Origin of the sequence: Psychrobacter faecalis, assembly GCF_016107575.1 — a bacterium.
GTDB classification, from domain to species: Bacteria; Pseudomonadota; Gammaproteobacteria; order Pseudomonadales; family Moraxellaceae; genus Psychrobacter; species Psychrobacter faecalis.
In genome coordinates this window covers 1-49,161 of sequence record NZ_JABAST010000021.1, presented here as the reverse complement: position 1 = coordinate 49,161, position 49,161 = coordinate 1, and the positions used below count along the sequence as shown (strand labels likewise).

Sequence of the window (49,161 nt, the reverse complement as noted above, 5' to 3'; positions counted from 1 at the left end):
ACTTTAAGGTGTTTGATTTGGTATTCTTCTATGTCAATTATGGCTATGTCTGATGCCAGCATACTTTTTAGAACACCACCAAATATTTAACCTATCTTTTAACCGCCAAGCTGATTTAGTGCCAGTGCTAAGATGAGGCCAACGGTGGTACTAATACCTGCCCAATGGTTGCTGCGTTTAAAGGCAGTAGGGAAGACCTCGGTCGCTAAAGAAGCAATAACCGCTCCTGCTGCAAAACAGTTGATGGCACTAATGATGGCATCATCGACATTTTTTAGCAGCACCTTGCCTAGGATAGCCGCCAGCGATAATAAAATTGCAGCCCCAATCCAAAGCATGAGCACTTTTTTATTGCTGGCACCGTTGCGGCGCATTTCTTTGGCACCGCCTGCTGCCTCTGGTAAGTTGGATAACAGAATGGAGCCCGCTAGCGCCGCCACTTGCATGACGTTGCCACTAATTAATGCCACACCCAGCGCTAGTTTTCTGGTACGCCATCGAGGGTGATGGCTGCCAGTAGTCCTGAGCCGCCATCGGCATTGAGCTTTTCATCGAGTAGATAATCGACACTCGCAAATACCACTGCGCCCAGCATGGCAAAGGCCGCTGTCACCCAAACGCCGCTGTCAGTCACCGCTGGCTGTATCAGTTCGATGACGACCGATATCATCAGCGCGCCGCCAGCGAGCGCCAGTAAATTACCTTCAAGCCAGCTAGGTAAGCGGCCGTAAAGCCCCCAAAGCGCTCCAATAATCAGAGCGCCTGATACCACAAGAATCACTGCAAACATTAACATAATAGGCCTCAATATTTTTATAGTTTATTGATAACGGCTAATGGTTGTGGTGTCATTATAAATTGCGTAATTGTTGTGTTAGACGCTGTTAACGGGCCATGTTGCTCATATAAAATACTCAAAAAGAACCCGACTATATTTTTATAATCGGGGTTTATCTAAATTCATTTAATCAAAATTTCTAATTTATATCTTCTTTATCAAAACGGTAACTTGGTAAATATCTGCAAGATAGTCGCGTTAACGATATCGACAAAGAACGCACCAACCATCGGTACAATCAAAAACGCTTTCGGTGATGGCAGGTAGCGATCGGTCACTGCCTGCATATTGGCAATCGCCGTCGGCGTGGCGCCCATACCAAACCCAGAGTGTCCAGCTGCCAAAACCGCGGCATCATAGTCTTTACCCATGATTCTAAAGGTAACAAAATAAGCATAACCAATCATGACTAAAGTCTGCACGACTAAGATAATCAATACAGGGCCTGCCAAATCTGTCAACTCCCATAGTTTTAGCGATAGCAGCGCCATGGCTAAGAATAGACTTAATGACGCATTACCAATCACATCGATAGCACGGTCGAACATATCAAAATTGAACACCATGGTTAAAGCATTACGGATAATTACGCCACCTGCTAATGCCCAAACGAAGGTAGGCAACTCAAACGCGGTATCTGCTGCAACCAGTGTCATAATATCTGCAAACGCCAACGCTCCTGCAAACAAAGCCAATGACTCAATCGTTGAAGAGGCGGTAATCAGACGGATATTATCAGGTTTTTCAAACATCTCTTCATGGCGATGATCGCCATCTTCGCTATGCTTGGTACTATATAACGACTGCTTACCAGCAAGCTTTTCAACGTCGCTTTGATTGGGATTGACAGGGGTTGGTTTAAGACCCATTTTATTGATCAATCGGCGTGCAACAGGACCACCAACCAGACCACCTGCAACCAAACCATAGGTAGCAACGGCAATACCAAGAGTGGTGGCACCAACGACATTGTATTGTTCTTCTAATACAACGCCCCACGCGCCTGCGGTACCATGGCCGCCTGTTAGCGCGATAGAGCCAGTCACTAAGCCAAGCAGCGGGTCAAGACCTAGTACGCTGGCCATTGCCACCCCAACCACGTCTTGTAAAATAATAAAGACCGAGACGACGATGGTGAAAATTAATAAAGGCGTACCACCTGCTTTCAGCCGTCCAAAGTCGGCGCTAAGTCCGATAGAGGCAAAGAACATCAGCATGGTTGCTGTTTGTAGTCCTTGGTGGAAGTTAAAGCTATAACCCCAAATCAAATTAAGGGCATAAACAATTACAGCAGCAATCAAGCCACCAGCCACGGGTTCTGGGATATTAAAGTCTTCCAAAAACTTGATTTTTTTAACCAAAAAGCGTCCTAATAATAGCACCAATGTGGCAAAAATCAGGGTGTAATATCCGTTTAATGTTACTTCCATAAGTTCATCCTTTCTGTAAATATGAATTCACCTAAATTCGAGATAAAACTGGCTTTATCTCGAATTTAGGTTCTGCTCGTTTTGCTATGCGTAGGCATCATCTGAAGCCTCAATAATCCATAATTGCGGTTTGCCAAAATCTTTATAGGCGTCCTCTATCAAGCGCTTAAAGACATTAAAGTCCTCGCTGTTGATTCTTTCTACCACATTTAGGTAAAGCGTGAAGTCTGTGATATCACTATCGGTCAAACAGTCCCAAGCGCTGTCCCAATTATGGGCAAAATAGCTGGGAAAATTGGCGGCTGTCGCTAAGCTATTTAGCAGCGTTTCTTTATTCAAAACATCGCCAATTGGAATGTTAATCGCATGCTTCGGAATGGCATTAATAAACGCTTCGTCTTTTTGAGCAATGGCGTTTTGGTTAACGTCATTTTTTTTAATATAGTAAATCGCTTGGTTCATATCATCTCACCTGCAATTGCTGAAAGCTGTCGTAATGGTCGACGGTCAAATAATAGACGGTTGGCGGATGACCGCCGGTGACAATACGCCGTGCGCCGCGATGCGAAACGCCCGGCGTCGGCACGGTATATTCGCGATAATAGCCTTGCGACTGGGCAGGCAATTTGCCTTCGCGATTATAAAAGGTGGTGCCATCTTTATCAGGGTAAGGAAACGGGCCGCCTTGCTGAATCAGCGCCAGTGTTTGGTCAATTTGCGCGTCACCCGTGATAGCTGCTGTGGCTGCTGTATCAGGGCTAGAGGTCTTAGGCGCTGTCTGCGTTATAGACGTTGCTGGCGTGCTGTCTGCAAAAAAACTAGACGTCAAATCACCAAAGAAAAAAACCGCCACGGCAATAAGGGTGATAAAACTTAATAGAGTAGATAAGCCAGTTTTTTTATGTTGTCTGCTTTGGTTATTTTTTGACTGGTTTTTTCGATGATAGCTAAGGTTATTTGTATGCGTATTTTTTGCATGTTGTTTGGTTGCATTTGCTAGCGGTGCTTTTGCGTCTGCCGTTTCTAAAATACTTAATTCGTTAGAGGTGACTTCGGTTGCGCGTAATTGGTTTTTGTCATTACGCTGACTGTTAAAATAAACAAGCTGGCCCTCGCTTATCGGCCGCGATAAGCGCACGCTGCTGATATGAAAGAAGACATCTTCATCTTGATTGTCTACATCAATAAAGCCATCGCCTTTGTCAGCATTCCAGTGTTTAATTTTGCCACTTTGCATGGGCACGGCTTCCTATAGCGTGGTTTTTATTCAGCAAAATAATTTTTATATGCCATATATAGCATATTTATCAATAATAAAAAAACGCCAGCAATTAAGCTGACGTTATTTAAGATTATACTCGAATTGGGCAATAAATTATAGTGCAGCAATGATGCCCTAGGCGCGCGTTTCGCCGTGACCGTAAACAATCCATTTTTGCGAGGTTAAGCCCTCAAGCCCAACCGGTCCACGGGCATGGATTTTATCGGTTGAGATACCGATTTCTGCTCCAAGTCCGTACTCAAAACCATCGGCAAAACGGCTCGAGGCGTTAATCATCACGCTTGCCGAATCGACTTCTCGGATAAAGCGCTGCGACTTAGTGTAATTGTCGGTAATGATGACGTCGGTATGGTGGCTGCCGTGAGTGTTGATATGTTCAATCGCTTCGTCGATACCCGCTACCACCTTAACTGCCAAGATAGGTGCAAGATATTCGGTATCCCAGTCCTCGCTAGTCGCTGCCGATAAATGACCTTGCAGGGTAGCATTGTCATTTAAAATCGCCTGTGACTTCTCATCGAGGCGCAGTTGCATGGCGTCATCGGCTGTTACGATGGCTTCTGCAATCTTTGGCAATAACTCATCGGCGACATTTTCATCGACCAACAGCGTCTCCATGGTATTACAGGTACCGTAGCGGTGAGTTTTGGCATTGACGCTGACTTTAATCGCCGTGTCTGCATCGGCATCGCTATCGATAAAGGTATGACAATTACCATCTAGGTGCTTAATCACAGGGACGCGGGCATCGCGGCTGATACGTTCAATCAAACCTTTACCGCCGCGTGGTACGATAACATCGACATAGTCTGTCATGGTAATCAGCTCGCCAACAGCAGCGCGGTCAGTGGTTTCTAACACTTGTACGCTATGCTCAGATAGACCGACCTTTTTTAAACCCTGTAAGATACATTTGGCAAGCGCTTGATTGGACTCAAAGGCTTCAGAACCACCGCGCAAGATAATAGCATTACCAGACTTTAGCGCCAGCGAAGCCGCTTCCAAGGTGACGTTGGGACGCGACTCATAAATCATCCCGACTACCCCGAGTGGCACACGCATTTTGCCCAAATGAATCCCTGATGGCTGATAAGTCATGTCGGTCACTTCACCGATAGGGTCAGGTAATGCCGCCACGTCTTTTAACCCTTGCAGCATACCATCGAAGCGCGCGTCATTTAGCTCTAGGCGATCGAGTAAGGCAGCGTCCAAGTCGTTTTTTTGCCCGTTATCCATATCGATTTTATTGGCCGCTAAAATATCAGCTTTGGCGCTTTTTAACGCATCATAGATTGCCATCAGCGCCGAATTCTTATCGCCAGTATTGGCCGCAGCTAACGCTCGTGATGCCGCGCGCGCTTGCTTACCGACCGTCTGCATATAGGCGGTTACATCTGTGGTATTCGATTGCGTCATAAATTAACGTCCTTTTATCATCAATAATCTAAAAAATATCGTTTAGCGCTCTAATGGCGCTCTGCCATTTAACATAGAGGAGATGAGGACGATAGTAAAGTCGATTTTGTGAACAACGACCGTTTAGCAAGTACTGTGGAGTTTTCTTATGTTCGATTTTAAGGTTTTTAACTTTTTATAGCGTCTATAAGTAATGGGAGATAAAAAAGTATGCTGTCTGTTACGTATTTTTAACAGAACTGCGCTGCAACTGCTAAGGTAGTCGTGGTCAATCGTGAGTATAGTGGGCGCTAAGACGGTCAATTCATACGCTATCTCATACGTTATCAATGAAAGACATAGCAATTGGCTGATGCAATAAAGTGATGGATTTTATAAAGATTAATAAATTAAAGACTCATGATGGAGAAAAAAATGGCTATTAAAAATAAAACCTATAAAAACTGGCTCACGGTAGGCTTGGTAGCAGCAGCACTAAGTGTCAGCGCCTGCGGCAAAAAAGACGAAGCGCCAATGGACGTTGAACCAACCGCTGACGCGCAGACGCCAGTAGAAAATAACGCTACCGGCGTGGCAACAGCAAACAGCACGGATGATGTCGCCGTTGCAAGTGCCGATGCTAATGATGGTATGGCCGTTAGCGAGAATGATGATGTCGCAGTAGCAACTGCTGATGATGCAGAAGTCCTTGATGGAACTGAAAGCGAAGAGCACATTTCGACTTACTAGTTAAGTTTGTTAAATGCCGCTTGCAAGCGTCGACTGACTATTTAGCAGATAAAACAGCGCTAGCGGCGTTAAGATGATAAAATAAGGCCCATAACTGACTATGCGTTATGGGCCTTATTTTGTCGTTGATTCTGTTTAAAAAGAATACCGCGCTACTTAGTTAGAATTATCTAAGCCGAGCGCTGTTTTGAGTATTTCTTTATAGGCAATGAATTATTCTGTCAAACTCTAATGATCTTTAATGACCTTTAATAACTGAAGGGGCAGGGTTTGCCTTTTTATCGCATTATAGGCGACAATGGCGCATTTTTTTATTCATGTTTTCACTCATATTTATTGGAAGTCTGCTAAACCATGCTTGATACTGCAAAGAATCCGACTCGGCCTATCGCCTTAGATTTACAAGACGTCCATAAAAGCTACGGCTCGTTGGCGGTGCTAAAAGGGGTGTCTCTCACTGCTTATGATGGCGACGTTATCTCTATTTTAGGCTCGTCTGGCTCCGGTAAGTCAACCTTGCTGCGCTGTATTAACTTGCTTGAAAAACCCAATCAGGGGCGTATCATCATCGGCAATGATGAGCTGATGCTAAAACCTGCCAAATCAGGCGAATTGCAAGCGGCAGATATCAAGCAGCTAGAGAGCTTACGTGCGCGCGTCGGCTTTGTGTTTCAAAACTTTAACTTGTGGCCACACAAGACCATTTTGCAAAATATCATCGAAGGACCAACGCAGGTCTTAAAAATCAAAAAAGACCAAGCGATTAGCGATGCAGAAAAACTGCTCGATAAAGTGGGTCTGCTCGATAAAAAAGACGCTTATCCGGCGAATTTATCGGGCGGTCAACGTCAGCGTGTGGCGATAGCACGCGCCCTTGCCATGCAGCCGCAGGTGTTATTATTCGATGAGCCAACCTCGGCCCTTGACCCTGAGCTGGTCAATGAAGTGCTCGCGGTCATGCGTGAGCTTGCCGCAGAAGGACGTACCATGCTGATTGTTACGCACGAGATGCGTTTTGCCCGTGAGGTATCAAGCAAAGTGGTGTTCTTGCATCAAGGTATCATCGAAGAGATTGGTACACCTGAGCAAGTTTTCGACCATCCAAAATCTGAGCGCGTTAAAGACTTTATGGCATCGCATCGTCAAAACTAGAAGCGAGTGTTTGACAGGTTATTGGTTGAATGTCGAAAAAACCTAAAACGCTTACGATGCAAAAGTTGCCCTTAGTAATCTTCTTGGCCTAAATTTTCTTAGCCTATTTATTACCGAATAATCACAGTTGGTATGCAAAACGTTTGTTTTTGATATTTGAGTCAGGTATTATCAAAAGGTTTATAGGCAGTCGCAAATGGCGCCTGTCTATGTCTTTATGTTCATTGACTTGCTTATCTGGCAGGGACGCCAGAGAACAAAATATCAGAACCCTATATCAAAAACCTCATCAGAATTTAAGGAATGTATGATGTCGAATTCTCGCCTCTTGTGGTCATCGATGACCGTCACCGCTGCGCTTATGCTTGGCGCTTGTAGTCAGTCTGCTAATGACGCCACTGATAGCAGCGCTGATGCCTCTGCTACAGAAACGGCTGGCAAGACCATTCGTATCGCCACCGAGGGCGCATACCCTCCTTTTAACTATACCAATGCCGATGGCAGCTTGGCAGGATTCGATATCGACGTCGCCAATGCCTTATGTGCGCAAATGCAAGCCAAATGTGAAATCGTTGCTCAAGATTGGGACGGTATCATTCCAGGTCTATTGGCGCAAAAATACGACGCCGTCATCGCTGGTATGTCAATCACTGAAGAGCGCCAAGAAAAGGTTGATTTTAGCGAGCCGTACTTTGCCAATACCATGGTTTGGCTTACCGATACCAAAAGTGGCTTTGACCCCAAATCCATTAAAAATCTAACGCTTGGTGGTCAGCGCTCAACGACGCCTGGCGCGTATTTACAAGACAATTATGAAGGCAAAGACGGCAACACCGTCAAGCTTTATGATAATTATGACAATGCCTACTTAGACCTAAAATCTGGTCGTAGCGATGCGGTACTTGCCGAAAAAGTCTCTGCCAAATCATGGTTAGCGGACAATCCAGAAGGTTTCGGTATCGTGGGTGATGAGATTGATAACGACGATAATATTGCCATTGCTGTCCGTAAAGGTGACTCAATCAAAGACGACTTCAATAAAGCGCTGAGCGAAATCCGTAGCAACGGTGAGCTTGCCCGTCTTGAGCAAGAAAACTTCGGTCAGTAATTTGCTTGATGTGCTTTGAGAAAAGTCTTTAACTGATAGCTATTAGTCAACAGACGGTTTCAATAAGCGCCGATTAACCAATTTCTGAACCATTGCGGATGAATAACGGCTGGTAAATATATTAAGGAATAACCTCTATGATCACTTCAATGACCTCATCAATGAGCAAAAAAGCGCTATGGCTTGCGCCGCTTAGTGCAGCGATGCTGATGCTTGCTGCTTGTAACAATAGCTCAACGCCTACAGAAAATACGGACGCCGCTGCTACAAGCGACGCCCCTTTACATATAAAAATCGCTACAGAATCGAGCTATAAGCCTTTTAGCTATACCGACGCCGATGGCAAATTAATCGGCTACGAGATTGAGCTGGTAGACGCCTTATGTGCGCAAATGAAAGCTGAATGTGAAGTTATCTCGCAAGATTGGGACGGCCTCATTCCAGGGCTAAATGCGCAGAAATTTGATGCGGCCATCGCTGGTATGTCAATCACTCCTGAGCGTAAAGAAGTCGTAGAATTCAGCGACCCGTACTTTCATACTGGCATTATCCTCATTGGTAAAAAAGGCGATGATATTACCGTCGATGGCCTAAAAGGTCAGCCAGTTGCCTCACAGCGCTCGACGGTTGCGTCACAATATCTACAAGAAAAACATGCCGACTCTGATATCAAGCTTTATGACACTCAAGACAACGCTTATCTAGACCTAACCTCAGGTCGCGTGCGCGCTATGATGTCTGATAAAGTCACTGGTATTGACTGGCTAAAAACCGACGCCGGTAAAGACTACGAAGTCAAAGGTCAAGAAATCAGCACCAGCGATGACGCGATGGGTATTGCCTTCCGTAAAGGCGACCCATTGGTTGCTAAATTTAATAAAGCACTGGCTGAACTAAAAGAAAACGGCACTTACGATCAAATCACCGGCAGTTATTTTGGTACCAGCTCAACAGCGGCGGCGCAAAAAGCAGTAGCGACTGATGGTGTCAAAGAAGTGGTGGTCGTTGATGATGGTAATGTCGATGCCAATGCAGTGATTGCCAAAGAAGAGCAAGTAGAAACAGCGACTAATTAATAGAGTTGTCTCTCATAATCTATTAGATAAGCGCTGATTTTAATAAAGCACGTTTTAATTAAAGCGTGCTTTATGCCATTTATAAAAGTTTGTTCCGTAATAATTTTAAACAAAAACAAGTAACAACATCAAGGATGATTATGAGCAACCATATTCTTTTAGCCCCTATGTCTAGTACGTCCTCTGTTACCTCATCCGACAGTAAGCACTTGTTAAAAACGAAGCCGATGCTAGCCTTAGCAGCGCTATTGGCTTTAGCGGGCTGTAGCAACGGTCAAAACGAGACTAATGAAACTGCTAGCTCGGATACGACTAAAACGTCAGAAGCGGCTGATAATAATAGCGCGGCGAGCGACGATGATAATGTACTACGTATCGGCACCGAAGGCGCTTATGCACCCTTTAACTATACCAATGCTGACGGCACGCTTGGCGGCTTCGATGTTGAAATCGCCAATGCTATTTGTGACGATTTGCAGATGACTTGTGAAATCATAGCGCAAGATTGGGATGGTATTATTCCTGGGCTTAAAGCGGGTAAATATGATGCCATCGTCGCGGCAATGTCGGTCACGCCCGAGCGTGCAAAGCAAGTGGCTTTTACCGACCCGTACTTTAGCAATGCCTTGGTATTTTTAGCCAAAAAAGACAGCAACTTTGATCCTGCCAATAGCAGCGATATCAATGCCCATTCTATTGCCGCCCAGCGCTCGACCATCTCTTCGCAGTGGTTAGAAAATGCCTATCCAAAAGCTGATATGAAGCTTTATGATACCTTGAGTAATGCCTTTTTGGATTTGGGTTCTGGTCGCGTTGATGCCATGATATCGGACAAATTGCCCGCACTTGAATGGCTTGGCTCACCGTCAGGCAGCAATTATGCCATCAAAGGCGATGAGATAGATATTAATGATAATTTTGCAATTGCTGTACGTCCTAACGACGAAGCCTTGCAAGCCAAAATCAATAAATCTTTGGCCAATCTAAAGTCCAATGGCACGTACGATAAAATCAATCAAAAATATTTTGCCGTACCAGCAAAGTCGACAACTACTGAGTCGGTAGCACCCGAAACAGCAGTAGAAGAGAGCGCAGGGCAATAAATGCTTATTGTTATCGCTATATTAATCACAGTTTTCCCTATTTAGCGGTAAACGTGACATCATAAAAGCAAAAAGACATTACCATCAGGGTGATGTCTTTTTTGCTTTAATAATAGGTTTTACTTTACAACCGATACAGGGCGAGGGGGATAAATTTTTCGAAGCCTCTGGAGTGCAAAGCGCACAGCAAGCGAGAAAAATTTATCTCACTCGCATCTGGTTGTTATCCTATCGATTTTGTTTAAAAATGATTATCATGATTCCTTACTCAAAGAATCACCACAATTTTATGCATTATGAAGGGTCAACTTTTATCAGATACTACTGATTTATAGGCTATTTATCTTGATAAGTGTCTATTTAGGCAGCGCTTTTATACGTGAGTATTAACATAGCTGGCAGCGAATATGATAAAATCAGCGCTCATTTCTACTGTGTCAATTTCCGCCGCCGTAATCGTATGTATCTGACGTCACTCTATGACGCAAAAAAACCGCCATCTATGCGGTTTGTCATACGACTATTCGCAGCGCTCAGCTATTGATGCTGATTCTTTTAACTCATATTTTGCAACTTGCTAATATAAAGAGACTGAGTGGATAATTGTGTTTGATTTACAAGGATTTGGCGCGCTATTACTAAGCGGCGCTACCGTCACTATAAAGCTGGCGCTGACCAGTTTGGTCATCGGTATGGCGTTAGGCCTACTTGGCGCGACGGCCAAGATGTCCAATGTCTGGCTGCTACGTAAGCTTGCGACGGTCTATACTGCCACGATGCGCGGCATCCCTGAGCTGTTATTGGTGCTGTTTATTTATTACGGCGGCTCGATATTGCTCATGAGTATCCTCAAAAAGTTCGGCTATAACGATTATATCGAGATTAGCGCGTTTTGGGGCGGGGTGATGGCGTTATCGATTGCATTTGGTGCTTACGCGACCGAAATTTTTCGTATGTCCATTCAAGAGATTCCGGTAGGGCAAAGAGAAGCGGCGCAAGCGATTGGCATGCGACCTTTTCAGACTTTTTATCGTATTACCTTGCCGCAAGTTTGGCAGATTGCGCTGCCAGGTCTCGGCAATTTGTTTCTGGTATTGCTCAAAGATACCGCTTTGGTGTCGGTCGTCGGTCTCAAAGATATCATGTATCAATCGTCGCGCGCGGCACAGTCGACACAGCAGCCGTTTACCTTTTATATGGCCGCGGCGATTATTTATTTGGGTCTGACCATGTTGATTACCGGTTTTATGATGTGGCTTGAGTGGCGCGCCAATCCGGCGGCGCGTTATGCTAAAAAGCTCAGCCGTCAAACCCACCATCAAACCACTCAAAGTCAATCGACCATAGGATAGAGGAGAGATACTATGGATTGGAATTGGCAGGTTATCTTTGAGCATATCCCTGATTTACTTGGCGGTGCAGTATTGACCGTACAGTTGGTGGTGTTCTCGGGTATTATCGGGCTATTTTTCGGTTTGATTTTGGCATTATTGCGCTTGTCCAAAAATTGGCTGGTGCAAGTATTACCATTTTTATATATTTTCTTTTTCCGTGGCACGCCGCTACTGGTACAGATATTCTTGATTTATTACGGGCTTGGGCAGTTCGAAGCGGTACGTAACTCGTTTTTATGGGAGCCAGTTTTAAGCCAAGCTTACTGGTGTGCCATCATCGCCTTTACCCTTAATACCAGCGCCTATTTGGCAGAGATTATTCGCGGTGCGATTCAAAATATTCCTGTGGGCGAGCTTGAAGCCGCCGATGCCATTGGCATGTCAAAATGGCAGAAGCTGACGCGTATTACCTTACCGCGCGCTTTTGGTATTGTGATTCCTGCTTACAGTAATGAAGTTATCTTTATGCTAAAGGGAAGTGCGCTGGCATCCACCATTGCGTTGATGGATATCACGGGCGTTGCTCGTACGATTAGTGCGCGTACTTATACCTTGATGGAATTGTTCTTTGCGGCCGGTGTCGTTTATCTGCTGCTATCGTGGGTGATTTTATTTAGCTTTAGATTGTTTGAAAAACGTATGAATCGTCACGCCAGCTATGTGCCGCCAGACGTGGTTACCAATACCATTCCTTAAAAGTAGGCACAGCAAAATAAAAAAGCTATAGTGTTCATAAATGTCAAAAACATGCCGTAAGGAAACTGTATGAGCTCATCGCCCCATATGTCCATCGCCAACGCTATTATTGGTAATGTGAAAGATACTGCTGGCACCACTGATACCAATAGTGATACCAGCATTGAGAACAGCGAACGTCTGCGTACCTCTATCGGTAAAGTGGTCTGTGTCGGGCGCAACTATGCGGCGCATGCAGAGGAGTTGGGCAATGAAGTGCCTAGTGCGCCGATGCTATTTATGAAACCTTCCTCTTCGGTGGTATCTATCCGTCAGGGCATTGAGCGACCAAACCCTGCCATCTTTGGCGAAACCCACTATGAAGCTGAGCTTTGTATTCAGCTGGCAACAGACTTATCAAAAGCCACGCTTGCAGAGGCGAAACAAGCCATCGGCGGTGTGGCCTTGGGGCTAGATTTGACTTTGCGTGAGCTACAAACAGAGCTTAAAACCCAAGGTCATCCGTGGGAGCGCGCTAAGTGCTTTGATGGTGCTTGTGTGCTTGGCGATTGGCTTGATCCGCAAGCGTTTGGTGACTTCAAAAACGTGCATTATCAGCTAGATATTAATAACGAACTCAAGCAAGACGGCGATAGCGCCTTAATGTTATTTCCTGTTCACGAGTTATTGGTCAATATCAGTCACGCTTTTAGTTTGCAAGCGGGCGACGTCATTATGACCGGGACGCCAAGCGGCGTTGGCGCTTTACATGCGGGCGATGTGTTGACTTTAAAACTAGGCGCTCATAAGTGGCAGACAGAGGTTAAATAAGTTTTTATCGCAGCTATCACCTATTAATCTGTAAAGGCATTAATGCTTAACGCTATCAAAAAATCCCAAGTGAACGCTTGGGATTTTTTTGGTTTATCAGTGGTGATAGTCATTTATCCTAAGCTTATCATTAAATAACTATCAAATCGGCATTTGGTTTTCAACGTACTGTCATAAACACTCAGTAGAATTAGGCATAATTCGTATTTTGGTGATTGCAATTACAAGACTGCAATCAACTCTCTCATGCCAATCAAGCCTAACAGCAAGGTGACTGATAATGACATTATTGAATAACAAACAACCGCTTGCCCATGAAGTCGTTGAAGATTCTAATCCGAGCAACAATATTGATTTTCAAACCATTATTAGTCGCCGTTTAAATCGGCGTAGTATCCTAAAAGGTGGCACAGGATTGACAGCGGCGGCGTTTTTTGGAGCGCTACCTTTAGTTGGCTGTAGCGACGATAACGATAGTATTCCTACCAAAAATAATGGCAATGATGCTGCTATCCCTGCACAAGGTGATCTCAAGCGTCCCGAAACTTTGAAGTTTACCGCAGTGGCGCATTCGACTGCCGAAACCATGAGCGTGGCGGCAGGCTATAAGGCTGAGATGATACTGCCTCTAGGCACGCCGCTGATATCTGGCATTGATGATTGGAAAGACAATCGCGAGCAGTCAGCTGAATCATTCGAATGGCGTATGGGTGATAACCATGATGGCATGTGGTTCTTTGGCAAAAAGGGCACTGCCTATGATGCCAAAGCATCAGAGAATGGACTACTGGTCATGAATCATGAATACGTCAATAGCAGCGAGCTGAGCCCATTTGGTTACCATGTGATCCAAGATAAAAATGCTGCGCCAATCTTCCAAAATCGTCGACTTGCAAGCGACGTACGTCGTGAGGTCAATTGTCATGGGGTAGCGGTGGTCGAGATGAAACGCCGCGCCGATGGCATGGGCTACGAGATGGTCTCCAATTCAAAATACAATCGCCGTATCACCAGCAGTACAACCACGCAATTAGCAGGTCCTGTTGCGGGCTCTGATTTGGTCAAGACCAAGTTTGACCCAACAGGCTTTCAAACTCGCGGTATCAATAACAATTGCGGCGCAGGCTTATCGCCATGGGGCACCTATCTGACCACCGAAGAGAATTTTTTAGGGGTGTTTGCCCGTGGGCAAGATGCCAGTCAGCTGAGCGCAGGACAAAATTATGGTCGCGAGCGCTATGGCGCAACGGAGAATTTCTCTGGCTTTGAATATCTTTGGCACACCCCTGATGCCAAAGATGCCAAGATCGTAGACGAGTTTTCACGCTGGGATATGACTGCTACTAGTGCTAGCGCTACTGACGATTATCGAAATGGTTTTAATACCTTTGGTTATATCACCGAAATTGATCCTTTTGATCAAAATTCCATGCCTAAAAAGCGCACGGCGCTGGGACGTTTTGCTCATGAAAACTGTGCTTATGCTCCCGTTGAACAAGGCAAACCGGTGGTGTTTTATATGGGCGATGATGCTCGCGGCGAATATATTTATAAATTCGTCTCTAAAGCCACATGGTCAAATGCTGATATCGGTGGTGGATTAAAAGCGGGTGACAAGTATTTGAATGAGGGCATGCTCTATGTTGCTATCTTTAATGAAAATGGTCGCGGTGAATGGAAAGCGTTAATTCATGGTCAAAATGGACTGGATGCTTTGAACAGCGAGTTGCCTTTTCATGGACAAGATGAGGTATTGGTCTTTGCTCGCGCAGCAGCAGATGCAGTCGGTGCCACCAAAATGGATCGACCAGAATGGGTATCGGTCAGCCCGATAACGGGTGAGGTGTATGTGACCTTGACCAATAATAAATATCGTGGCGTACGAGATGATCAGCCAGTGTCAGCGTCCAATCCGCGCAGCTATAATACTGGCGGTAAAGCGCGTGGTAATGACAATGGTCATATCATTCGCTGGGCAGAAGCGGGCGGTGATCATGCGGCAACCAGTTTTGAATGGGACATTTATTTATTTGCTGCACCGAATGATTTAGCAGCAGAAAATTTATCGCAATTAAATGACAGTAATGATTTTTCTTCTCCCGATGGCTTATACTTCGATCCACGCGGCGTTCTATGGATTCAAACAGACGACGGCGCTTATACCGATACCAGCAGCTGTATGTTACTGGCAGCGCTACCGGGTAATGTAAGCGATGGCGCCATTCAAACCACGTCAGCAGGGCAACAAACCCGAGTCGGTATGCCTGCCAGCAATGATAACATCAAACGATTTTTTGTCGGTCCGGAGGGCTGTGAAGTCACAGGTATCACGATGACGCCAGACTTTAAAACCTTGTTTATTAATATTCAGCATCCGGGTAATACGTGGGGCGCAGTGGCTGGCGGTAGTACCCCGCGCTCAGCGACAGTTATGATTACACGCGAAGATGGTGACGTCATACTGGCAGAATCCTTTGTCTAGTTAACTATTTGCATTAGTAATGATACGTCTGAACAAACATAAAAATCCTAAGTCATGGCTTTAGGATTTTTGTGTTGTAGGCGATAGCTACTAATGGGTAAGTTTCGATATTTTATAGTTCCCTGTTTTTTTAACCATAAAAATACCTGATAGTTAAATCATTTTCTTCTGTTTATGGCATTTACAGGCTAGTATGGCAATTACCCTTAATCGCTTGCTGTAGCAACACTATGCCCAATCCAAGACCTATAGAAACCATACACGATTTATTTGCGACCACTCGGCGTCCCTCTGATGGTGAATTGAGCGCAAAAGCAGACTTTCAAGACGATGTCTATGAAGCGCTAGCAGAACTTGACTATATTTATGTCGATGAGCTGATCGCCAAAAATGTCGATAACAGTGTGATAAAACCGCATCAACCAATCTCTTTGGTGGATTTTTTTGAAGGCTTGGCGCAGCTTGCTACTATGGGTGTCGTGGAAGTAACGGATATTGTCGAAGCTATCCACCGTGAGATTTTGCTGCGTCCTTTGGGGCGGTTTAATAATGGTAATCTTGAGCACTGGCAGCGCGGTATCACCGGGCGCATTTATGGTACGGTGCGTCAAGCGATGCAATTGGTCGGCAACAATATTGCCATAGGGCTACGTTTGTATAACACGGTTTTAAAACCCAAAAAAATACAACCACTGCCTTTAAACTTACGGCGTATGGTCAATATCCTAAATGGCGTGATGGGCGACCACCTTGTCACCCATGACAATCCGTTGGCCGTGTCGATGATGCTATACGATAAAGACAATTATGTGCAAAGTGGCGCACTATCGGGGCGAGTAATTGTTTTGTGTCATGGGCTTTGTTTGAGTCATTTAAGCTGGCAAGTTGCGGGCGAAAATAATCTCGGTGCTATGCTGACCCACAAGTTGCCAGACAGTACAGTTTTATATTTGAACTATAATACCGGTCGGCGTATCTCCAGTAATGGGCGTAGCTTTGCTAAAGTCTTGCAAGATTTGGTCGAAAGCAATCCAGACATTACCCAGCTTGATTTAATCGGCCATAGTATGGGCGGCCTGCTGAGCCGTAGCGCACTGTTTTATGGTAAAGAGCAGGGATTCAGCTGGGTTGAGCGTGTGGGTAATTTGGTGACTTTAGGTACACCGCATCATGGCGCAAGTTTGGAGCAGATTGGCAATTTTGTGCAATATAAAATCGCTAAGCTGCCTTTTGCTGGGTCATTGGCGAAACTGGGCGACTTACGTAGCGCTGGTATTATCGATTTGCGTTATGGCAGTATTCGCGATGCCGATTGGAAATCTTTAGAGGAGCGCAGCGTGCTACCGGCAGAGTTTCGTCATCCGACGCGCCTACCGCTGCACGTCAATACTTATCTGGTCGCAGCGGCGTTGATTGAAACCCATTATGAAAATAAAACCACCAGCTTATTGGGTGATGGGCTGGTGTCAGTAGAGTCGGCGCTTGGCGAATATACTGAAGAGCACACATTGAGCGTACCTGAGGGTCATAAGGCGATATTTTATGGCGTCAATCATATGAATTTAACTTATAACGATCGGGTGCTTGCACAAGTGATTTCTTGGTTATCAGCCAATAGATTAGGCGACGCGCATGACGCCAAATATGGGCTTGATAGCCGTATCTATTCTTATCCGATAGATTACGAGGTCGAGATTTAAGGTGTTAACACTATGAATGTTATTATCAATAAAATTATAAAAACGAAAAACCCTCAAGCATGACACTTGAGGGTTTTAAATTTTAGGGACGGTAGAAAACAGATAAGAAGCTATTCAGCGAAAATAGCCGCTACATCGTCTTTATCAAATTTGTAGACCTCACCGCAAAATCCGCAGTCCATCTCAAACGTACCGCCTTGTTCGTCCACGATATCTAACGCTTCGGTTTCACCGATTTGCTCAATTGCCATCTTACATTTCTCGCGTGAGCAGGTGCAGCCAAACGATAACGCTACAGGCTCAGGGGCAACAACTTTTTCTTCATTATACAAACGGTACAGGATTTCATTGGCATCAAGCGTGGTCAGCTCTTCTGCTTTTAGCGTACGCGTGAGCACACTTAAGCGCGTCCACAAGTCATCATCGATCCCTGCGTCTTGGTTTTGCTCGACTTCATAGGTCTCGGCTGCGGTACGAGGTAGCATTTGCACCAAGATACCACCGGCTTGCAAACCATCGGATGCCAGATTAATCAGCGTTGGAATCTGCGCCGATTGTTTTTGATAATGCGCTAAGCAATCAGCCAAGTTGTCATGGCTACGCTCAACGATACCTTGATACGGCTCGCCGCCATCAGGCTGGATGTTGATAAATAGTACGCCTTGACCGGCAGCGCCGAGCTCAGCAAAGGCGTCTTTTGCATGGATCATATTTTCCCATGCTTGCACTTGCTCGTCGGTGTCGCTTTTCCAGCTGGCAAGGGCGCGAATGATACCGTCTTGGTCGCATTCTGCCATCGCCCAATTGAGCAAGCTGTCGCTATCTGATGATTGCAATTGAATTGATAAGCGACCATTAATTTTAACGGTACTGATCAGCAAGCTAGCAGCCGTCAGCATCTCGCCTAATAAGCGCTTAACGGCTTCAGGATAAGCTTTTTGGGCAATGGTCGTCGCATAGCTGCGCGATAGGCGCACCACATCGCCGCGCACCGGTGAGTCTTCGATAAAAAAGCGTTGGCGTACGTCATTATCGCGGTGGCTGCTCGCTTGTTGATCAATATTTGGGACTTGAGTATCTTGGGTCATAGGTCATAACTAGTATTAAGAAGTTGTTAGCTTTATGGGGATTAATGATTATTTATCAATCATAGCGGCTTGGTTATGGGCGTAATTTAAATGTTTGTTAAACGAAATCTGTAAAATATCAGTCGCATCAAAAAAAGTTTACCCGCATCGCGCAAATTGTTGTACAGTAACATTAAGTTGCATAGTGATAACCTAAAGCAACAGCATGGATGCATGACGGAAATGTCAATTAAGGGCTTATATAAAGTCAAATAATGGCGCAAATACCGTCAAAGTCCCTCCTAGTTTGTATAAATGTGATAAAAGGATGTATCTCATGACCTACTTAATCTCAAAACCGCTAACGTTGGCTGCCTTTATGGCATTTGGCCTAGCAGGCTGTAATAATAGTAATCAAACCAACACCGAAGCGCCGCCAGCAGATGGCACAGCGACAACGACAGAAGCGGCAGAAAATACCAACGGTACGCTACAAAAAATCAAAGAATCGGGCACTATCGTGGTCGGTCACCGAGACTCTTCTATTCCCTTTTCTTACATCGCTGATGACCCAAATCAGCCGATTGGCTATGCGCACGATTTAGAAATGAAAGTGGTCGATGCGGTAAAAGAAAAGCTTAATATGCCGGATTTAAAAATTCGTTATAACTTGATTACTTCGCAAACGCGTATTCCGCTGGTGCAAAACGGCACGGTCGATTTTGAATGTGGTTCAACCACCAATAACGAAGAGCGCCAAAAACAAGTGGCCTTCTCAAACGGTTTCTTTGAAATTGGCACGCGTTTATTGACCAAAAAAGACTCAGGTATTCAAGATTTTGAAGACCTAAAAGGCAAAACTTTGGTCACGACTGCCGGTACGACCTCAGAGCGTTATATCCGTGAATACAATGATAAAAATAAAATGGACATCAATGTCATCTCGGCAAAAGACCATGGCGAAGCTTTCCTTATGCTAGAAAACGGCCGTGCCGATGCCTTTATGATGGATGATGTACTACTTGCCGGTGAAAAAGCCAAAGCCAAAAATCCAGATGAATGGGTGATTGTTGGTACGCCGCAATCGTTTGAGATTTATGGTTGTATGATGCGTAAAGACGATCCTGAATTTAAAGCCGTGGTCGATGAAGCGCTTGCCAATGTCTTTAAGTCAGGCGAAATTAATAGCATTTATGATAAGTGGTTTACCAACCCCATTCCGCCAAAAAACGTCAATCTAAACTTTGAGATGTCAGACAATCTAAAAGCTTTGATTGCCAATCCACACGATAGAGCACAGCCAAAAGAAGCAACCGCTCAGTAATTTTTGTCCCTCAACATAGCTTGCTGACGCGCCCAGACTGTTGTTTATCAGTCTGGGGCGTTGGCTTTTTACTCATGGCTTGGAGTGACAATCATGAATTATAGCTGGAACTGGGGTGTGCTCTTTGAGCAAACCGGTATCGGTAATGAGCTTTACCTGCATTGGATGGTGACCGGTCTTGGCTGGCTGCTATTGATTGGCAGTATCGCTTGGGCGATTGCCATGGTGATTGGTACTATTTTGGGCATCATGCGCACCTTGCCAAATAAAGCGGCGCGTAGTATTGGTACCGCTTATGTGACTTTTTTTCGTAATATTCCTCTTCTTGTACAATTATTCTTTTGGTTTTATATCGCCCCCGGTTGGCTGACGCCTGCGCTACAAGAGTGGTGGTATAAAGACCTATCGCCTAATACCTCAGCCATGCTGTCCGCCAGTATTGGCTTAGGATTATTTACCGCCGCGCGTATCGTTGAGCAGGTGCGTACCGGTATTGAGTCTTTACCTGAAGGGCAAATCAATGCCGCTTACGCGCTCGGCTTTACGATTCCGCAAGCTTATAAAGAAGTGCTACTGCCGCAGGCATTTCGTGTTATTTTGCCACCGCTAAGCTCGGAGCTGACCAACTGCTTTAAAAACGCGTCGGTAGCGTCGCTGGTCGGGGTGATGGAGCTGATTAGCCAAACCAAAACCATCAGTGAATATACCCAAAACAGCCTCGAGATTTACACTTATGCGACCATTATTTATCTGGTTTTTAATCTGTCGTTAATTGCCATTATGGGATTGATTGAGCGTAAATTACGAGTACCTGGGCTGATTGCAGGGAGTCAAAAATGAATATGATGACCGAACTTGCAACAGCGTACCCAGGCTTGATGGGCGGTATGCTGACCACTTTAAAGGTGCTGTTTCTCGCTATATTAGGCGGTATTAGCTTAGGCACGTTATTGGCGTTGATGCGCTTGTCCGGCATCAAAGCGCTAGAAATTCCTGCTAAATTATACGTCAATTATTTTCGTTCTGTGCCGTTGCTATTGGTATTGCTATGGTTTTATTTTGCCGTTCCGATGATGTATTTTTGGATAGCCGGTAAATATTTACAGCTCGATACCGCGTTTACCTCGTGCGTGGTCGCTTTTATGATGTTTGAAGCGGCGTACTTCTCAGAGGTGGTGCGTGCAGGTATCCAATCTATCGGTAGCGGGCAAGTGAATGCCGCAAAGGCACTTGGCATGACCTATGGGCAAACCATGCGTTTGGTGATTTTGCCGCAAGCCTTTCGCAAAATGCTACCGCTGATTTTGCAGCAATGTATTATTTTATTCCAAGATACGACGCTGGTTTTTGCTATTGGGTTGACGGATTTTTTCCGCGCCGCTTACGTTCGGGGTGAGCTGATGGGCTTACTGACGCCTTACATTTTAGGTGCTGGTGCTGTTTATTTTATTATCAGCTTAAGTGCCTCTATCGGCGTACAGCAATTGCAGAAACGCTTAAGGTTTTAATTTAAATTTGGCGCAGTATTTTACTATTAAGATTTTCATTTAATAATGATGGAAAAAGTGGTTAGGAGCCAGCGATGAATGAGTCAGGGATAAACAATGCTGACACCTATATAAATGAATTTGGTGGACTGGTCACCGACAATGGTCATGCGAGCGCTGAGATAGTCATCAAAATGACTGACGTTAGCAAATGGTACGGTGATTTTCAGGTATTAACTAACTGTACCGCGCATGTGCATAAAGGCGATGTCGTTGTCGTTTGTGGGCCATCGGGCAGTGGCAAATCGACGCTTATTAAAACCGTTAATGGGCTTGAGCCATTTCAAAAGGGCGAGATCATGGTCAATGGTATCTCAGTTGGCGCGGCAAAAACCAATTTACCTAAACTGCGTAGTAGCGTCGGCATGGTATTTCAGCATTTTGAGCTGTTTCCGCATCTGACCATTATCGATAACTTAACAGTCGCGCAAATCAAAGTGCTGGGCCGTAAAGAAGACGAGGCTAAGAAAAAAGGCATGGCCTATCTCGACCGCGTTGGCTTAAGTGCCCAAGCGCCAAAATACCCCGCCGAGCTATCAGGCGGACAGCAGCAGCGGGTAGCGATTGCGCGTGCTTTGGCGATGGATCCGGTTGCGATGCTATTTGACGAGCCAACTTCTGCGCTTGACCCAGAGATGATTCAAGAAGTGCTCGATGTGATGGTCGAGCTGACCCGCGATGGCATGACCATGATGTGCGTGACCCATGAAATGGGCTTTGCCAGTCAGGTGGCCAATCGGATTATTTTTATGGATGAAGGCCATATCGTCGAAAACTGTAGTAAGGATGAGTTTTTTGAAGGTGCAAAAAGCGAGCGCGCGCAGCTGTTCTTATCAAAAATTCTTAATCATTGAAATTCAGTACGGTGTTTTAAGTATCTATCAAAGCGTCTTTAATAAAGGCGCTTTTTTATGTCTTTTACTTTTTGTTCATTACTCTCAGCTTACAAGTGTTCCCTGTTTGCTGCTACAATAGGCGCCATCAGTTTTTAATCCTATTCCAAATTCATAACAAATAATAAATAGTGTTTCGGAGTCATTATGAGTGTAGAAAATCAATCGGCAGGTATTGTTATTATTGGCGCAGGCTTAGCAGGTTGGCACGTTGTCGATGCCATTCGCGCAAAAGATAAAGACATTCCCATTACCTTAATCACGGCTGATAATGGCGACCGTTATCATAAACCCATGCTAACGATGGCAATTAGTCAGCAAAAAAACGCCGCGGACTTGGTACGAGCGACCGGTAGCGATGCGGCAAAGGCGGCAAATATCAATTTGCTTGCCAATACGCAAGTGACCGACATCGACCCTGCTAGCCAAACGGTACAACTTATCTCAGCACTGCGCTCGGACCCTGTGTATACCAATTACGCCACTATTAGCTATGACAAACTGGTGCTGGCGATGGGCGCCCATCCTATTTTTCCAAAAAGTCTGCCTGAAGATTTGGTTTGGCATGTCAACCATATCGAGCGTTTTGGACAGCTGCAAGAAAAGCTCGCAGCGGGCAGTCAACGTGTTGCCATCGTTGGCGCTGGTATGGTCGGGACGGAGATTGCCGAGGATTTATTAAAAGCGGGTCATGAAGTGACGTTGATTGATTTAAATAACGCGCCGCTCTCGCAAATGCTACCACCACAAGCGACCGCACGTATTGCCAAGGCAGTACAGTCACAAGGGATTCATTTTTTAGGCGGTTATCAAGTATCCAATGTTACGCGTCATGATGATGGTACATTGCAAGTCAGCTATGCGCCAGTTGCCGCTACCGACAGCGATGCGGCGCAGCAGCCAGAGCCATTAGTCGTTGACCATGTGATTGCCAGTACGGGCTTGACGGTCGATGATAAATTACCAACTGCTGCTGGGGTTGAGTTCAATCGCCGCACTGGTATCGTGGTCGATGCCACCACGTTACGTACGCATGCGTCCAATGTGTATGCGATTGGCGATTGTATGTCGATCAACGGCGTTGCCTGTCGTTATGTAGCGCCGTTACGTGCGCAGGCAGCGACGATTGCTGATGATATTTTGGGTCACGAGCACAGCGGTTACGATCATAAGCCGCCGATGATTCGCTTAAAAAATAAAGCCATTTCGGTGATGGTAACTGGCGTGCCGCAGGCTGCTGGTAATTGGCAAGTGACTACTGAAACGGATGACGAGCTGGTTATGGACTTGCTCGATGATAACGATGCCGTCAGCGCGACGGTAACGATTAAAGCACCGCCAATGGTAAAATCTTAATCAATGCTTAACCATTGCAGATTTAACTTTTAGCTTTAATTTTTAATCTTAATTCTTCAAAAGCCAGCTGTGTAGCAAATACATAACTGGCTTTTTTACCTATAATAATCGCGTGATTTTATGCTATCTTTTACTGGGTAATACTTTTTATTAATTAATTTAAATGATACATAATGTATTACTATGATTGACAGCCTTCGATTTAAGGCGGTATAGTAGCTCATGCTTGTTAAGACCTGTTCAAGGAAAAAAGAATAGGAGCAAGCGAAAAATTAGCACCATTCAGGCGTGCTGTAAAAAGTAAAACGAAAGGACTCGTTATGACTCAAGTTTCTGACTTCGATAGCATTCTAAATAATATTCCCACCGTAAATATGGGTGCGCGCTCGGCAAATGCGCCGCTTACTCAAAGCTATGATAAAGGCCCCGATGTACCGCTGATTGAAGCGACCATCGGCGATTTTTTTGATGCTATTGTCTCCAAATATCCTGAGCGTGAAGCGCTGGTCGTCCGTCATCAAAATATCCGCTGGACATATCGTGAGCTGCAACAGCAGGTCAATCAATTAGCCAGCAGCATGATTGAAATGGGGCTTGAGATTGGCGATCGTATCGGTATCTGGTCGCACAACAATGCCGAATGGCTGCTCATGCAATTAGCGACCGCAAAAGTCGGCGTTATCCTCGTTAACATCAACCCTGCCTACCGTACCTTTGAGCTGCAATATGCGTTAAATAAACTTGGCTGCTCAGCCTTGGTGTTGATGCGCCATTTTAAAAGCAGTGATTATGCGCAGCTGATTCGTGAGCTATGTCCTGAGATTTATCATAAAGATTATACCCAATTGGATTTGGTTGAGATTCCAACCATTGAGCGCATCATTTGGATTGATGAGCCAGACTCTGATGAAGAGTTTAACTTTATGCAGAAGTTTTCGGCATGGATGGCGGAAGGCGATGCCAATGATCCACGCGTCGCCGAGCGTCAAGCCCAGCTTAAAAACACCGACGCGATTAATGTGCAATTTACCAGCGGTACGACTGGCACGCCAAAAGGTGCGACTTTAAGCCACCGTAATATTTTAAATAATGGCTACTTTATCGGTGAGGCCATGAATCTCACTGAGGAAGATAGACTGTGTATTCCTGTGCCGCTATATCATTGTTTTGGTATGGTGCTTGGGAACTTAGCGATATTAACGCATGGCGGTTGTATTATTTATCCGAATGATGGTTTTGAGCCTTTAAGCGTCTTGCAAGCGGTTGAAGAAGAGAAATGTACGGCTTTGCATGGCGTACCGACGATGTTTATCGCTGAGCTTGACCATCCTGAATTTGATAAATTTGATTTGTCGACCTTGCGGACTGGCATTATGGCCGGCTCTAGCTGCCCGATTGAGGTCATGCGCCGCGTCATTGATAAGATGCATATGAAAGAGGTGACCATTGCTTATGGCATGACGGAGACCAGTCCGGTTTCTTGCCAGACCAATGAGCATACGCCATTAGAGAAACAAGTATCAACGGTCGGGCTTGTGCAGCCTGCGCTTGAAGTCAAAGTCGTCGATACCGAAACGGGCGAAATTGTACCTTTAGGAGAAACCGGCGAGCTGCTAACGCGTGGTTATTCGGTGATGAAAGGCTATTGGGGCAGCCGCTTTAAAACCCGTGAAGCGATACAAGATGGCTGGATGCATACCGGTGATTTGGCGACGATGGATGAGGACGGCTATGTCAAAATCGTTGGTCGTAGTAAAGATATGGTCATTCGCGGCGGTGAAAACATTTACCCAGTTGAGATCGAAAACTATCTCTATCGTCATCCAAAAATTCGTGACGTCCAAGTTGTCGGTATCCCAGATAAGCGTTATGGAGAAGTGCTTGCTGCTTTGATCATATCAAAAGAGCCGGGCTGCTTAACCGAAGATGAAGTGCGCCAATTCTGTAGCGAGCATATCGCCCATTATAAAGTGCCGACTTATTATCGCTTTGTGACTGAATATCCGATGACCATCACCGGTAAAATTCAAAAGTATAAAATTATCGAGCAGATGAAGGCGGAGCTAGGAATAGAGTAGTCAAAAAATCGGTCAAGATTTTAAGAAGTTATTGAATAATAAACACAAGTATAAAAAAGGGATATCATGAGCGCTATCATAACCAGTAAATTGAGTCCGAACGCTGCCGATTTTCAGCAAAACCGTGCCGCCATGCAAGAAATAGTCGATGACTTATATGTGCACCTGCGTAAAGTCGCTCAAGGTGGTTCAGAGCGCGCGCGTGCCAAGCATTTAGCGCGTGGCAAGCTGCTACCTCGTGAGCGTGTTGAGCGCCTGCTCGATGTCGGTACGCCATTTTTAGAAGTCGCACCAATGGCAGCGCATGATATGTATGGCGAAGAGGTACCAGCGGCGGGCGTGATTGCGGGTATCGGCCGCATCAACGGTACCGAGTGTATGATTGTCTGTAATGATGCCACCGTAAAAGGCGGCACTTACTATCCGATGACGGTCAAAAAGCATTTACGTGCACAAGAAATCGCCCAAGAAAATAACTTACCTTGCGTGTATTTGGTCGATTCAGGCGGTGCAAACTTACCCAATCAAGACGAAGTATTCCCTGATAAAGATGACTTTGGCCGTATCTTTTTTAACCAAGCCAACCTGAGTGCGGCCGGTATTCCGCAAATCGCTGTGGTTATGGGTAGTTGTACCGCAGGCGGTGCTTATGTGCCAGCGATGAGTGACGAATCTATCATTGTCAAAGAGCAAGGGACTATCTTTTTGGGCGGTCCGCCACTCGTTAAAGCGGCAACGGGTGAAGAGGTCACCGCTGAAGACTTAGGCGGCGGCGATGTGCATACGCGTCTGTCAGGGGTGGTCGATCATCTGGCGCAAAATGATACCCATGCGCTATCGATAGCGCGTAATATCGTTAGCCACTTAAATCGTCCTGCTAAGCAAATCCCAAATCAAATCAAACCGCGTCCACCACGCTATGATGCCAAAGAGTTATACGGCATCATTCCAACCGATAAGCGTAAACCTTTTGATATTAAAGAAATTATCGCTCGTATCGTCGATGATAGTGAGTTTGATGAATTCAAAGCACGTTTTGGCACGACGCTGGTTTGCGGTTTTGCCCATATCGAAGGTATGCCAGTAGGTATTATCGCCAACAACGGCATCCTATTTAGTGAATCAGCACAAAAAGGCACGCATTTTATCGAGCTGTGCTGTAAGCGTAAAATCCCGTTGGTATTTTTGCAAAATATCACTGGCTTTATGGTTGGGCGTAAATACGAAAACGAAGGTATTGCCCGTCATGGCGCCAAAATGGTCATGGCGGTTGCCAACGCCAAAGTACCAAAATTTACCGTCATCGTCGGCGGCTCATTCGGTGCTGGTAACTACGGCATGTGTGGCCGTGCTTATAGTCCACGCTTCTTATGGATGTGGCCAAACGCGCGTATCTCGGTCATGGGCGGCGAGCAAGCGGCCTCGGTACTGGCAACCGTCAAGCGTGATAATTTTGACCGTAAAGGTGAAGAGTGGAGCGCGGAAGATGAGGCTGCCTTTAAAGCGCCGATCCTTGAGATGTACGAAGAGCAAGGTCACCCTTATTATGCGACAGCACGTCTCTGGGATGACGGCGTGATTGATCCTGCCGATACGCGTCACGTATTAGCATTAGGGCTAAGTGCTGCCTATAACGCCCCGATTGAAGAGACGACCTTTGGTGTCTTTAGAATGTAGCATTAAATGGAATATGGGCAAGCATTTCACATATATAAAAAATAGAGAAGGTTATGCAAAAAAATCTGAATAACTATAAAAGCCTATTGGTCGATATTGAGCAGCACGTCGCGACGGTGACGTTAAATCGTCCTGAGATACGTAATGCCTTTAACGATGAAATGATCGCCGAGCTGACTGAGGTTTTCTCCACGCTTGGCGCTGATGATAATGTCCGTGTGGTTGTGCTAGCGGCGGCGGGCAAAGCGTTTTGCGCTGGTGCTGATTTGAACTGGATGCGGGCGATGGCAGATTATAGCTATGAAGAAAACCTTGCCGATGCCGATAAACTGGCGCAAATGCTCAAAACTATCTATAAATGTCCAAAGCCAACGGTGGCTGCGATTCAAGGCGATGTCTATGCAGGTGGTATGGGTCTAGTCGCCGTCTGTGATATAGCGATTGCGGTTAAGATTGCCAATTTTTGCTTAAGCGAAGTACGTCTGGGATTAGCGCCTGCCACCATTAGTCCGTATGTCGTAAGAGCATTAGGGACTAGAGCGTCGCATCGCTACTTTTTAAGTGCAGAGGTGTTCGATGCCAAAAAGGCGCGGCAGCTTGGCTTTATCCATGAGCGCGTTAGTGAAGAATCACTTAACGACACAGTCGCAGCCTTATGCGCCAAGATGGTTAATAATAGCCCCAATGCGGTCAAGACTTGCAAGCGTTTATTGCACGAAGTCGCAGGTGCACCGATTACCGATGAGCTGGTTGCTGATACCGTTAAAGGTATCGCTGATATTCGCTCATCAGCGCAAGGAAAGGAAGGCGTGCAAGCCTTTTTGCACAAGCGTAAGCCTGATTGGTTAACGACAGAATAGTAGCAAAAAACGATAGTCAAACCGATAAATAAAAACGATAAGTTACAGGAACAGTTATGTTTTCTAAAATTCTAATCGCCAACCGTGGCGAAATTGCCTGCCGTGTTGCTGCGACTGCCAAACGTATGGGTGTTCGTACCGTCGCTGTTTATTCTGATGCCGACCGCGGCGCCAAGCACGTTGCTGTCTGTGACGAAGCGGTTTATTTAGGTGGTTCTGCACCAAAAGACAGCTATCTTAAAGGTGATGCGATTATTGCGATTGCTAAAGAGACTGGCGCCCAAGCAATCCATCCAGGCTATGGTTTTTTAAGTGAAAATGCCGACTTTGCTCAGGCTTGTCAGGATGCAGGTTTGATGTTTATTGGCCCATCTGCCGACGCGATTCGGGCGATGGGCGGCAAGTCTGAGTCCAAGCGTTTGATGGAGGCGGCTGGTGTACCCTTGATACCGGGTTACCATGGCGACAATCAAGATGCAGGATTCTTACAACAGCAAGCAGACAGTATCGGTTATCCCGTCTTAATTAAAGCCAGCGCTGGCGGCGGCGGTAAAGGTATGCGTATTGTTGAAGAAAGCAGCGATTTTATTGACTTACTAGAATCCTGTCGCCGTGAAGCGATTACCAGTTTTGGTGACGACCAAGTACTCATTGAAAAATATGCCCTAAAACCTCGCCATATAGAAATTCAGGTATTTGGCGATATGCTTGGCAATTATGTGCATTTGTTTGAGCGAGATTGCTCGGTACAGCGCCGCCATCAAAAGGTATTAGAGGAAGCACCAGCACCCGGTGTTGACGCTGCCATGCGTGAAGCGATGGGAACAGCCGCAATCGAAGCGGCGCGTGCGGTCAATTATTTTGGTGCAGGTACGGTTGAATTTATCGTTGAGCAGCGCGAAGGCACGATGAATTTCTATTTTATGGAGATGAATACCCGCCTGCAAGTGGAGCATCCAGTTAGTGAAGCGATTTCGGGTGTCGATTTGGTTGAATGGCAACTGTTGGTCGCAGCAGGTAAACCATTACCGAAAAAGCAAGACGAGCTGGTGATTAATGGGCATGCTATCGAGGCGCGTATCTGCGCTGAAAATCCTGATAATGGCTTTTTGCCAGCGACGGGTACTTTATTTACCTATCAAAAGCCTGAGCACAGTACCTTTAACATTGCCGATGTGCGTATCGACGATGGCGTGCGCGAGGGCGATGTGATTAGCCCGTTTTACGATTCTATGATTGCGAAGCTTATCGTCCATGCGCCGACCCGCGAGCAAGCGTTAGCGAAACTCGACCGCGCACTCGCTCAAACGCGCATCGTTGGTTTGCCAAATAACGTGGCGTTTTTGCGCTATATCTTGAATACTGAGTCGTTTAGCCAAGCCAATCTTGATACGGCGCTTATCGAGCGTGAGGCGGACGAGCTATTTAATCAGCATCCGCTTGATTTATCGACGCTGGTCGTGACTGCCATTACGCAGCAGCTTGCTAGTGAAGGCGCAGCACAAGGGTCAGACATCGATCCATTTAGTAAGCCGACTGGTTTCCGTGCTTATAGTGATTATACGCGCTCGTTTAGCTTGGTTTATGATGAGCAGGCGTACCAAGCACGTATTAGCAACTGGCACAATGCAAATAGTGCGGAAAGTAAAAAAGGGGCTGAAAATAGCAGCAGCTTTACCCTAGTGATTGAAAAAGAAATCGCAAGTAACGAAGAAAAAACCAATGCCAATGTCGCCGCCCAGACAGAAAAAGTCTATGAAAGTGAAATTAGCTATGACAGTACTGACGCGCATAATCATACGTTATGGCTAGATGGCGTACGTATTAGCGCGCAGAGCTGGACAAATAATGAAACCGTTTATGTATTCACCGATAGCGGTCGTGATGAGATTACGCTTATTGATATCATGGCACATGTCGGTGAAGAGTCTGCGGCGGTCGGTAGCTTAAAATCACCAATGCCAGGACAAGTCGTCGCCTTCAAAGTGGCGGTTGGCGATAGTGTGAAAAAGGGCGAGCCACTTGCCGTTATCGAAGCGATGAAAATCGAACATACCATTACTGCACCGACGGATGGGGTGGTGGCAGAACTATTATTTGCCGAGGGTGATTTGGTTGCCGATGGCGACGAGCTACTGCGCATCGATAGTGAGACGAGTGAAAGCTAGTAACTGAGGTACTGATAACATAGCCAATTTAATATAAAAGTGGTTCGTTTAAAATATCGCTCTGCTAGTATAAATTTTCCTCGCTTGCTGTGCGCTTCGCATTCCAGAGGCTTCGCAAAATTTATCCCAGCAGTCCTGTAACATTTCTAAATTAAAACTACTATGAAAGGGCGCATAAAAAAGGACGATAAGCATGAAACTCTCGTACCCAGACCACGTCAGAATCGTTGATGTTAGTCCACGTGATGGCCTGCAAAATGAGTCCATGACGGTACCGACTGCAGTTAAACAAAGGCTGATCAACGATTTAATCGCAGCAGGCGTCAAAAAGCTCGAGGCGACCAGTTTTGTTTCGCCTAAATGGGTGCCGCAAATGGGTGATAATAGCGCGCTACTTGACGCGCTAGCACCTACACGTCAGACGGAGGTGTGCTACTCAGTCCTAGTGCCCAATATGCGCGGTTTTGAAAATGCTATTGTGCATCGCCCCGATGAAATCGTTATTTTTGGCTCAGCCAGTGAAACCTTTAGCCAAAAAAACATCAATTGTAGTATTGATGAAAGCATTGAGCGTTTTGCGCCCGTTGCCGCTGCTGCAAAAGCGCAGGGTATCAAAGTACGTGGCGTTATCTCTTGTACGGTTGGCTGTCCTTATGAAGGCGAGATTGCTCCCAGCCAGGTGGCTTATGTGACCAAGCGTTTGGTTGAGATTGGCGCTGAGCAGATTGGTATTGCCGATACGATTGGTGTTGGTACACCGCTAAAAGTACAGCGCGCCCTGCAAGCCGCATTAGAATACGCTGATATCAGCATGCTATCAGGTCATTTTCATGATACTTATGGTCAAGCCGTAAGTAATACCTTAGCTGCCTTACAAATGGGTGTTAGCGAATTTGATACCTCAGTGGCTGGGCTTGGCGGCTGTCCGTATGCCAAAGGCGCAACGGGCAATGTCGCCACCGAAGATGTCGTTTATATGCTGCACGGTATGGGTATCAGTACGGGTATTGATTTGGATAAATTGGTCGTGGCTGGCGAGCGTATCAGTGAATTCTTGGGTCGCCGCAATGGTTCAAGCGTGGCGCGTGCGTTGATTAATAAACGTCAGTCTTAACTAAAAAATAAAGCCAGTCATAAGCTAAATGAATAGAAATAAATGAACAGAAATAAATGGATAGATAGCTGGTATAAATTTTTGAAGCCTCTGGAGTGACGCAGGCGCACAGCAAGCGATAAAAATTTGTACCAGCTATATGGTCTCTTTTTAAATAGATCTAAATTTTTAAGAAATTAAACATCAAAATACAAGGAATGGTTATGAGTTTACCTGGATTAAATTTTCAGCTTGGCGAAGATATCGACGCCTTACGTGATGTGGTACAACAGTTTGCAGCGAAAGAAATTGCCCCGCGTGCAAGCGAAATCGACAGTAGCGATGAGTTCCCAATGGATTTATGGCAAAAAATGGGCGAGCTCGGTCTGCATGGCATTACCGTTCCAGAAGAGTACGGCGGTTCTGATATGGGTTATGTCGCTCATATGGTGGCGATGGAAGAGATTAGCCGAGCCTCTGCTTCTGTGGCGTTAAGTTATGGGGCGCATTCTAACCTGTGTATCAACCAAATTAAACGTAATGGTTCAGAGGAACAAAAGCAAAAATATCTACCCAAGCTGATTAGTGGAGAATTCATTGGTGCATTAGCGATGAGTGAGCCGGGCGCTGGTTCAGACGTAGTGAGTATGAAGCTTAAAGCCGAAGAAAAAGACGGACATTATGTGTTAAACGGTAGCAAAATGTGGATTACCAATGGCCCAGATGCTGACGTAATGGTGGTTTATGCCAAGACCAATCCAGAGCTTGGCGCAAAAGGTATGACCGCCTTTATCGTTGAAAAAGGTATGAAGGGCTTTGGTACAGCGCAAAAGCTCGATAAGCTTGGCATGCGCGGTAGTCATACCGGTGAGATGACTTTTGATAATGTTGAAGTGCCCAAAGAAAATATCTTGGGCGGCGTTGGTGAAGGTGTCAAAGTACTGATGAGCGGGCTTGATTATGAGCGCGCGGTACTCGCCGCAGGTCCTATCGGTATCATGCAAGCGGTGATGGATAACGTCGTGCCTTATATTCATGATCGCAAGCAGTTTGGGCAAGCAATTGGTGAATTTCAGCTTATCCAAGGTAAAGTCGCCGATATGTATACCATCCTGCAAGCGGGACGCAGCTTCTTATATACGGTCGGTAAAAATCTCGATATGCTCGATCAACGCGGCGCCGGTCATAGCCGCGAAGTACGTAAAGATTGCGCCAGCGTGATTTTATGGTGTGCGGAAAAAGCCACGTGGATGGCAGGCGAGGGCATCCAAATCTTTGGCGGTAACGGCTATACCAATGAATATCCACTTGGTCGCTACTGGCGTGATGCCAAGCTGTATGAAATCGGCGCGGGCACCAGTGAAATTCGTCGTATGCTAATCGGCCGTGAGCTATTTAACGAGACTAAGTAGAAATTATAGAATGTTCTTTATATACTAAACTCTTGCTCATGGGCTAATTTTTTCTTGCTTGCTGTTCGCAGGCGTGACAGAGGTTGCAAAAAAATCATCCCATAAGCACCTAGCATCGCTTTTAAATCGAATAAACTAAAAATAAAAAAGCAGGTCGCTTAAAACGGCCTGCTTTTTTTATTTATACAAACGTTCAAAACACTATGTCTGTTTGCTATGGTCAAAATAACGGGCCAGACCATTTAATAATAAATCATCGCGCATACGCACCGAACGATTAATATGTTGCGCAATGATATGCGCATCACCGCCGGTCATGATGAGCTCAAAGTTTGGATAACGGTTACTGATTTCATTAATCGCGCCAACGATGGACAACATAATGCCGCGATGGACGGCGTCTTTTGTGTTGATGCCGGGGCTCACGCTATCAAAAGTGCCATTAGAAATCGTAATTTGCTTGGTACCAGAAAATAACGACTCACGTTGCAGATAGATGCTGGGGAAAATATAACCGCCTAAATGCTCAGCGTGATCAATCAAATCAATCGTCACCGCCGTGCCGCAGCCAATCACGCACTGGCGTTTTTTCTTATCGACTGCGCCTAGCATCTGTAGCCAGCGATCGCAGCCGAGCTGTTCGTCATCATAGGCGCTTTGCATCAAGGCATGCTCAGCATCGACGTGGACAAATTCGAACGGAATATTTAGGCGGCTCAAGGTTTCAGATACTTTTACATTTAAGTCATCGCCCAATACCGAGGAAATCCCAATAAAATCTGGCGCATAACGCGCAAAACGATCGGTTAGACCCATGAGCAGTTCGGCAGGCGCTTGCAAATGCTGCTTGGCATCGTGCGCAACTATCTGCCCGATATCATCGGTGAGCCAGTATTTAAGACGGGTATTGCCAAGATCTAACCAGAGCATAAAAATCCCTTTATATAGTGCTCGTTCAGTATGGTTTTTTTAGGTATGGTATTTTAAAGGTTTAAGCGTCACCAATCACATCAATGCGACCGGTAAAAAGCGCAGAAATCTTACCGTTATATTCACGTAATTGCAAACATCCATGTGTATCAAGACCGCATGCATAACCGGTCAGCGTCTCGACATTGCCGTTGTAGTCTTGGGTGATGCGCAAACGCAGCCCTGCCAATGCATCCATCGCGTCAAACTGCGCCAAAAAACTGTCTAAATAATAACGCTGCCCGGTTGGCTTCTCCAATCCTAAATACTCAAAGCGGGTCATCGCTGCCATTAAAGCCTCACTCATTTGCTGATAAAGCGTTTTTAGGTCTGGAAGTGAAATAGGCGGCGCTTTTGGCTCAAGCATGGCACAAATATCTCGTAAGCTAATCGCTTGATAACTCATACCCTCGCAAGTTTGTGCCGTAAGCTTAGGCGTAGCTTGCACGTTTAGACCCACGCCCATCACCACGCCCACCAATCTTCCTGCTTTTGTTATGGGTTCTATTAAAATGCCAGCAAGCTTATGAAAGGGTAGGGTTTGTTTGGTAGATTCAAGCGGCTTTAAAGCAGCGTCATTCGATTCAGGTTCAGATTGATTTTGAAATGAATGCTGCTGCGAATATTGCTTTGAATAAAAGCCCAAATCATTGGCCCATTTTACCCCGATTGTTGCCAAACCTTGCACGCGCAATTGCTCATTTAGCACTTGAATTACAGGCATTTTTGCCAGTTCAACGCCGATAATCAGCGACAATAAACCGCTAATCGGTAGATGCACCGGATGATATAACGATAAGTAGACATTGCCGCGCGGCGACTGCCATGAGCGCCCATGTTGTCCGCGTCCAGCACTTTGGGTTTCCGCTGTTAGTAGATGCATCTCGGCTGCATTTAGGCGGCCATTTTGTAGCGCTGCTATCAGCTCACTATTGGTCGAGCCGCTACTGGCAAGGTGGCGATGGTTAAGCTTAGGTAAATGCTCAAGCTCTAATGACTCAAAAGGTTGGGCAGACAAAGCGTCGGATGATGGATTAAATGGCGGCATAATAAGTTTCGTCGATGGGATAAATTGGCGTGGATAAACTTTGATATACTGAGCGATTGTTGCTCATTAACAATACAAAGCAAACAGCATAAAGGTCAGATTATGATTTAGCAAATACGATTGAGCAGGTAATGTTCGAGTGACTATACAATTAGATGATTATACGATTTTAATAAAAAAGACGCAGGATAAAAGGCCGATTCGATGATGTTATATGTGTGGTTTGTGACTGCAGGGGCGTTTGCGGGTGTCAGCGCCGGATTATTTGGCGTCGGTGGTGGCATGATTATCGTACCCGCATTGGTTTGGATTTTTACCGCCTATCATTTTTCACCCGAAGTGGTCACCCATTTGGCGATTGGCACCTCACTAGCGACAATTGTGGTGACCTCTATAAGCTCACTGACTGCCCATAATAAGCGCGGCGGCGTACGCTGGGAAGTGTGGCGCAAAATGGCGTTGGGCTTGGTCATTGGCAGTTTGGTTGGTGCCGGTATCGCCGATATGATTGACGGCAAAGTCTTGCAAGCTATCATCGGTGTCGGGGCGCTATTGGTCGCCTTAAAAATGCTGTTTTTATCCAATAAAGAACAATTGGGTAAGCCGTTACCGTCAGCTGGCGTACAGTTTGGGGCAGGGACAGGCATCGGTATGGCGTCGTCTATTTTTGGCATTGGCGGCGGTAGTTTGACCGTACCGTTTTTAAACTGGGCAGGATTGCCGATGAAACAATCGGTCGGTACGTCTGCTGCTTGCGGTTTGCCCATCGCCGTCGCTGGTGCGATAGGCTTTGCCTGGTTCGGTCGAGACGTGGTTAACCTGCCTGAGGGCACAATAGGCTTTGTCCATATCACGGGCTTTTTATGCATATCTGTCGCTAGCTTTGCGATGGCAAAGGTCGGCGCCAAGCTTGCCCATATATTGCCCGCGCTGACGCTGAAACGCGCTTTTGGGGTGCTGCTGTTATTTGCAGGCGGTCAATTGTTGTTAAGTGGGATTGGGGTGATTTAGGCTTTATCTCCTATCAATCGCATCAAGCCCCAAACGCATCCACTTTCTGGCGAGCTCATCATGGTCGCTGAGCATACTCCATAGCGCATCTTCACTAAAGATTGAGTGCGCTTTACCCGAGTGCTCAATCGGCAGCTCCGCTTCACGGTCTGTCATCCATTGTGGGTTGAGATAGTACTTTTTCAACTCGTTTTGCAAGGCTTCAGCGCGCAAAAACTGCTGCTGCGCCTCAAGCTGCTTACGATGCAGCTCACACCATTCTTCATATTTTTGCTGTAATTCTTGCGGATTATATTTTTCAAAATTGTCTTCAGTCATTGTCATGGCCTTAATTGTTATTATTTAAATGCATCATGCAAATTTTCACCACTATTATAGCATCCTTCACAAACCCTAAAAACTCGTCACAATTTGCGGTAGAATAGCCGCCTGTTTTTGCTAAGTCTATCGATATTTCATGCGCCTAAAATCTCTCAAGCTGGCAGGCTTTAAATCCTTTGCCAATCCAACCACTTTTACCTTCCGTCATGGTATCACCGCCATCGTCGGGCCAAACGGCTGCGGCAAATCCAACGTCATTGATGCCATTCGCTGGGTATTGGGCGAAACTTCCGCCAAGCAATTACGCGGCGGGGCGATGAGTGATGTCATCTTTGCCGGCACGCAAGATAAAGCCGCCAAAAGCGTTGCCAGTGTTGAGCTGACCTTTGAGCATACGCAAGATGAGCAGACGGGGATTCGCCATGAGTTTAATCTCTATCACGAGCTGTCCGTCCGCCGACAGGTAAATTTGGAGGGGCGCTCGGACTACTTTATCAATGGCACGCGCTGTCGCCGCCGTGATGTGGTCGATGTGTTCTTGGGTACAGGGCTTGGCGCGCGCAGTTATGCGGTCATCGAGCAAGGTATGATTGGACGGATTGTTGAATCTAGCCCGCTACAATTACGTGAATTTATCGAAGAGGCCGCTGGTGTTTCTCGTTATCAAGCGCGCCGTGAGGAAACGCAAAAGAAACTTGAGAAAACCCAGGATAATTTAGCCCGTCTACACGATATGCAAAGCGAGCTGGTGAGCCAACAAAAACGCTTGTCTAAGCAAGCGGCCAGTGCCGAGCGTTATGAAGAGCTAGCGTTAGCGCTTGCCGATATCAAACAACAGCTTGCCATTCAACAGCTTTATCAAGCAAAGCATCATCAGCAGCAGCAAAAAATCGCTCATGAGCGCAGCGCTAGTGAAGTTGCTGTTTTACAAGCCAGTTATGAAGCGCTAAAAGCCAAACAAGACAAGCTTGCGGCTCATATCAATCAAGAACAATGGCTAAAAGACGATGCCCAAAGTAGCCACTATCAGCAGCAGCTAAGCTATCAACAAGCGGAGCATGAGCTTAGCGATGCTAAATCACAATTAAACGTAATTGCACAGCAACTGAACAGTTTAGAGCAGCAGCGTCAGCAAGCGGTGAGTGAAATTGAACGTTTAAAAGCTGAGCAGGCCGAGCAGCAAAATATATTAGAGGAGTTGCGCCCACAGCTTAGTAAGCTTAACGATAAACGCGACAGGCATAAACGCAATGAACAACCGTTGCAGCGCGCTTACCATGATGCGCAAAACCAGCTGTCCCGCCTGCAAGATAATGCGCGCGCTCTTGAGCAGCAGCAAGCGATTAATAACCAAGCGCAAAAACGCCAGCAGCAAAACCATGATAAATGGCAGCGCCGCCAGCAAAACTGGCAAAATCTCTGGCAGCAATTACAACAGTCGTTATCACCAGTCGAAAGTGCTGGTTTGCAAAATGACGCTGATACGAAAAGTTTACAGCAGACGTTAAATGCACAAGTGACTGAGCTCAATAAACAGCTGCAACAGATTGAGCGTCAGCAAGACAGTATCGATGAGCGCCTATCCGAGCTACAACCGCAAGCGCATCAGTTACAGCAACGCTTAAACACTCAACGGCGCGAGTTAAGCGAGGATGAAAAACGTCACGCGGTCTTGGCAGGTGAATACGATACACTGCATCAGATATTACATCCGAAGCCTTTATCAAAAAACCAGCTGCCTATTCATCATGCCAAAACCGCCGATTTAAACAATGATTTAGGAAACGAATTATCGATTACCACCTTGCGTGAGCAGATTGAGTTAAGTGCCAAAGGGCAGCAGCATGCCGAGCTACTCGATAGTGTGTTGGCGTTATGGTTGGATAGCCATGTGCTGATTTCTAAGCAGTCAAGCGATAAAAAGATTAATGACAATTCTCAAAAAGCTGATAGTTTATGGCAAGCGCTCGAGCAGGATTTAACAGATTTATTTACTTATCAAACCACGCAAAACGAGAACGACAATTCAAAGAATAAATCGCAGCTAGAAAATGGTCATAGTCTATGGCTACCTGCTCAGACAAATGATAAAGGCGCAAAATCATTTATCAGTGCTTTGCCAAATCACTTAACGGATAAAGTATTGTCGTTATCAGAGTTGATTACTGCACCAAATTTAGCGTTGTGGCAGCACTGTTATCTATATACCGCGCCATCTAAAACGAATACTCAGCAAACATTGGAAGATTTGGCTGTTACTTTAAAAGCATTGCCAGCATCCGCTATTTTACTAACCTCGGACGGCTGGTTTATCAGTCGTCAGGGTACGACTAATTTGAGCAAATTTGCTAGCGCGCAAAATGGACAAAACGATAGCAATAATCAGTTTTTAAGCCAACGTTTGCAGCAACGCAGCCGTTTACAAGCGTTAGAAGATTTACTTGATGAGTTCGAGACTAAAATACAAGAGCAGCAAAAGGCGATTGCTAATCACCAACGCAACTATGATGCCCTGATGGTCAGCTTAGAAGAAACGCGCGCGCAAGCTGAGCAATTAACTCGCGATAAACACCAACACCAGCAACAGCTCACCACCAAGCGCGCCAATGCAGAACGCCTACAAGCGGACAGTCAACGCCTCAATGCTGATAAAGTTGCCCTTGAGCAAGAGCAACAAGAATTAGAGCAAGAACAGCAGACCCTAACTCATGAGCAGCAGCATATCCAAAGTGAGATAGCAGCGCTAACGCCGCAAATAGCCGATGCGCGTTTATTAAGTCAGCAATTACAGTCCGAGCGCAGTGAGCTAAATCGTGCGCGGCAGGTAGATGATGACGCTTGGCAAGCAATGCAGCTGCGTATTCAGCAGAGCGAGATGCGCTTAGAGCATAGTGTCAGCAGTCTTGCTCGGGCAACTGCGCAGCATGAAAAGTCGCTGCAAAACGAGCAAAGTCTAGAGGCGCGTCACGAGCAGCAGAAAAATAAACTACCAGCTTTGCAAGTAGCATTGCAAACAGCACAGAAAGCACGCGATGAGCAGCAGGCAGTATTAACCACACGCGAAACGGCATTAACAGCGCTTAAAGGGGAATATAATCAGCAGCAGACTGAATTAGATACACTGCAAAACGACTTGCAAATGCAGCAATCTGAGCTTGCCGGTCTTGCCACTGAGCTGGCATTAAGCGCTGCAAAATTAGAAGATGCCAGTAGCCATACCCAAGAAGCGCTAGAGGCTTATTACAAGATCAGCCATAAATATCAAGCGCAATCGGACACAGTTCAGCAGCATCAGCAACAAGTGATGAGCGTCTCAAATTTATTGGCGGATTTTATCGCCCATGATCGCCGCGTCCGCCCAGATAAAATCGCAGAATTAGAATCTGAACGCGCGAAGCTTGAGCAGCAATTAAGTAAAATTGGCGCGGTCAATCTCGCCGCAGTAGCAGAATTGGCAGAAGTTAATGAGCGCTTAGAGCCACTTGCGCAGCAGACCGCAGATATTGCCGCCAGTATGCAGACCTTGACGGAAGCGATTGACTCAATTGATGAAACCACCAAGACCTTGTTTATGCAGACGCTCGATGCGGTCAATAACGAGCTTGCCAATTTATTTGCTAAAGTCTTTGGTGGCGGGCAAGCAAGCTTAACGCTTAATACGGACGAGATGCCTGCCAATGCGCCAAAGTCAGAACAGTGGCGGGCAGGGTTGACCTTAATGGCACAGCCAAAAGGTAAGCGCAATAGTCGCCTAGCGGTACTGTCAGGCGGTGAGAAAACCTTGACCGCGCTTAGCTTAATTTTTGCGATATTCAAACAGCATCCGGCACCATTTTGTGTGCTCGATGAAGTCGATGCACCGCTTGATGATGCCAACGTCGCCCGCTTTACCAGCTTGATAAATGAGTTGGCAGATGACTTGCAGTTTATTTTTATCAGTCATAATAAGCTGACGATGCAGATTGCTGATGAATTAAAAGGCGTCACCATGCCAAGCGCGGGGATTTCTACTTTAGTCAGTGTGTCGCTTGATGAGGCAGCAAATTACCTTTCTGATTGAGCGCCCAGTAGCAAAATAATTAATAACGGCAAGCGCTTGTCAGTGGTATAGTTAGGGCTAGCATTTAACGTCAGGCGAGTAGTCGGAAAATTAGTCAGTGAAGGCTTTAGGGCCAATGATAAACGCTGACTATATGGTGACGATATGCATTAGCCATGCTAGACTATTGCCATTTCTTCGCACTTGTACTCTCCCTTTTGTCATATATTAGGATGTATTTCTCATGACCGCTATCCAGTTTATCTTGATCGCCATTGCCGCATTTATCGTGCTTGCAGGGCTATTTATGGTCATTCGCAGCTTTAAACGGCGCAAAACTGCTGAGGCTGCCGCGGTCAATTATGATAAAAACGGTATTCCCATTATTCCGCGTCATGAGCGCAATATCGTCGAGCAGCCAGACTTGGATGATACGGTCGCAGGTGAAACCAGCATCGCCCCTGATCGCAGTTATCTCAATGCCGTGGTCGAAGAAGAGCCATTGACAGAGGCGCATAGCAATGTCGATACCCAACTAACTGCTGCCCGCCATGATAGTAATGAGGATAATGGCGTGGTAGATGACGCCGACTATGCGCGCTGGCAAGAGGAGCAGCAGCGAGCGGATAACAGCGAGTTTACCGAAGTAGCTGAGCAGATGCATATCGAGCAAGAGCCGGACGCGTTTTCCAGCCTCATGTCAGCGACGGACAGTTTAATGCCAGTCATTGATACCGCTGACGAACCAAGCTTTGATAATAATAGCCCGATACTCGATCAGCATCTCTCAGAGCCAGTTGATGAAGCGCAAAACGGACCGTTAATTAATGCCAAAGACAATATCAATATCACTATCTTGCCGCATCAGTATCGCGACCGCCCAGCAGCAGTAATTCGTGGGCGTGATTTGCTGGCGTTAGTGGATAAATATGGTTTGCGTTATGGCGCGATGAATATGTTCCATCGCTATGAGCAAAAAGACGGCACCGGCATGCTGTGGTTTAGCATGATGGGCATTACGGATAGTGGTATCGCGCCTTTTGACCCGCATAGTGTGGCGACCAATACTTACAATGGCGTGGTGCTCTTTTTATCGTTGCCGCATCCGCAAGCGCTACGCAGCTTTGACAGTATGATGAGTATTGCCTATATGATGGCAAGCGATTTGGACGCCGTGATGCTTGACGAAGACAATGACCCCATTACCCCAGAATATAAACAGCAATTGCGTAACCAAGTTCGCGATTATGAAGGGTAAAATCTGAATAGATAAACGGTTAAAATTATTCCTAAAGTATTGTAAAAGGCAAATAGCGCTTGACGTTATTTGCCTTTTTTAATTTTTAACTTTTGATTTAAGAGCCTTTCATTCGCCTGATTCTCTATAAATTTAGTTTTCTATAAACCTAGTTCTCTACAGAAGCGGCTCTCTACAGGATGAGTTTTCAACAAAATCATATCCGACTAACCTGCAAACTTGTTATCATATCGGCATCTTGAATTGCAAAAAAAAGACGCCGACTATGACTGATCCTATTGTACCGACTGCTTCTAAAAATACTGCTTCTAAAAATACTGCCGATACCCAATCTGCAGACAATGCTGCTGCCATCGCTGCTCAAATGCGCACGCTTATTGATAATTTAAAAACGCATAATTATGCCTATTATGTGCTTGATAATCCGATTTTAGAAGACAGCGAATACGATCAGCTGCGGCGCTCTTTATTGGAGCTTGAAGAGGCGTACCCTGACTTAATACAGCCCGATAGCCCAATCAATCAAGTTGGCGATACGCCGCTATCCGCCTTTACCCAAGTCAGGCACGACGTACCCATGCTATCGCTTGGCAATGTTTTTGATTATGACGAGCTGCATGGCTTTATGCGCCGCGTCAATGATCGTCTCAATGACGCGCAGAAAAATCCTGAATACGAAATTGAGCTAAAGCTTGATGGTTTGGCGGTGTCACTCAAATACGAATATGGTCAATTTGTGCAAGCGGTGACGCGCGGTGATGGGCAAACCGGCGAGGATATTACCCAAAATGCCAAAACCATTCGTAATCTACCGCTTTGGCTTACGGCGGCAAGCGAGATTCCATTATTAGAAGTACGCGGTGAAGTACTGATGCCAAAAGCAGGTTTTGAGCGTCTCAATCGCCTAGCAGAAGAAAAGGGTGATAAAACCTTTGCCAATCCTCGTAATGCCGCCGCTGGTAGCTTACGTCAGCTTGACCCCGCTATTGCTGCTAGCCGTCCGCTGGCCTTTTATTGTTATTCAGTCAATCAAGGTTTACCTGAAAATATAGAAACTCAATCAGCCGCCTTGGCTTGGCTTGGTGACATAGGTTTTAGCGTCAGCGCGGTCAGAGTGGTAAAAAACCCGCGTGAAGCACAAGCCTATTATGAGTCGATGATTGAAACCCGTAGTCAGCTGCCGTTTGAAATTGATGGCATGGTCATCAAGGTTAATAACTTGGCATTGCAGCAGCAGCTTGGCTTTTTATCGCGTGAGCCGCGCTGGGCAACGGCGTATAAATTCCCTGCCGAAACGGTGATGACGCGTGTAAATGATATCGAATGGCAAGTCGGACGTACGGGGCAAATTACCCCAGTTGGTAAGTTAGAGCCAGTCAAAGTCGGCGGCGTTACCGTCAGCAATGTCACCTTGCATAACTTTGGTGAAATTCAGCGCTTAGACGTGCGCGCAGGCGATATGGTCAGCGTCCACCGTGCAGGGGATGTCATTCCCAAAGTCACCCGCGTTTGGGTTGATCAACGTCCAGCAGATTCAGAGCCGGTTAAATTGCCAGCGATTTGCCCTGTCTGCGACTCGCCTGTGGTCTTGCCTGAAGGTGAAGCGTTGGCACGCTGTACGGGCGGATTGTTTTGTCCCGCGCAGCAGCAAGAAGCCCTCATTCATTTTGTCTCGCGTCGGGCGATGGATATCGATGGCTTAGGCGCAAGTTGGTTGATTAGCTTTTTTGAGCACGGTTTGGTCAAGACCGTCGCCGATATCTATCAATTGCACAAGCATACGGATGAGCTGATTAATTTTGAAAAACTGGGCGAAAAATCGGTGCAAAACATCGTTAATGCTATCGAAGCCAGTAAGCAGACGACGCTGGCGCGCTTTATCTATGCGCTCGGTATTCGCGGCGTCGGTGAGACAACAGCACAGAATTTGGCGCAGCAATTTGGCGACCTTGATAGCCTAATGACAGCGGATATCGACAAGCTCCTACAAACGCCTGATGTTGGCGCAATCACCGCTGAGCTGACTTATAAGTTCTTCCGCGCACCGCACAATATCGAAGTCATCACCGCATTGCGCGAAGCGGGCGTGCACTGGGACAAGGTTGAGCAAGTGCTGTCAGAGGGATTGCCACTCGATGGGCAAACATGGGTCATCACAGGGGCGCTTGATAGCATGGCGCGTGATGAAGCCAAAGCCAAACTGCAAGCGCTGGGTGCAAAAGTCTCGGGCAGTATCTCGGCAAAAACCACCGCGCTATTGGCAGGCGATAAAGCTGGCTCGAAGCTCACCAAAGCGGAAAAATTGGGCATTAAGATAGTGGGTGAGGAAGAGTTTTTGGCGATGGTTGGTGAGAACCGTTAAAACAAAGCACTGCTTTGTTAGGTTCGCAAGAGAAAATTCCTTAAAGGGAATTTTCTGGGTAAGTTATTCTTTAATAACTCGTTCGTCTCTAGTGCAATAGCAAAATAAAAAAGCCTGGCCTCAGCATCGCTTGCTTTAATAGTGGGCAAATATGCGGGTCATGAACTGTCTTTCTTTAATGGTTTATTCGGCGCTCGTCCCTCGCCCAAGAGCTTGCATCGTAATAAAGTTTACCTACAGGATTGATGATATGGAAAGTTTCGTTAAAGCACTAGAACTATCTTTAATTTCTAAAAACTGGTATTCAGTATTGTTTCTCTGCCTAACTTTGCCAGATATCTGCGGTAAGGTTGACTACCCTGATGCAGGCTCAAAACAACGTACTATCAATTGGTTTAAGAAATATATAGAACCCAGTTATACAATAACATCCTGTGGCTCAGATAGAGTTTTTCTAAGTGGTGCAGATTTTTATGCTTTAAGATGTGCATTACTGCATGAAGGTCAGGACGATATTTCTACTCAGAGAGCTAGAGAAGTGTTAGAAAAATTTAAATTTGTCCAACCTTTGCATCAAGGTATTCATATACATAACAATATGTTGAACAATACCTTGCAGTTGCAAGTTGATCAGTTTGGAAAAGACGTTTTAAATGCGGTTAAAGAATGGTTGAAAGATATAGAAAATGACGTAGCTAAAATGTCTAAAACTAAAAGTATGCTTTCAATACAAATGCTAGATCTAGCAAAGGGTTTTTCAATATAATTAAATAATATATGATCAAGGCATATTATAATCAGCACCATTTTTGGGTATTTTCCAAAAACATTTTAAGTGGGCAGGTAATGGATATAGGATGCGCTAGGCGCACTAGATAAAATAAATTACTCTAATAAATTCGGTTAAACTATAGTCTATGGTAGCAATCTTCAAGAAGCATCTAGTATTCTATTTCGCCACCTCTCCATGCGCCTTAACCTCACCTTTCTTACTATCCGGCTGAATCACGATAGGTAATACCAATCCTTTCGCAAAGTCGTCTGACAGTACATAATCATAGCTACTGGCAGCAACATCAGGCGTGGTATGAATAATAAGTTTCATCTCTTTGTCGTCGGTTAGCTCATGCGAAGTATAGGTTTCGCTAAGCTGATCGAGCAGCTTTGACAGCGCTTCATTGCTTGCCATACTTATCGTCAGATTATGCTGCGCGGTGGTATTATCTACACCGAAATACTTCGCATAATCGCGCACATTTTGGCTATCAAGCGCAAACGGATACTCATAAGTGGCAGGGTCAACAGCTTTTTCGCCGCTTGCGACCAGTGACCAGTCGATAGTATGCACGTCTGCTGCGTCAGCTGTTTGCGCAGCAGAAGATGTAGCAGTGCCATTAGAATCGTTGGCGCTATTATCGCAGCTCGTTAGTGCCGCCAAGCCTATGCTAGCCATTATCATCATACTTATGAGGCGCTTAACCATCGAAGTATCCTTTTGTTATTGATTATCATGCAATTGTTATCAGCGCTATTTTGCCAGTTTTCGCGTTGCTTCTCTAGCATAATAAAATAAAGCATTAGCGAGTACGCTTTTAAATTTGCGACCATAAAAAAACAGCCATCATTCGATGACTGTTTATATAGTGCTAGGTTTAATAGTTATGGGTTTAACAATGATGGGTTTATCATTATCAATGAGCAATTAAACCAAAATCATTATCTGCCTATTTGGCAGTTTACTTGATATTCTTTACCGTTTGCCCATTTCATTGCAAGGATACCTTTGTCTTCTTTCATGTGCCAAGCATAGACCACTTCTGGGTTTGACTCATTGACATAGCTTGCCGTATCACCTTGGACGCCGCCATTTAAAATGATAGGTTGGTCTGCCCAGTTTACTTTAGGTAAAGTCGCATTTAGCATGACTTGTTTTTTATTGATTGACTGTTTTGCCAAGATTTTGCTGTCATCGGTACAAGTATAAGGGGCTGGCGCCATACGGTCATAGGCGACATCGGTCACGCTTTCTGACGCAGGGGTTTTGTTTGGTGTGGTGGGTGCGGTGGTCGCACAGGCACTAAGTAACGCTAGAGCAGGTAGGGCAACAGCAACTTTGGTTAGGGTATTCATGGCATTCTCCAAAAATGTAAAAACTAGCAGGTATTTTTTGACTATTCTTTTTCTAATCGTGCGCTTTTTAACGGCGCCTTATGCATATAGCGCCTATGTTAACGAAAAGCCTTTCTAGATAATGTTATAAATTGTTTGTTACATGTTCGTTAAGTTACTTAAACACTGGTTAATGTAACGCTGACCTTAATAGCTTCTGTAAAATAACTATAGTGAATGAAAAATGATATCAATACATCAAGCACTGCTGATATAAATTTTTCTTGCTTGCTGTGCCTACGCAGACAGAGGCTACAAAAAATTGATATCAGCAATACCGCCGCGTTTTTAGGATATTTTGACTATAAGCTTAAACAGTTATTCAAAAAAGCCAATGTATAGTCAGTTCAAGATAAAAGCGATACGTTATAGCTTTTTGCGACTGGTATAAATTTTCCTTGCTTGCTGTTATCACAGAGGCTACGAAAAATTCATCCCAGTCGCACTGTATCGATTTTAGAGTAATTCTAATATATTTAATGTGAAAAACATAAAAAAGCGCCTATCGACTGCTGAGCCGATAGGCGCTTTAGTTTGAGCTTAACTAAAATATTTAACGGATTTAGTAGCAATGATTAATCGCTATTGGAATTACTTAGTCTTGCGCGGTGGTAAGCCAGTATGCTGAGTTTGGAAGTTGCCTTTGCTGACTCGCTTGCTGTTTTTACCCGAGGTGTTTTTTGCAGCGTTAGAACTATTGTTGCTGCGTTTTACCGAGTCATTACCCAAGCGGCTGTTCTTTTTACGCGCCGATTGATAGCTGTCTTGCGCGGCATCACGACCTTCTAAACTGGCGTTAAATGGCGGGATTAAGCAGCCACGACCTTTGCCAATCAAATCTCCACGTCCCATATCTTGTAGCGCTTTACGCAGCATGACCCAGTTTTTTGGATCGTGATAGCGCAAGAAAGCTTTATGCAGTTTACGCTGCTTGCCAGACTTGACGATATCCATATCGCCCTCACTGCGGCTCACTTTATGCAGCGGGTCTTTATGCGTATGGTACATGGTGGTTGCGGTTGCCATCGGACTCGGATAAAACGCCTGTACTTGGTCAGCGCGGTAGCCATGACTTTTTAGCCACAGCGCGAGGTTCATCATATCCTCGTCTCTAGTACCGGGGTGAGCGGCGATAAAATACGGAATCAGATACTGCTCTTTGCCGGCCTCTTGGCTGTATTGCTCAAACATGGCTTTGAATTTATCGTAGTTGCCCATGCCAGGTTTCATCATTTTTGACAGCACCGCTTCTTCAGAGTGCTCAGGAGCAATCTTTAGATAACCGCCAACATGATGGCTGACCAATTCTTTGACGTATTCAGGGTCTTTAATAGCCAAATCGTAACGTAAACCTGAAGCAATCAAGATTTTTTTCACGCCTTTGATATCACGCGCTTTACGATAGAGCTGGGTCAAATTACTGTGATCGGTAATCAAGTTATCGCAGACGTCAGGATAGACACAAGACGGCTTACGGCAGTTCTTCTCTATCGTCTCGTCTTTACAGTTGAGGCGATACATATTGGCGGTCGGCCCACCAAGGTCAGAGATAACGCCAGTAAAGTTTGGCGCCGTATCACGAATCGCTTCGACCTCACGCAAGATAGACTCTTCTGAGCGGTTTTGAATAATACGGCCTTCGTGCTCAGTGATTGAGCAAAACGTACAACCGCCAAAACAGCCACGCATGATATTGACCGAAAATTTAATCATGTCATAAGCAGGGATGCGCGCATCGCCATAGCTTGGATGCGGCAGACGCGCGTACGGCAGATCAAAGACGTAATCCATCTCTTCGGTTGAGAGTGGAATCGGTGGCGGATTGAGCCAAACGTCAATCGAGGTATGCGAGTTACCAGCGCCGCTACTATGACGCTGCACCAAAGCACGCGCGTTACCCGGATTGGTTTCAAGGTGCAAGATACGGTTGGCATGCGCGTACAACACTGGGTCAGCTTTGACGTGCTCATAATCAGGCAGGCGAATGACCGTTTGCTCACGCGGCGGCATTTTAAGTTTATGTTTACGTGCGGTTTGTGGTTTATCAAAGCCGCGCAATTGTACTACTTGCGTGTCTTCATCGACTTGGTCAGCATTTAAGACTTTATTGGTCACGGGTTCGGCGACAAATCCTTGATACTGTTTCGCATATTGGGCTGACATACCTGTCATTGCTGACGTAGCTTGTCCAACGGGTGAGGCGCTAGTCTTATCTTGCTCGATCGAACACTGATCGACGTCTTCCGTCATCACATACGGGTTGATAATCGGATCGACACGGCCAACGGTATCGACATCATTACTGGCAACCTCGGTCATACCTGCTTGCCAATGGCGACGGGTCGGGGTCAATAAGTACGCCGTACCGCGCAAACTGCTCATTTGCTCAAAGGTGTAACCTTTTGATAAGCCATGTACTACATCGACGATGGCGCGCTCAGCATTTCCATATAACAAGACATCAGCGCGCGCATCCATCAAGATACTGCGGCGGACTTTATCCGACCAATAATCATAATGAGCGATACGGCGTAAGCTGCCTTCGATGCCGCCCAAAATAATGGGCACATCAGGATAGGCTTCGCGGCAGCGCTGGCTATAAACGATGGCCGCGCGGTCAGGGCGTTTGTCAGCCACGTTACCAGGCGAGTACGCGTCATCGCTACGGATTTTACGGTCAGCGGTATAACGGTTTATCATACTATCCATGTTACCCGCGGTCACGCCATAAGCATAAACCGGCTTACCGAGCTCCATAAAGGCATCTTTGCTCTTCCAATCTGGCTGGGCAATGATGCCAACACGAAAGCCTTGCGCTTCTAATAAACGGCCGATAATCGCCATGCCAAAACTTGGGTGGTCGACATAGGCATCGCCTGAGATGATGATGACATCACAGGCATCCCAGCCCAAATCGTCCATTTCTTTGCGGCTCATTGGCAAATAAGGCGCAGGCTCGTAGCAGCTTGCCCAATGTTTGTCGTAGTCGTAAAGAGGTTTGGTGCCTTGTTTAAAGGCGGTGCGGGCGATGGTATCGGCAGACATGAGCGGACCTGTTCATTAGAAAAATGGCACTAAAAAAGCCGTTATCGTTATTCATTAACAACGGCTCATTTAAAAGCGCTCATTTTAACATGAATTGCTTTCATTATGTAAAAAAGAGATTTTATAATAGCAAGGTAAGTTATTGATAGTTTGGGATAATCTTTTGCTAAGAAGGGTTATTAAACGTTAACAACCGTTCCAAAAATCTTACTCAAACCTAGCCAATATTGACTATTAGATAGGTTTGA

39 protein-coding genes are annotated in these 49,161 nt (G+C 45.8%); 26 read left to right on the top strand and 13 right to left on the bottom strand.

All coding sequences use genetic code 11. The annotated features are described in order from the left end of the window. Positions 1–98 precede the first annotated feature (98 nt). The 6 genes from JFC07_RS13285 to JFC07_RS08120 all read right to left on the bottom strand — a co-directional run bounded on the left by JFC07_RS13285 (position 99) and on the right by JFC07_RS08120 (position 4,966). On the bottom strand, positions 99–470 hold the full coding sequence (locus JFC07_RS13285; protein WP_265090563.1) for a ZIP family metal transporter: 372 nt from the start codon (positions 468–470) through the stop codon (positions 99–101). Positions 471–478: 8 nt separating this feature from the next. Continuing rightward, positions 479–796 carry a ZIP family metal transporter gene (locus tag JFC07_RS13280; protein ID WP_265090562.1) on the bottom strand — a complete coding sequence of 106 codons (318 nt, stop codon included), beginning with the start codon at positions 794–796 and terminating at the stop codon, positions 479–481. A 200-nt stretch (positions 797–996) separates the two neighbouring features. Continuing rightward, positions 997–2,268 carry a sodium/glutamate symporter gene (gene gltS, locus JFC07_RS08135; protein WP_068406019.1) on the bottom strand — a complete coding sequence of 424 codons (1,272 nt, stop codon included), beginning with the start codon at positions 2,266–2,268 and terminating at the stop codon, positions 997–999. A gap of 84 nt (positions 2,269–2,352) precedes the next feature. After that, a complete protein-coding gene (locus JFC07_RS08130; protein ID WP_198328821.1) occupies positions 2,353–2,730 on the bottom strand; it encodes a barstar family protein in 378 nt (125 codons plus the stop codon). Position 2,731: 1 nt separating this feature from the next. Continuing rightward, on the bottom strand, positions 2,732–3,505 hold the full coding sequence (locus JFC07_RS13275; RefSeq protein WP_082894326.1) for a ribonuclease domain-containing protein: 774 nt from the start codon (positions 3,503–3,505) through the stop codon (positions 2,732–2,734). Between the two features lie 159 nt (positions 3,506–3,664). Further along, entirely contained in the window at positions 3,665–4,966 is a 1,302-nt protein-coding gene (locus JFC07_RS08120; RefSeq protein WP_198328820.1) for a glutamate-5-semialdehyde dehydrogenase, read from the bottom strand. Between the two features lie 414 nt (positions 4,967–5,380). On the opposite strand from JFC07_RS08120, the gene JFC07_RS08115 reads away from it, so the two are divergent. The 10 genes from JFC07_RS08115 to JFC07_RS08070 all read left to right on the top strand — a co-directional run bounded on the left by JFC07_RS08115 (position 5,381) and on the right by JFC07_RS08070 (position 17,216). Then, on the top strand, positions 5,381–5,695 hold the full coding sequence (locus JFC07_RS08115) for a hypothetical protein (RefSeq protein WP_191691458.1): 315 nt from the start codon (positions 5,381–5,383) through the stop codon (positions 5,693–5,695). A 354-nt stretch (positions 5,696–6,049) separates the two neighbouring features. Beyond that, positions 6,050–6,847 carry an ABC transporter ATP-binding protein gene (locus JFC07_RS08110; RefSeq protein ID WP_198328819.1) on the top strand — a complete coding sequence of 266 codons (798 nt, stop codon included), beginning with the start codon at positions 6,050–6,052 and terminating at the stop codon, positions 6,845–6,847. A 310-nt stretch (positions 6,848–7,157) separates the two neighbouring features. Beyond that, positions 7,158–7,955, top strand: a complete 798-nt coding sequence (locus JFC07_RS08105; protein ID WP_376779294.1) for a transporter substrate-binding domain-containing protein — start codon at positions 7,158–7,160, stop codon at positions 7,953–7,955. Positions 7,956–8,092: 137 nt separating this feature from the next. Then, a complete protein-coding gene (locus JFC07_RS08100) occupies positions 8,093–9,031 on the top strand; it encodes a transporter substrate-binding domain-containing protein (RefSeq protein ID WP_198328817.1) in 939 nt (312 codons plus the stop codon). A 140-nt stretch (positions 9,032–9,171) separates the two neighbouring features. Continuing rightward, positions 9,172–10,134 (top strand): ABC transporter substrate-binding protein, encoded by a 963-nt coding sequence (locus JFC07_RS08095; RefSeq protein ID WP_198328816.1) that lies wholly within the window; start codon positions 9,172–9,174, stop codon positions 10,132–10,134. A 605-nt stretch (positions 10,135–10,739) separates the two neighbouring features. Then, positions 10,740–11,486: an ABC transporter permease gene (locus JFC07_RS08090; protein WP_068405995.1), complete on the top strand. Its 747-nt coding sequence runs from the start codon at positions 10,740–10,742 to the stop codon at positions 11,484–11,486. Positions 11,487–11,498: 12 nt separating this feature from the next. Further along, a complete protein-coding gene (locus JFC07_RS08085) occupies positions 11,499–12,224 on the top strand; it encodes an ABC transporter permease (RefSeq protein WP_198328815.1) in 726 nt (241 codons plus the stop codon). Positions 12,225–12,404: 180 nt separating this feature from the next. Then, positions 12,405–13,034 (top strand): fumarylacetoacetate hydrolase family protein, encoded by a 630-nt coding sequence (locus JFC07_RS08080; protein WP_390625432.1) that lies wholly within the window; start codon positions 12,405–12,407, stop codon positions 13,032–13,034. A 280-nt stretch (positions 13,035–13,314) separates the two neighbouring features. Then, a complete protein-coding gene (locus JFC07_RS08075; RefSeq protein ID WP_198328813.1) occupies positions 13,315–15,516 on the top strand; it encodes a PhoX family protein in 2,202 nt (733 codons plus the stop codon). A gap of 230 nt (positions 15,517–15,746) precedes the next feature. Continuing rightward, on the top strand, positions 15,747–17,216 hold the full coding sequence (locus tag JFC07_RS08070) for an esterase/lipase family protein (RefSeq protein WP_068405986.1): 1,470 nt from the start codon (positions 15,747–15,749) through the stop codon (positions 17,214–17,216). A gap of 110 nt (positions 17,217–17,326) precedes the next feature. On the opposite strand, the gene hslO is transcribed toward JFC07_RS08070, so the two are convergent. Continuing rightward, positions 17,327–18,304: an Hsp33 family molecular chaperone HslO gene (gene hslO / locus JFC07_RS08065; RefSeq protein WP_198328812.1), complete on the bottom strand. Its 978-nt coding sequence runs from the start codon at positions 18,302–18,304 to the stop codon at positions 17,327–17,329. Between the two features lie 316 nt (positions 18,305–18,620). On the opposite strand from hslO, the gene JFC07_RS08060 reads away from it, so the two are divergent. The 11 genes from JFC07_RS08060 (at position 18,621) to JFC07_RS08010 (ending at position 32,691) form a co-directional block, all read left to right on the top strand. Continuing rightward, complete coding sequence (locus JFC07_RS08060; protein WP_198328811.1) at positions 18,621–19,607, top strand: glutamate/aspartate ABC transporter substrate-binding protein; 987 nt, start codon at positions 18,621–18,623, stop codon at positions 19,605–19,607. 93 nt (positions 19,608–19,700) lie between these two features. Further along, positions 19,701–20,447 carry an amino acid ABC transporter permease gene (locus tag JFC07_RS08055; protein ID WP_193031106.1) on the top strand — a complete coding sequence of 249 codons (747 nt, stop codon included), beginning with the start codon at positions 19,701–19,703 and terminating at the stop codon, positions 20,445–20,447. Continuing rightward, on the top strand, positions 20,444–21,115 hold the full coding sequence (locus JFC07_RS08050; RefSeq protein WP_198328810.1) for an ABC transporter permease subunit: 672 nt from the start codon (positions 20,444–20,446) through the stop codon (positions 21,113–21,115). Before JFC07_RS08055 ends, JFC07_RS08050 begins: the two co-directional genes overlap by 4 nt. Positions 21,116–21,288: 173 nt before the next feature. Beyond that, on the top strand, positions 21,289–22,008 hold the full coding sequence (locus tag JFC07_RS08045) for an amino acid ABC transporter ATP-binding protein (protein ID WP_198328823.1): 720 nt from the start codon (positions 21,289–21,291) through the stop codon (positions 22,006–22,008). A gap of 186 nt (positions 22,009–22,194) precedes the next feature. After that, entirely contained in the window at positions 22,195–23,403 is a 1,209-nt protein-coding gene (locus JFC07_RS08040) for an FAD-dependent oxidoreductase (protein WP_198328809.1), read from the top strand. A gap of 320 nt (positions 23,404–23,723) precedes the next feature. Further along, complete coding sequence (locus JFC07_RS08035) at positions 23,724–25,481, top strand: AMP-binding protein (protein ID WP_068405963.1); 1,758 nt, start codon at positions 23,724–23,726, stop codon at positions 25,479–25,481. A gap of 66 nt (positions 25,482–25,547) precedes the next feature. Further along, positions 25,548–27,158 carry a carboxyl transferase domain-containing protein gene (locus JFC07_RS08030; protein WP_198328808.1) on the top strand — a complete coding sequence of 537 codons (1,611 nt, stop codon included), beginning with the start codon at positions 25,548–25,550 and terminating at the stop codon, positions 27,156–27,158. A 53-nt stretch (positions 27,159–27,211) separates the two neighbouring features. Then, positions 27,212–28,018, top strand: a complete 807-nt coding sequence (locus tag JFC07_RS08025; protein WP_198328807.1) for an enoyl-CoA hydratase/isomerase family protein — start codon at positions 27,212–27,214, stop codon at positions 28,016–28,018. Positions 28,019–28,074: 56 nt separating this feature from the next. Then, positions 28,075–30,186 (top strand): acetyl/propionyl/methylcrotonyl-CoA carboxylase subunit alpha, encoded by a 2,112-nt coding sequence (locus JFC07_RS08020; RefSeq protein ID WP_198328806.1) that lies wholly within the window; start codon positions 28,075–28,077, stop codon positions 30,184–30,186. Between the two features lie 193 nt (positions 30,187–30,379). Next, complete coding sequence (locus tag JFC07_RS08015) at positions 30,380–31,300, top strand: hydroxymethylglutaryl-CoA lyase (RefSeq protein WP_193031098.1); 921 nt, start codon at positions 30,380–30,382, stop codon at positions 31,298–31,300. Between the two features lie 203 nt (positions 31,301–31,503). Beyond that, complete coding sequence (locus JFC07_RS08010) at positions 31,504–32,691, top strand: isovaleryl-CoA dehydrogenase (protein WP_193031096.1); 1,188 nt, start codon at positions 31,504–31,506, stop codon at positions 32,689–32,691. Between the two features lie 201 nt (positions 32,692–32,892). Here the strand turns inward: JFC07_RS08010 and JFC07_RS08005 are convergent, their stop codons facing one another. Together JFC07_RS08005 and JFC07_RS08000 are read right to left on the bottom strand one after the other, a co-directional pair. Continuing rightward, positions 32,893–33,621 carry a pantothenate kinase gene (locus JFC07_RS08005; protein WP_068405931.1) on the bottom strand — a complete coding sequence of 243 codons (729 nt, stop codon included), beginning with the start codon at positions 33,619–33,621 and terminating at the stop codon, positions 32,893–32,895. A gap of 61 nt (positions 33,622–33,682) precedes the next feature. Then, positions 33,683–34,708, bottom strand: a complete 1,026-nt coding sequence (locus JFC07_RS08000; protein WP_068405928.1) for a biotin--[acetyl-CoA-carboxylase] ligase — start codon at positions 34,706–34,708, stop codon at positions 33,683–33,685. 207 nt (positions 34,709–34,915) lie between these two features. Between JFC07_RS08000 and JFC07_RS07995 the strand changes: the two genes are divergently transcribed. After that, positions 34,916–35,719 carry a sulfite exporter TauE/SafE family protein gene (locus tag JFC07_RS07995; RefSeq protein WP_198328822.1) on the top strand — a complete coding sequence of 268 codons (804 nt, stop codon included), beginning with the start codon at positions 34,916–34,918 and terminating at the stop codon, positions 35,717–35,719. A 3-nt stretch (positions 35,720–35,722) separates the two neighbouring features. Here the strand turns inward: JFC07_RS07995 and JFC07_RS07990 are convergent, their stop codons facing one another. Next, positions 35,723–36,037, bottom strand: coding sequence for a DUF4298 domain-containing protein (locus JFC07_RS07990; protein WP_068405925.1), 315 nt, complete (start codon positions 36,035–36,037; stop codon positions 35,723–35,725). A gap of 139 nt (positions 36,038–36,176) precedes the next feature. Between JFC07_RS07990 and JFC07_RS07985 the strand changes: the two genes are divergently transcribed. The 4 genes from JFC07_RS07985 (at position 36,177) to JFC07_RS07970 (ending at position 44,465) form a co-directional block, all read left to right on the top strand. Then, entirely contained in the window at positions 36,177–40,100 is a 3,924-nt protein-coding gene (locus tag JFC07_RS07985) for an AAA family ATPase (protein ID WP_198328805.1), read from the top strand. Between the two features lie 223 nt (positions 40,101–40,323). Next, complete coding sequence (locus JFC07_RS07980) at positions 40,324–41,337, top strand: cell division protein ZipA (RefSeq protein ID WP_068405919.1); 1,014 nt, start codon at positions 40,324–40,326, stop codon at positions 41,335–41,337. 265 nt (positions 41,338–41,602) lie between these two features. After that, positions 41,603–43,699, top strand: a complete 2,097-nt coding sequence (gene ligA / locus JFC07_RS07975; protein WP_198328804.1) for an NAD-dependent DNA ligase LigA — start codon at positions 41,603–41,605, stop codon at positions 43,697–43,699. A 250-nt stretch (positions 43,700–43,949) separates the two neighbouring features. Next, positions 43,950–44,465: a hypothetical protein gene (locus JFC07_RS07970; RefSeq protein WP_198328803.1), complete on the top strand. Its 516-nt coding sequence runs from the start codon at positions 43,950–43,952 to the stop codon at positions 44,463–44,465. 183 nt (positions 44,466–44,648) lie between these two features. On the opposite strand, the gene JFC07_RS07965 is transcribed toward JFC07_RS07970, so the two are convergent. The 3 genes from JFC07_RS07965 to JFC07_RS07955 form a co-directional block, all read right to left on the bottom strand. After that, positions 44,649–45,182: a hypothetical protein gene (locus JFC07_RS07965; protein WP_191691504.1), complete on the bottom strand. Its 534-nt coding sequence runs from the start codon at positions 45,180–45,182 to the stop codon at positions 44,649–44,651. Between the two features lie 233 nt (positions 45,183–45,415). Beyond that, positions 45,416–45,829, bottom strand: a complete 414-nt coding sequence (locus JFC07_RS07960) for a hypothetical protein (RefSeq protein WP_144297539.1) — start codon at positions 45,827–45,829, stop codon at positions 45,416–45,418. A gap of 630 nt (positions 45,830–46,459) precedes the next feature. Beyond that, positions 46,460–48,913: a YgiQ family radical SAM protein gene (locus JFC07_RS07955; protein WP_191691506.1), complete on the bottom strand. Its 2,454-nt coding sequence runs from the start codon at positions 48,911–48,913 to the stop codon at positions 46,460–46,462. Positions 48,914–49,161 lie beyond the last annotated feature (248 nt).

What these genes read in the sequence shown, in the direction of transcription:
- JFC07_RS13280 (WP_265090562.1), bottom strand. Translation starts at nt 796, where the DNA reads ATGTTAATGTTTGCAGTGATTCTTGTGGTATCAGGCGCTCTGATTATT.
- gltS (WP_068406019.1), bottom strand. Translation starts at nt 2,268, where the DNA reads ATGGAAGTAACATTAAACGGATATTACACCCTGATTTTTGCCACATTG.
- JFC07_RS08130 (WP_198328821.1), bottom strand. Translation starts at nt 2,730, where the DNA reads ATGAACCAAGCGATTTACTATATTAAAAAAAATGACGTTAACCAAAAC.
- JFC07_RS13275 (WP_082894326.1), bottom strand. Translation starts at nt 3,505, where the DNA reads ATGCAAAGTGGCAAAATTAAACACTGGAATGCTGACAAAGGCGATGGC.
- JFC07_RS08120 (WP_198328820.1), bottom strand. Translation starts at nt 4,966, where the DNA reads ATGACGCAATCGAATACCACAGATGTAACCGCCTATATGCAGACGGTC.
- JFC07_RS08115 (WP_191691458.1), top strand. Translation starts at nt 5,381, where the DNA reads ATGGCTATTAAAAATAAAACCTATAAAAACTGGCTCACGGTAGGCTTG.
- JFC07_RS08110 (WP_198328819.1), top strand. Translation starts at nt 6,050, where the DNA reads ATGCTTGATACTGCAAAGAATCCGACTCGGCCTATCGCCTTAGATTTA.
- JFC07_RS08105 (WP_376779294.1), top strand. Translation starts at nt 7,158, where the DNA reads ATGTCGAATTCTCGCCTCTTGTGGTCATCGATGACCGTCACCGCTGCG.
- JFC07_RS08100 (WP_198328817.1), top strand. Translation starts at nt 8,093, where the DNA reads ATGATCACTTCAATGACCTCATCAATGAGCAAAAAAGCGCTATGGCTT.
- JFC07_RS08095 (WP_198328816.1), top strand. Translation starts at nt 9,172, where the DNA reads ATGAGCAACCATATTCTTTTAGCCCCTATGTCTAGTACGTCCTCTGTT.
- JFC07_RS08085 (WP_198328815.1), top strand. Translation starts at nt 11,499, where the DNA reads ATGGATTGGAATTGGCAGGTTATCTTTGAGCATATCCCTGATTTACTT.
- JFC07_RS08075 (WP_198328813.1), top strand. Translation starts at nt 13,315, where the DNA reads ATGACATTATTGAATAACAAACAACCGCTTGCCCATGAAGTCGTTGAA.
- JFC07_RS08070 (WP_068405986.1), top strand. Translation starts at nt 15,747, where the DNA reads ATGCCCAATCCAAGACCTATAGAAACCATACACGATTTATTTGCGACC.
- hslO (WP_198328812.1), bottom strand. Translation starts at nt 18,304, where the DNA reads ATGACCCAAGATACTCAAGTCCCAAATATTGATCAACAAGCGAGCAGC.
- JFC07_RS08060 (WP_198328811.1), top strand. Translation starts at nt 18,621, where the DNA reads ATGACCTACTTAATCTCAAAACCGCTAACGTTGGCTGCCTTTATGGCA.
- JFC07_RS08055 (WP_193031106.1), top strand. Translation starts at nt 19,701, where the DNA reads ATGAATTATAGCTGGAACTGGGGTGTGCTCTTTGAGCAAACCGGTATC.
- JFC07_RS08050 (WP_198328810.1), top strand. Translation starts at nt 20,444, where the DNA reads ATGAATATGATGACCGAACTTGCAACAGCGTACCCAGGCTTGATGGGC.
- JFC07_RS08045 (WP_198328823.1), top strand. Translation starts at nt 21,289, where the DNA reads ATGACTGACGTTAGCAAATGGTACGGTGATTTTCAGGTATTAACTAAC.
- JFC07_RS08040 (WP_198328809.1), top strand. Translation starts at nt 22,195, where the DNA reads ATGAGTGTAGAAAATCAATCGGCAGGTATTGTTATTATTGGCGCAGGC.
- JFC07_RS08035 (WP_068405963.1), top strand. Translation starts at nt 23,724, where the DNA reads ATGACTCAAGTTTCTGACTTCGATAGCATTCTAAATAATATTCCCACC.
- JFC07_RS08030 (WP_198328808.1), top strand. Translation starts at nt 25,548, where the DNA reads ATGAGCGCTATCATAACCAGTAAATTGAGTCCGAACGCTGCCGATTTT.
- JFC07_RS08025 (WP_198328807.1), top strand. Translation starts at nt 27,212, where the DNA reads ATGCAAAAAAATCTGAATAACTATAAAAGCCTATTGGTCGATATTGAG.
- JFC07_RS08020 (WP_198328806.1), top strand. Translation starts at nt 28,075, where the DNA reads ATGTTTTCTAAAATTCTAATCGCCAACCGTGGCGAAATTGCCTGCCGT.
- JFC07_RS08015 (WP_193031098.1), top strand. Translation starts at nt 30,380, where the DNA reads ATGAAACTCTCGTACCCAGACCACGTCAGAATCGTTGATGTTAGTCCA.
- JFC07_RS08010 (WP_193031096.1), top strand. Translation starts at nt 31,504, where the DNA reads ATGAGTTTACCTGGATTAAATTTTCAGCTTGGCGAAGATATCGACGCC.
- JFC07_RS08005 (WP_068405931.1), bottom strand. Translation starts at nt 33,621, where the DNA reads ATGCTCTGGTTAGATCTTGGCAATACCCGTCTTAAATACTGGCTCACC.
- JFC07_RS08000 (WP_068405928.1), bottom strand. Translation starts at nt 34,708, where the DNA reads ATGCCGCCATTTAATCCATCATCCGACGCTTTGTCTGCCCAACCTTTT.
- JFC07_RS07995 (WP_198328822.1), top strand. Translation starts at nt 34,916, where the DNA reads ATGTTATATGTGTGGTTTGTGACTGCAGGGGCGTTTGCGGGTGTCAGC.
- JFC07_RS07990 (WP_068405925.1), bottom strand. Translation starts at nt 36,037, where the DNA reads ATGACTGAAGACAATTTTGAAAAATATAATCCGCAAGAATTACAGCAA.
- JFC07_RS07985 (WP_198328805.1), top strand. Translation starts at nt 36,177, where the DNA reads ATGCGCCTAAAATCTCTCAAGCTGGCAGGCTTTAAATCCTTTGCCAAT.
- JFC07_RS07980 (WP_068405919.1), top strand. Translation starts at nt 40,324, where the DNA reads ATGACCGCTATCCAGTTTATCTTGATCGCCATTGCCGCATTTATCGTG.
- ligA (WP_198328804.1), top strand. Translation starts at nt 41,603, where the DNA reads ATGACTGATCCTATTGTACCGACTGCTTCTAAAAATACTGCTTCTAAA.
- JFC07_RS07970 (WP_198328803.1), top strand. Translation starts at nt 43,950, where the DNA reads ATGGAAAGTTTCGTTAAAGCACTAGAACTATCTTTAATTTCTAAAAAC.
- JFC07_RS07965 (WP_191691504.1), bottom strand. Translation starts at nt 45,182, where the DNA reads ATGGTTAAGCGCCTCATAAGTATGATGATAATGGCTAGCATAGGCTTG.
- JFC07_RS07960 (WP_144297539.1), bottom strand. Translation starts at nt 45,829, where the DNA reads ATGAATACCCTAACCAAAGTTGCTGTTGCCCTACCTGCTCTAGCGTTA.
- JFC07_RS07955 (WP_191691506.1), bottom strand. Translation starts at nt 48,913, where the DNA reads ATGTCTGCCGATACCATCGCCCGCACCGCCTTTAAACAAGGCACCAAA.